The 57,671-nt window shown below is 47.8% G+C and carries 35 protein-coding genes (2 of these 35 running past the window's edge); 18 read left to right on the top strand and 17 right to left on the bottom strand.

All coding sequences use genetic code 11. The features are described 5' to 3' along the window. Together NDA03_RS11215 and infC are read right to left on the bottom strand one after the other, a co-directional pair. Positions 1-870 carry the 5' portion of a HEAT repeat domain-containing protein gene (locus NDA03_RS11215; RefSeq protein ID WP_348238050.1) on the bottom strand. It extends 2,103 nt beyond the left edge of the window, so 870 of the gene's 2,973 nt are visible here — the first part of the coding sequence; its start codon is at positions 868-870; the stop codon falls past the left edge of the window. 125 nt (positions 871-995) lie between these two features. Further along, the gene (infC, locus tag NDA03_RS11220; RefSeq protein ID WP_190429293.1) at positions 996-1,529 is read right to left on the bottom strand and encodes a translation initiation factor IF-3; all 534 of its coding nucleotides are present in this window, start codon (positions 1,527-1,529) and stop codon (positions 996-998) included. Positions 1,530-1,979: 450 nt separating this feature from the next. On the opposite strand from infC, the gene NDA03_RS11225 reads away from it, so the two are divergent. Then, complete coding sequence (locus tag NDA03_RS11225; RefSeq protein ID WP_190429292.1) at positions 1,980-2,930, top strand: alpha/beta fold hydrolase; 951 nt, start codon at positions 1,980-1,982, stop codon at positions 2,928-2,930. Positions 2,931-3,007: 77 nt separating this feature from the next. Here the strand turns inward: NDA03_RS11225 and NDA03_RS11230 are convergent, their stop codons facing one another. Further along, positions 3,008-3,376: a BON domain-containing protein gene (locus NDA03_RS11230; protein WP_190410343.1), complete on the bottom strand. Its 369-nt coding sequence runs from the start codon at positions 3,374-3,376 to the stop codon at positions 3,008-3,010. A gap of 332 nt (positions 3,377-3,708) precedes the next feature. Between NDA03_RS11230 and ilvN the strand changes: the two genes are divergently transcribed. The 3 genes from ilvN to NDA03_RS11245 all read left to right on the top strand — a co-directional run bounded on the left by ilvN (position 3,709) and on the right by NDA03_RS11245 (position 11,648). Continuing rightward, entirely contained in the window at positions 3,709-4,227 is a 519-nt protein-coding gene (gene ilvN, locus NDA03_RS11235; RefSeq protein ID WP_190410342.1) for an acetolactate synthase small subunit, read from the top strand. A 931-nt stretch (positions 4,228-5,158) separates the two neighbouring features. After that, complete coding sequence (locus NDA03_RS11240; RefSeq protein WP_348238051.1) at positions 5,159-10,273, top strand: hypothetical protein; 5,115 nt, start codon at positions 5,159-5,161, stop codon at positions 10,271-10,273. A gap of 229 nt (positions 10,274-10,502) precedes the next feature. Then, the gene (locus tag NDA03_RS11245) at positions 10,503-11,648 is read left to right on the top strand and encodes an ABC transporter ATP-binding protein (RefSeq protein WP_190410340.1); all 1,146 of its coding nucleotides are present in this window, start codon (positions 10,503-10,505) and stop codon (positions 11,646-11,648) included. 14 nt (positions 11,649-11,662) lie between these two features. On the opposite strand, the gene wecB is transcribed toward NDA03_RS11245, so the two are convergent. Further along, positions 11,663-12,781, bottom strand: coding sequence for a UDP-N-acetylglucosamine 2-epimerase (non-hydrolyzing) (gene wecB, locus NDA03_RS11250; protein ID WP_348238052.1), 1,119 nt, complete (start codon positions 12,779-12,781; stop codon positions 11,663-11,665). A 159-nt stretch (positions 12,782-12,940) separates the two neighbouring features. Then, complete coding sequence (locus NDA03_RS11255; protein WP_190410337.1) at positions 12,941-13,315, bottom strand: hypothetical protein; 375 nt, start codon at positions 13,313-13,315, stop codon at positions 12,941-12,943. Between the two features lie 634 nt (positions 13,316-13,949). Here NDA03_RS11255 and NDA03_RS11260 point away from each other — a divergent pair. Continuing rightward, positions 13,950-15,341, top strand: coding sequence for a type IV pilus twitching motility protein PilT (locus tag NDA03_RS11260; protein ID WP_348232273.1), 1,392 nt, complete (start codon positions 13,950-13,952; stop codon positions 15,339-15,341). A 30-nt stretch (positions 15,342-15,371) separates the two neighbouring features. Continuing rightward, positions 15,372-16,154 (top strand): circadian clock KaiB family protein, encoded by a 783-nt coding sequence (locus NDA03_RS11265; RefSeq protein ID WP_190437783.1) that lies wholly within the window; start codon positions 15,372-15,374, stop codon positions 16,152-16,154. Positions 16,155-16,297: 143 nt separating this feature from the next. Here NDA03_RS11265 and NDA03_RS11270 read toward each other — a convergent pair whose 3' ends face one another. Together NDA03_RS11270 and NDA03_RS11275 are read right to left on the bottom strand one after the other, a co-directional pair. Then, a complete protein-coding gene (locus NDA03_RS11270) occupies positions 16,298-17,821 on the bottom strand; it encodes a thioredoxin-like domain-containing protein (RefSeq protein ID WP_348238078.1) in 1,524 nt (507 codons plus the stop codon). A 248-nt stretch (positions 17,822-18,069) separates the two neighbouring features. Then, positions 18,070-19,872, bottom strand: coding sequence for a hypothetical protein (locus NDA03_RS11275; protein WP_348238053.1), 1,803 nt, complete (start codon positions 19,870-19,872; stop codon positions 18,070-18,072). Positions 19,873-20,343: 471 nt separating this feature from the next. Between NDA03_RS11275 and psaA the strand changes: the two genes are divergently transcribed. The 3 genes from psaA to NDA03_RS11290 all read left to right on the top strand — a co-directional run bounded on the left by psaA (position 20,344) and on the right by NDA03_RS11290 (position 25,836). After that, positions 20,344-22,602 carry a photosystem I core protein PsaA gene (gene psaA / locus NDA03_RS11280; protein WP_190410333.1) on the top strand — a complete coding sequence of 753 codons (2,259 nt, stop codon included), beginning with the start codon at positions 20,344-20,346 and terminating at the stop codon, positions 22,600-22,602. 81 nt (positions 22,603-22,683) lie between these two features. Beyond that, on the top strand, positions 22,684-24,897 hold the full coding sequence (gene psaB, locus NDA03_RS11285; protein ID WP_190410332.1) for a photosystem I core protein PsaB: 2,214 nt from the start codon (positions 22,684-22,686) through the stop codon (positions 24,895-24,897). 144 nt (positions 24,898-25,041) lie between these two features. Next, positions 25,042-25,836, top strand: a complete 795-nt coding sequence (locus tag NDA03_RS11290) for a class I SAM-dependent methyltransferase (RefSeq protein WP_190687412.1) — start codon at positions 25,042-25,044, stop codon at positions 25,834-25,836. A gap of 84 nt (positions 25,837-25,920) precedes the next feature. On the opposite strand, the gene NDA03_RS11295 is transcribed toward NDA03_RS11290, so the two are convergent. Then, the gene (locus NDA03_RS11295; RefSeq protein ID WP_348238054.1) at positions 25,921-27,513 is read right to left on the bottom strand and encodes a BamA/TamA family outer membrane protein; all 1,593 of its coding nucleotides are present in this window, start codon (positions 27,511-27,513) and stop codon (positions 25,921-25,923) included. Positions 27,514-27,663: 150 nt separating this feature from the next. On the opposite strand from NDA03_RS11295, the gene NDA03_RS11300 reads away from it, so the two are divergent. The 4 genes from NDA03_RS11300 (at position 27,664) to NDA03_RS11315 (ending at position 37,047) form a co-directional block, all read left to right on the top strand. After that, a complete protein-coding gene (locus tag NDA03_RS11300) occupies positions 27,664-28,914 on the top strand; it encodes a GNAT family N-acetyltransferase (protein ID WP_348238055.1) in 1,251 nt (416 codons plus the stop codon). A 33-nt stretch (positions 28,915-28,947) separates the two neighbouring features. After that, complete coding sequence (locus NDA03_RS11305; protein ID WP_348238056.1) at positions 28,948-29,787, top strand: 2-isopropylmalate synthase; 840 nt, start codon at positions 28,948-28,950, stop codon at positions 29,785-29,787. A gap of 425 nt (positions 29,788-30,212) precedes the next feature. After that, complete coding sequence (locus NDA03_RS11310) at positions 30,213-36,677, top strand: AAA family ATPase (protein ID WP_348238057.1); 6,465 nt, start codon at positions 30,213-30,215, stop codon at positions 36,675-36,677. A 79-nt stretch (positions 36,678-36,756) separates the two neighbouring features. Further along, the gene (locus NDA03_RS11315; RefSeq protein WP_190410329.1) at positions 36,757-37,047 is read left to right on the top strand and encodes a DUF4242 domain-containing protein; all 291 of its coding nucleotides are present in this window, start codon (positions 36,757-36,759) and stop codon (positions 37,045-37,047) included. Here NDA03_RS11315 and NDA03_RS11320 read toward each other — a convergent pair whose 3' ends face one another. Beyond that, positions 37,048-44,532 (bottom strand): AAA family ATPase, encoded by a 7,485-nt coding sequence (locus NDA03_RS11320; RefSeq protein ID WP_348238058.1) that lies wholly within the window; start codon positions 44,530-44,532, stop codon positions 37,048-37,050. Here NDA03_RS11320 and NDA03_RS11325 point away from each other — a divergent pair. Further along, positions 44,531-44,764 (top strand): hypothetical protein, encoded by a 234-nt coding sequence (locus NDA03_RS11325; RefSeq protein WP_190410327.1) that lies wholly within the window; start codon positions 44,531-44,533, stop codon positions 44,762-44,764. The two genes, NDA03_RS11320 and NDA03_RS11325, sit on opposite strands and share 2 nt — an antisense overlap. Positions 44,765-45,382: 618 nt before the next feature. Here the strand turns inward: NDA03_RS11325 and NDA03_RS11330 are convergent. Next, a complete protein-coding gene (locus NDA03_RS11330) occupies positions 45,383-45,835 on the bottom strand; it encodes an FxLYD domain-containing protein (RefSeq protein WP_348238059.1) in 453 nt (150 codons plus the stop codon). A gap of 403 nt (positions 45,836-46,238) precedes the next feature. Further along, positions 46,239-46,760: a hypothetical protein gene (locus tag NDA03_RS11335; RefSeq protein WP_190425345.1), complete on the bottom strand. Its 522-nt coding sequence runs from the start codon at positions 46,758-46,760 to the stop codon at positions 46,239-46,241. Positions 46,761-47,476: 716 nt separating this feature from the next. Here NDA03_RS11335 and NDA03_RS11340 point away from each other — a divergent pair. Further along, positions 47,477-48,550 carry a class I SAM-dependent methyltransferase gene (locus NDA03_RS11340; protein WP_348238060.1) on the top strand — a complete coding sequence of 358 codons (1,074 nt, stop codon included), beginning with the start codon at positions 47,477-47,479 and terminating at the stop codon, positions 48,548-48,550. A gap of 316 nt (positions 48,551-48,866) precedes the next feature. Then, the gene (locus tag NDA03_RS11345; protein ID WP_348238061.1) at positions 48,867-50,054 is read left to right on the top strand and encodes an acyl-CoA dehydrogenase family protein; all 1,188 of its coding nucleotides are present in this window, start codon (positions 48,867-48,869) and stop codon (positions 50,052-50,054) included. 146 nt (positions 50,055-50,200) lie between these two features. Here NDA03_RS11345 and NDA03_RS11350 read toward each other — a convergent pair whose 3' ends face one another. Continuing rightward, complete coding sequence (locus NDA03_RS11350) at positions 50,201-50,332, bottom strand: hypothetical protein (RefSeq protein WP_277877454.1); 132 nt, start codon at positions 50,330-50,332, stop codon at positions 50,201-50,203. Between the two features lies 1 nt (position 50,333). Between NDA03_RS11350 and NDA03_RS11355 the strand changes: the two genes are divergently transcribed. Continuing rightward, positions 50,334-51,473 carry a GDSL-type esterase/lipase family protein gene (locus NDA03_RS11355; RefSeq protein ID WP_190437808.1) on the top strand — a complete coding sequence of 380 codons (1,140 nt, stop codon included), beginning with the start codon at positions 50,334-50,336 and terminating at the stop codon, positions 51,471-51,473. Positions 51,474-51,687: 214 nt separating this feature from the next. On the opposite strand, the gene NDA03_RS11360 is transcribed toward NDA03_RS11355, so the two are convergent. Both NDA03_RS11360 and NDA03_RS11365 read right to left on the bottom strand, forming a co-directional pair. After that, positions 51,688-51,900, bottom strand: a complete 213-nt coding sequence (locus NDA03_RS11360; protein ID WP_190410320.1) for a hypothetical protein — start codon at positions 51,898-51,900, stop codon at positions 51,688-51,690. A gap of 227 nt (positions 51,901-52,127) precedes the next feature. Next, positions 52,128-53,654, bottom strand: coding sequence for a site-2 protease family protein (locus tag NDA03_RS11365; protein ID WP_348238062.1), 1,527 nt, complete (start codon positions 53,652-53,654; stop codon positions 52,128-52,130). Positions 53,655-53,913: 259 nt separating this feature from the next. Between NDA03_RS11365 and NDA03_RS11370 the strand changes: the two genes are divergently transcribed. Further along, the gene (locus NDA03_RS11370; RefSeq protein ID WP_348238063.1) at positions 53,914-55,140 is read left to right on the top strand and encodes a WG repeat-containing protein; all 1,227 of its coding nucleotides are present in this window, start codon (positions 53,914-53,916) and stop codon (positions 55,138-55,140) included. A 39-nt stretch (positions 55,141-55,179) separates the two neighbouring features. Here the strand turns inward: NDA03_RS11370 and NDA03_RS11375 are convergent, their stop codons facing one another. From NDA03_RS11375 to NDA03_RS11385, 3 genes are all read right to left on the bottom strand, one after another. Beyond that, complete coding sequence (locus NDA03_RS11375) at positions 55,180-56,871, bottom strand: NAD+ synthase (RefSeq protein ID WP_348238064.1); 1,692 nt, start codon at positions 56,869-56,871, stop codon at positions 55,180-55,182. 57 nt (positions 56,872-56,928) lie between these two features. After that, positions 56,929-57,252, bottom strand: coding sequence for an isochorismate lyase (locus NDA03_RS11380; RefSeq protein WP_348238065.1), 324 nt, complete (start codon positions 57,250-57,252; stop codon positions 56,929-56,931). Between the two features lie 137 nt (positions 57,253-57,389). Next, a protein-coding gene (locus NDA03_RS11385; RefSeq protein WP_190677236.1) for an NUDIX domain-containing protein crosses the window boundary here: on the bottom strand, positions 57,390-57,671 show its final stretch. Its footprint extends 465 nt past the window's final position; only the last 282 of its 747 coding nucleotides appear in the window; its start codon lies beyond the right edge, outside the window — the gene reads right to left on this strand; the stop codon is at positions 57,390-57,392.

Raw genomic sequence — 57,671 nt, forward strand, 5'->3', positions numbered from 1 at the left:
TAAACCCACGATGCCGCTAAACAAACCGAGGAAGCTGGCAATTTCCTTGCTATCAAAGTTCAGCTCTAATTGACTCAGATACTGAAAATCGATTAACAAAAACAGAATCTGCCCAACGATGAAGAAGCCAAATAAGGGGATGACGTAGCGCTGTAAGGGGCCTCTCAGACGCCTTGATGTGAAGTCGCTTTCTTGATTTAAGCTGGCTCTGACGGGAGAATCCGGAAAGGCTTGCTTATACTGCTGGGTGAGATAAAAAAGGCTACAAGCTCCCAACCCCATCATCACCACAGCAACTAGGGAAACGTTATTCAGTCCAACGGTGGCGAGGATTAGGGGGAGAGAAAAACCACTGACAACATCTGCAACGAGGATGCCACTACTAATGAGGGGATAGGTGCGCTTAATTTCCCGGATATTGAAGAGTTGATTAGCAGTAATGGAAGTGTTGAGGTCATTAAGGACGTTAATCGCTTCCACCCACAGCCGCATCAGAAAGACCGTGATGCCAGCCAAATAGACAATATCTAATCCCAAGCGGAATAGGACCAGAGGGATAACTGCAAGGGAGGCTACTAGGACAACTACCCAGCGCAAAGGCAAAATCTTTTGCATCCAGGAGTAGACAAAGCCCAGGCTCGAACCGATACCCGCTGAGAGGATATAGAACAGGGGCAATTGCTCTGCGCCATACTCTTTCAGGAAGAGGGCGACAGTACTGGCTTCTGCCCAGATGATGCCGATGGAAGTTGTGGTATAGAAAACGAACATGAATAGTGTTCGCTCTCCTTCTTCTGGACGAAGATTGACCCATTGGAGTAATCCCCGACCCCAATCGGACCAAGACCAAGCGCGATTGTTCAGTTTCATTGGTATTTTGTCCGTTGTCAGTAGTCAGTGGTCAGTTGTTTCTTGTTTGCCACTGACCACTGTTCGGGCGACGCCTGGTCTTCCCCACACCACTGACCACTGACTACTGACCGCCGACAACTGAGCTATTTTTTCGGAGACAGCAGCATCATCATGTTGCGACCTTCTTTTTTCGGAGCTTGCTGCACTTCCGCTAGTTCCTGTAAATCCGTCGCCATCCGCTTGAGCAAGTCCTCGGCTAAATCGCTGTGTTGAATTTCGCGACCTCGGAACGTAATTGTGGCTTTGACCTTATCTCCCGACTTCAGAAAGCGCTCGGCTTGATTAACACGCACTTGATAGTCATGCTCTTCAATCTTGTAGCGCATCTTCACTTCCTTGACATCAGCGGTATGCTGATTTTTCCGGGCTTCCCGCGCTTTTTTCTCCTGTTCAAATTTATACTTGCCATAGTTCATAATCCGGCAAACGGGTGGTTCTGCCTTATCGCTGAGCAGGACAAGATCCAGCTCTTTTTCTTCAGCGATGCGGATAGCCTCGTTTGGCGTCATAATTCCCAGCTGCGTGCCATCGGTGTCAATGACGCGAATTTGGGGAAAACGAATACGTTCGTTGATTTGGGGTAGATCGCGAGTGCGTCTTTTCTCAATCACAGGCATTAGGGTTATGTTTGCTCGGTTAGTTGATAAGGTTAATTTTGATAGCAGTGGGTTGTTGAATGTTTGAGCGATCGCACTAGGGCTACAGGCTGCTTCCTGGCGTTCTCAATTTCATTCCCAAAGAAACCAAGTTTTTCTTTCCTTGTATCTGCCATTCTACTGAGTATGGGAGAGTTTCTGTCTATAGTTGTTCACGTAACTTCCAAAAAGCGATCGCTCCCATCTCCCCCTCAACGACTGTTGATTGGCAATTTACGCAGACGATGTAAGTCTGGTGTTCGGGGTAGGGACTTTTTCTGTGCAGCCATACAGCATGGGTTTTGTCTAGGTTTGTTAACTTAAGTTCTCAGAAACCCTGATGAGACACGCTCTAGCAGCAAACCACTAAAATGGAAATCAACAGACAAAGATAAAGTTTATAAAACTTATTAATTTGAGGCAAAAGCGATCGTGACCCAGCATTGGCAGCATCGAATTGGCAGTCAAAGAGACTGGGTTTGGCGGGGTTGGCAGACTCGCTATACATACATCCGGGCGTCTCAACCGACACAAAAGACAACCCCCTTATTGCTGCTGCATGGATTTGGGACTTCCATTGGACACTGGCGACACAATCTAGCGGTACTTGGTCAGTCTCACACGGTTTATGCGCTAGATATGCTGGGATTTGGGGCATCCCGGAAGGCGCAGGCAGACTACAAAGTCGATCTTTGGGTAGAGCAAGTTTATGATTTCTGGCGGACTTTTATTCAGCAGCCAGTGGTATTAGTCGGAAATTCGATAGGATCGCTGGTGTGTCTGGCAGTGGCAGCCGCGCATCCAGAGATGGTGAAAGGCTTTGTGATGATGAGTTTGCCCGATCCCTCCGTGGAGGAAGAGGCAATTCCCGCCTGGTTGCGACCCGTTGTGGCAGGGGTCAAAGGTGTTGTGGCTTCACCCGTGATTCTCCAGAATGTCTTTTATCTAGTCAGGCGTCCCTCCTTCGTCCGCAAGTGGGCAGCGATCGCTTACGCTAACCCAAATGCTGTCACCGACGAACTGGTAGATATTCTGGCAGGTCCCGCTCAAGATCGGGGTTCGGCAGCAGCATTCGGTGCCATCCTTAAAGCGATGACCAGTGCTAAATTTAGCCCCAGTGTCAAAACCTTACTGCCAACCTTGAACACGCCCATGCTCTTGATTTGGGGTCGGCAAGATAAAATGATTCCTTTTAGCGTACTGGCTCGATTTAGGGATATCAACCCTAAGCTTCAGTTGGTTGAGCTGGATGCAGGTCACTGTCCCCATGACGAATGTCCAGATGAAGTTAACCAGATTATCCTCAACTGGCTTGAAACGATGCCTGAAGACCAGGTAGATAGCTCTGCTACACCCCAAAAACAGTTAGCAGTGAGTGATTAGCTTTTCGCCAAGTAGGGTGGGCACTTCCCACCCTATCGATTTTTTCTTCTAGCCTCGAATTTCTAGGCCTCTAACTTCTAGCCAATGGTGACTTGATCGGTTTGGACACCCGTGGCACCCTCCACACTCCGGGCGACCGAGACCATTTGATTGAGAATTTGCTGGCTGGGAACTTGTCCTTTTAGCACAACTGTGCCGCCGGTTTGGGCTACATAGAGCGTATTAATATCATCCAGATCCGGATCTTGATCGAAAGCTAGAGCAACCCGCTTGGCAAGTCCGCTTTGGTCATATTCTCCAGTTAATCCCACTCGCTCTGGCGGAATCGTCTCGCTGCTACTTGCAGTGCCGGTTGAGGCAGGAGCTTGAGCTGTCGGTGCTGGTACCGCATTAGTTTGTGCATTTTGCGGCTTTTCCATGCCAAAAAGTCTTTTTAACCAACCCATAGGTATTTTTGCTCCAAATTAAGCTGAACTACACCATTATTATGAAATTGCTAAATCAAGGCATCTATCAATGAAAAGATTTAAGGTTTTCCGGGGGCTAAAAATCCCTAAATATACAGAGATAGCCGTTTTTTGTAGCCAAGGGGTGCTATACAGTAACATTAAGATGTAGCTTCGTTAACGTAATTTCTGTTAACATTGCCTTCGCATACCGTGTAGGTAGTAAGTCTTTGCTAACGTACTGCTTACAACCCACGTAGCTTCTTGTAGGGAAGCAAAATATTGCTTAGCGTGTTGAAAGCAACATCGCGCCTCCGCCTGTTTTGTATAAAATGAAACATACCCTTTCAGTTTTGGTTGAAGATGAAGCTGGAGTCCTGACTCGGATTGCCGGTTTGTTTGCCCGTCGGGGATTTAATATTGAAAGCCTTGCTGTTGGACCAGCTGAACAGCTCGGAATCTCCCGGATTACGATGGTCGTGCCGGGAGATGACCGGGTGATCGAGCAACTCACCAAGCAGCTCTACAAGCTGGTGAATGTACTAAAAGTCCAGGATATAACGGATACTCCGTGTGTAGAACGAGAGCTGATGTTGCTGAAGGTGAATGCTACCAGCTCCAATCGCTCGGAAGTGATTGAACTGGCTCAGGTTTTCCGCGCTAGGGTAGTAGACATTGCGGAGGATGCGCTCACTTTAGAAGTGGTGGGAGATCCAGGCAAATTGGTGGCGATTGTTCAAGTGCTGAATAAATTTGGTTTGCGTGAAATTGCTCGCACCGGCAAAATTGCCCTTACCCGCGAGTCGGGTGTTAACACAGAGTTTCTCAAGTCTCTGGAAGCTAAGCTTTAATCGAGGTAAGGGGATTTTTCAGCTTGCTGATGCGGGAAGTAGAGAGAAGCATCAATTTTCCTCGCTCGGCGATCGCGCTTTTTATCATCTGTTCTTCTTTTCTATTCGCGCTTATTTTCTCCGAGTCTCCAGTCTACTGAGTCTGGCTCGGAGCTTTTTTAGTAAGGTACTCCAAACGACTTTCCAGGAAATCTACCCAATCGCTCTTATTCCCTGGCTTCCTACTTGCCCTGTGTAGCCAAAGACTGGCATAGCTATAGAAGCGTGAGATTAGAGGTTCCCTTCCCGGAGTAGGCAAGGAATCCCCTTGAGTACAACTTTGTCCTAAACATTCGCAAAAGTTTCCGGATGAGCTGATGCCTACCTCGGATTAGAGGAACTCGACTGTATCAGGAGCGGTTAGAGTTCAGTTCTTGCTCACGACAGATACTATTTTCTTTTATCAGAAAAATCGTTTATTCTCTGATAACTACATAATAAGATGTGAGTTGCCGAAACAGCCGTCAAGAACCTCTGCTAAAGGGGGAGTTGCGAACCTAGTTGGTTCGCAAACCATTCCTGGATGCCAATGCTGGGAGCAATACCGAAAATTCCTGCTGGGTAGGCAGTTCCAGATGGTTCCCTATCTGGATTCTTTATAAGACTCTTGGCTTAAGCCCCTAGGAAAAGAGACATCTTGGCAGAAATGAGTGGAGGAACTCATTTTAATCAACGATTTCTGGGAATCATAAAACTCACGTATAACAAAGCTGCCTGACGATAATTCTGGCGAATTATCAGTCAATTGCAAATGCAAAACCTAAGCAGCTCCGAAGCCGGTTCATCTGATTAAAAATAGTATTTGTGCCTATTCGTTTTTAAAATACCGCTACTGCTAAAGCATTGGCAGAGGAATATTGTCTATCGAACGCGCAGGCCAAACGTAGAAGCAATGACCGATCTGAGCCGACCAGAAGAGGCAGATGCATACAACCAACGCTCATTAAAGACGCTCTTGAGAGCGATCGCCCTTTCTCAGGGGCAATTCTCGCTAATTTTGGTGCGCTGCAACTATAGCTTGTTGCAACAGCGGATGGTGCAGCAGGTACGGGAACAAAATCCGTTTCCCGTGCGCGAGGTGATATTAGCAGATTCGGTCAAGACGCTTTACAACCCCATCTTGGAAGCGCTGGAAGAGCCAGGGAATACGTCTCGACAAACAGAAATATTGTCCGCCGCGATGATCTTAGGGCTGGAGTCGGTAATCGCTCTCGATCAGCTGCTGACCTCAACCAATCAAGTACGCGATGAATTTCGCGCTCAGTTTCCTTTCCCCCTCGTGTTGTGGCTCTCCGACGCGGTGCTACAAAAGCTGATTCGGTTTGCGCCAGATTTCAAAAGCTGGGCAGCTTCTTCGATCCGGTTTGTGATGTCAGGGGATGAGTTAATCGAATTATTGCGGCAGAAAGCGGACTCTCTATTTGCCAGAGAGCTAGATTCTAGCAATTTTGAGTTGTTGCACCATTCCGCTCTCGATTTAGTTGTTGGTTCCCAGCATCGCCTAGAACTGGAGTCGGCCTTAACAGATTTGCGGCGTCGCGGGCAACAATTGGAGCCTCAACTACAGGCAAGTCTCGAATTTGTGCGGGGGCGCAATGACTACGCTACCGATCAAATCCAGTCAAGCATTGCCCATTATCAACGAAGTCTGGCTTATTTCAAGACTGAAGACTCAGAACTGTTAGCAAAGCGCCACGAAGTACGGACTGGGGAAAACATCAGAAATGAGGGTCAAGAGGCAAGCACCACGATTTCCGATTCTCTGTGTGTCGTTAGTCCTCAGCACTCAGTCCTAAAAGTGGGTTTGCTGCTGTTTCACTTGGGGCAATGCTATACCCGTTTGGCTAACTTGCGACCGGAAATGAGCCGCCAGCACTGGAAGCAAGCGAGAGATTATTTTCAGCAGTGCATTGAAGTTTTTGAGGAAGCTCAACGTCCAGAACTGGTTGCTAAGTTTATTTCATTCCTTTGTGAAGTGCTGCGGCGTTTGGAAGCGTGGGCGGATTTGCAGGAGCTGGCAGAAAAAGCTTTGATCCTGCATCAAACTTATGATGCAAACCTCCAGCAGGCTCAAGATTTTGGCTTTCTGGCGGAGGTGGCGCTTAACCAGTCCAATTGGATAGAAGCGTATCAGCAAGCGACTCTGGCACTTTCAACGCTGGCGGAAGAAACGTTCCAGACAACTTCTGCCTCAATCCCGCAATCTCAGTACGAAAGTTTATATTTGTTGCTGCTGGCACAGTCTCAGAAACATTTGGGACAGCGGCAAGCTACCGCCGCGATTCAAAACTTGGAACAGGCGCTCAACAAGTGTAACCATCAGTACGATCCCCATTTATGTTTGCGGATTCTCAAGGCACTGCGATCGCTCTACTTTCAGCAGGGTGATTATCTGCAAGCCTTTCAACTGAAGCAAGAGCAGCGTTCCCTGGAGCATCAATACGGGTTCCGTTCTTTTACAGGTGCCGGACGCCTACAGCCTTACCGGCAGGCTCTGAACCCAGGCGTCACATCTGGAGGAGATATGCGCTTGGGAGGGTCGATTCCCCAGGAAATTGCTGCTTCTGGTCGGCAGCAGGATGTCACTCGCCTCATTGACCGGATCGGCCGCAATGACTACAAATTGATTGTGATTCACGGTCCTTCTGGAGTTGGTAAAAGCTCAATTATCACTGCTGGGTTAGTTCCAGCACTCCAGCTCAAAAGCATCGGCGCACGCGATGTTTTACCTGTCGTTATCGAAGTTTATAAAGATTGGGTAGGGACGCTGGCAAGACAATTATCGAAGGAACTCAGACTCAGAAACCAGGAATCAGAACTCCCTTTAGAGGAGGAAGACGCCCAACACCTTCCCGTCCCGATCGCGTCCGGACAGGAGTCAGAAGATAGCAGCGAAGTGAGAACGGGCGGAGAAACTTTATCTTTACAGGAAATCTTAGAAGAAAGCGATCGCGCTGAAGAAATGCCAATGTCTGCGGTTCCGCCGACACTACTTGCTGCCAACCTCCTAGAACAGTTGCGACACAATAGCGATCGCAATCTGTTAACCGTTCTGATTTTTGACCAGTTTGAAGAATTCTTTTTCGTCTGTACTAATCCAGCGATGCGGCGGCAGTTTTATGAATTTTTGCGCGACTGCCTCAACATTCCTTTTGTAAAAGTTATTTTGTCTCTGCGAGAAGACTATCTACATTATTTACTAGAGTGCGAACGTCTCCAGTATTTAGATGTCATAAATAACGACATTTTAAACCAAGATATTCGCTACTACTTGGGAAATTTTTCTAAGCCGGATGCGCGGCAGATTGTCAAAAGCTTAACCGAACGCTCTCCATTCTTTTATTTAGAGCCGCAGTTAATTAATCGGTTAGTGGAAGATTTGGCTGAAGAACTGGGAGAGGTGCGCCCCATTGAATTGCAATTAGTGGGTGCCCAATTGCAGGAAGAAGAAGACAAAATCACCACGATGCAACAGTATCAGCAATTGGGAGCGAATCCAAAAGCCGAACTGGTTGAGCGATTTTTGAAAAAAGTCATTGCTGATTGTGGCACCGAAAATGAAGCTTTGGCTTGGAACGTTTTATTTTTATTGACGAACGAGAAAGGAACGCGACCCCTGAAGACGAAGCAAGAGCTGGCAACCGTATTGCAGCTTGAGGCGGAAAGAGCAGTGGGCGGGGAAATGCCTCTACTAGACTTAATTTTAGAAATTCTTGTAGGATCTGGTTTGGTTTTCGTAATTTGGGAAGGGTCAGAAGCCCGTTACCAATTGGTTCATGATTATCTAGTCGATCGGATTCGTCAAAAATCCGATCTGAACTTGAAAGCCCAATTAGCACAAAGTGAGGAAAAGCTGTATCAGGCACGGAAACAACAATTGCGAACGATCGGCGTCGGCATTATGATGACAATCCTGGCAGTTTCTGCCGGAGGATTTGCGCTGCGAGCCGAAGCTCAAAGAAAGCTGGCAGCGATCGCGCAAACAAATGCTCAACTCACCGCCCTGAGTGCTTCTTCCGAAACGCTCTTTGTCTCCTACAAAGAATTTGATGCCTTAATTGAAGCCTTGAGGGCAGGGAAAAGCCTCGAAAGTGCAGTTGGGGTAGAACCCGATACCCAAATGCGCGTCGTTACGGCGATGCAACAGGCAATCTACGGAGTACAAGAACGCAATCGCTTAGAAGGACATCGTGATGTCGTTTGGAGCGTCAGTTTTAGCCCCGATGGTCAGACAATTGCCTCTGCCAGCGTCGATAAAACGGTAAAACTTTGGCGGCGCGATGGCAAGATCCTGAAAACCTTGTCAGGTCATCGTGAGAGCGTCACCAGCGTCAGTTTTAGCCCCAACGGTCGCCTCTTAGCTTCGACTGGTTCTGACAAGACAATAAAACTTTGGCAAACAGACGGTACTTTACTAAGAACGATTGACAAAGCACACGGTAGTTTGGTTAATCACGTCAGCTTTAGCCCAAACGGTCAAATATTAGTTTCGGCAAGCGATGACAAAACGGTAAAGCTTTGGAACTATCGCACCGGCAAGTTGCTGAAAACATTGAAACACAACGGAAAAGTTACCAGCGCCACTTTTAGCCCGGATGGTCGATTTTTAGCATCGGCGAGTGACGACAAAACAGTGACAATCTGGAACATGGCTTCCATGACGGTCGAGCAACCCTACAAAATCCTCAAGGGACATACTGGCAAAGTAACCAACCTCAATTTCAGTCCCGATAAGCAGTTGTTAGCTTCAGCAAGCGATGACAAAACAGTCAGGCTTTGGAACTACCAAACTGGACAAACGATCCGGGTTCTTCAGGGACACAGTGACTGGGTGTTTGGAGCGAGTTTTAGTCCGAATAGCCAGATGATTGCCTCTGCCAGTAATGACAATACAATGAGACTCTGGCATCGCAACGGGAAGCTGCTGAAAATCCTGCGGGGACATAGTGATGGGGTGACAAGTGTTAGTTTTAGCTCCGATGGTCAGACGATTGCTTCTAGTAGTTACGATAAAACTGTCAAATTCTGGCGACTTAATGATATGTCGCGCACTGTTTTAAGAGGGCATACGGATCAGATATATGATGTGAGTTTCAGTCCCGATGGTCAGATGGTTGCCTCTGCAAGTCAAGATAATTCAGTGAAATTATGGGACACAAGTGCTTCTTTGATTGCTACGTTGAACGGTCATAAAGATCGGGTAAATAGCGTGAGTTTTAGCCCAGACTCTCAGTTAATTGCTTCTGCTTCTCGTGACAAGACGCTGAAACTCTGGAATCGATCGGGTACGCTTCTCAACCCCCTGAATGAGCCAAATAAGCACAGCGATTGGGTTTTGGATGTGGCGTTTAGTCCCAATGCCAAAATGATTGCTTCTGCTTCTCGTGATAAGACGGTAAAACTTTGGGATACTTCGGGCAATTTGATTAAAACTTTAACTGGGCATCGCGATCGCGTTAATGCAGTGGCTTTTAGCCCCGACGGGGAATTACTGGCGACTGCTAGCGACGATCATACGGTCAAACTCTGGACTGCCGAGGGAAAATATCTGCAAACCTTACCGGGACATAGTGGTTGGGTTTTGGATGTCGCTTTTAGCCCGGATAGTCAGCTAATCGCATCCGCGAGTTATGACAATACGGTTAAACTTTGGCGGCGCGATGGTTCTTTATATCGAACTTTGAAAGGGCATACGGATAGCGTTGCTCACGTTAGTTTTAGCCCGGATGGTCAAATTCTAGCCACGACGACCTGGGAAAACACGGTGCAATTGTGGCGACTGGATGACACGTTAATTAAAACGCTCCCAGGTCATAGCGATCGCGTTACCAGTGTGAGTTTCAGTCCAGATGGCAAGATTCTTGCTTCTGCCAGTAAGGACAAAACCGTGATGTTGTGGAATCTGGATCTCGATAATCTGCTGGCACGCAGTTGTAGTTGGGTGCAGGACTATTTAGAAAACAATCCCAAAGTCCGAGAAAGCGATCGCCTACTTTGTGATAATTAGTGGTTTTGGGTCATTCTATGATGAACCGCGTTGGCGAAGAGAGCGCCAAGGAAGAAAAATGAAAGAAGTTTATAAATAAATGAGAATTGCTAAATAACAAGCTGAAATGCTTAATGAGTAAGAGTTTTGGTGTACCCCACGCGAACGAAGATTGCTAGAGGAACGTGGGCAGTAGAAACTAGGGCTTTGAACTATAAACTAATGACTAATTGACTCATCTCTAACAACAATGGCAAACGTTCGCTTAGAAGGAATTACCCGAAAATTTAATAATGCTACTGCGATTGAGGATATTTCCTTCGAGGTGCCGGATGGGCAGTTCTGGGTGATGGTGGGACCTTCCGGTTGTGGCAAATCCACGATTTTGCGGACAATTGCGGGTTTGGACACGCAAAGTAGCGGCAATCTCTACATTGGGAATGTCCTGATGAATGAGATTCCTGCTAGGGCAAGAGATGTGGCGATGGTGTTCCAAAATTACGCCCTCTACCCGCACATGACCGTTGCTAAAAATTTAGCTTTTGGTCTACGGATGCGTGGAACTGACGCGAAAACGATGCAGGAACGAGTAGAGACGGTCGCGCGATCGCTCGATATCGCCCATCTCCTCGACCGCAAACCCAAGCAGCTATCGGGGGGACAACAGCAACGGGTGGCATTAGGGAGAGCGATCGCTCGTCAACCCCAAGTATTCTTATTAGATGAACCCCTCTCTAACCTAGATGCCCAGCTGCGAGACGATACCAGGGCAGAACTCAAGCAATTACACCAACAAGTGGGAATTACCACGATCTACGTCACTCACGATCAGGTAGAGGCGATGACCCTAGCGGATCGAATTGTGGTACTCAATCGCGGTCGGATTCAACAAATTGGCGACCCGCAAACAATTTATGCGCGACCGGCAAATTTGATGGTTGCTACATTCTTAGGCAATCCACCGATGAATATTCTCCACGCGACTTATACGGGTGAAGTTTTTCAGGTGGGGGATCAGGCTTTATCTTGTCCTCCAGCGCTTCAGGACAAGTTGCAACTCAGACAGGGACAGGGCATAGAGTTAGGGATTCGCCCAGAGCATATAACAACTAAAAATGAAAAATTAAAGATTAAAAACGAACAAGAACCCGAAGCCTTTGGTCGGGACGGGGTCTTGCCTCTACAGCACTCACTGCTGATGGTTGAGGTGAAGGTTGTAGAACCGCTGGGACGGGAGACACTGATTCGGGCGAATTTACCGGCGTCTGGGGTACCGATCAATATCCAGGCAGCTTCAGATTGGCGGGGTCATTCCGGCGATCGCATTTCTGTACAGCTCGACCTCAACCAGTTATTTGTCTTTGACCCCACCACGGGCGATGCTCTGTTTCCTTAAGAATTCGCGACTTGTTAACAGCTTTGGAAATGTTTCTCAACAACTTGCAATATTCTCTCAGCAGAACGACCATCGCCAAAGGGATTAATTGCCGTTGCCATTGCTTGATAAGCACTGCGATCGCTGAGGAGTTCTGTTGCCGCCGCTAGAATTTGATTGGGTTCTGTTCCCACCAATTTTGCAGTCCCCGCGGCTACCGCCTCTGGTCGTTCGGTGGTTTCCCGCAATACCAGTACCGGCTTCCCCAAACTCGGTGCTTCTTCCTGCAATCCTCCAGAATCAGTCAATACTAAATAACAGCGTTGAATCGCCCCTACCAGTTCGGCATAATCTAACGGTTCTGTTAAGAAAATTCTGGGATGATTACCGAGAAGTTCTTGTAGCGGTTCTCTCACGGTCGGGTTGCGATGGAGCGGCAACAATAATGCAGTATCCGGGAATTTATCTAATATTTGCAAAAATCCCTCCGCAATTCCCCGCAGGGGTTCTCCCCAGTTCTCGCGTCGATGAACTGTTGCCAACAGCGTTCGATATCCACTCCAGTCCAAACCGGGAATTGGGCAATCCGGCTGGCTTTTCGCCACGGTCAGTAAAGCGTCGATGACGGTATTCCCAGTGTGGTGAACTTCGCCAGTGACGCCAGAACGTTGCAGATTTTCTACCGCTAGGGTTGTGGGGGCAAAATGCAGCTGAGTTAGCTGAGAAATTAATCGCCGATTGGCTTCTTCTGGGTAAGGATTAAAAAGCTCGTCGGTGCGTAATCCTGCTTCTACATGACCGACCGGAATTTTTTGATAAAACGCTGCTAAAGCTGCTGCAAAGGCTGTGGTTGTATCTCCTTGAACTACTACCAAATGAGGCTGTAACTGTTTAAATACAGTTTCCAATCCTCGCAAACTACGACAAGTAATATCTGTCAGAGTTTGTTGATGTTGCATAATTTCTAAATTTTGGTCGGCATTCAGCCCAAATAGCTGCATGACTTGCTCGACCATCTCTCGATGTTGACCCGTCAATATTACGTGAGTTTGAAAAGTTAGCGATTCCTGAAACTGTTGGATAACAGGTGCTAGCTTAATGGCTTCCGGACGGGTTCCCAGTGTGATGCAAACTTTGATAGGAGATGGCGGCATGGAAATTTAGCTTAATTGGGAATAATCGGGAGAGAAGCGCGATCGCACTTCTCTTCCCATCCTACGCTTGCCATTTTCCTACGAAAAGACCCGGCAGGTGCCGGGTCGCAGAACTCTTGCAGACAATAGACTAACTTTTTAAAAGCGTTCACAGGCCATTCAAGAATCTAGATCGCAGGTTAGTGGGCAAGCTGCATAGACAGAGGTATGTAGCGGATTGGCTTCACCATGCAGCCAGTGCAACCAACGAACTTCTTGAGGATTAACACCCTTTAGGGTTAGCAATGCCGCACCAGCGACAACTGCCAAAATATTCCCGCCAATTAAAGCTCCAGCGACCAACAAAACTGCGCTAACCGGCAGTACAGATTGTAAAGCGATCGCTAACAAAGCGCCAACCGTAACCATCAAAACAACTAAGGGGAAACCCACCACCAGCAAGCAAACCCCTAAAGTAAAAGTCCAGATCAAAAAGCTCTTGACCATAGACAATGAATACACTTTTGCCAAACCTTGATTGTGACTTAATTGCACGATTTTTTCTCCTGATAGTCAAAGAACAAATTTATATGCGGAAAATGACTTTTAATCGATCCCCTAGTATCGACTAAGTGAAAATCAGTATAGTTAATCCTTTTCTTTAGATGAGCCGTTCTTAACCAAAATTTACAGTCAATCCAGAACATTTATGGATGCGAAACTTTTTCCAATGCTCTATATTAGACTGCCTTATAAAACGACCATCATCCAAAAGATAGAAATTTGAAGAGGTTCTAGGTTTCAGTCTTTTCCACCAATCAAGCAATTTTGTAGCCCAACCAGTGGCAGAGGGAAACAACCAAAGCCGCTTTCAGTATGCTTAACATATCTTATAACTTTTAACATGTATTCTCATAAACCAGCTCATCTAGCTCAACGGGTAAACCGCCGCTAGACGGCTAAGTTGCCACTGCTGCTGTTTTGAGCTGGTAAGAGAATTTTTGGCGTTGAATGTTAGCGAACCAAAAGTTTTGGGAAAACTAGGAATAGGAGTTTTTAAGGCTCCTCAAATAAAAGCTGTGGCGTGTTCCACCGAATCGCTTTACGTCTTAAAAGAACGTATTCGCGGGCTATCCTTAGCTTTTTTTGTAACGATTCCTACAAATTTTCAATCAGTGGTAGTTGAAAGATGACAGAACCGCAGCGTCCGCCCATGTCACCACCGCCTCCACCCCGCGTTCCCCCACCACCCCCGCCAGGAATGCGACCTCCGGCTAGGGATACAGCTGCCACCGTTTCCACTCAGCAGCAGCCCATGCAAACGATGCAGATGACTGCGCCGCCCTCTCCCCATGCAGCGGCAAGTGCAGGGGCAGCTTCTGTATCTGCTCCACCGAAAGCGGCTCCTCCAGCAGCGGGGACAGGAGTTCGATCCCCTGCTACAGCTGCTTCGGCAGCATCAGCAACAGCAGCAACGGTGGTGGCTCGAACGGCTGCAAGGGGTCCAGGTCCTAGTCCCGGACAGCCCACCTTAAAGGAAATCGTCGTTAAAGCTCATGAAAACGGAATTTCCGACATTCATGCAGGTGTCGGTGAAATTCCTCGCTACCGCAAACGGGGCGACATGGAGATGACCGATTATCCGCAGACGGATGAAGCGACATTCATGAGCTGGTTGCGAGAGGTGATGACTGATGCTCAGATTCGGGAATTTGAAGAGCGCTTAGACTTTGACGGCGTTACCCAGTATGAATTCTCTCGCGCCCGGATTAACGTGTTTGGTTCGATGCGCGGTCCAGCGATGGTGATGCGATTGATTCCAAACAATATTCTGACTTTGGAGCAACTGCGGTTGCCAGAGGTGTTTAAGGATATTTCCCATTACCATAAGGGATTGATTTTGGTCACAGGTCCAACGGGTTCGGGTAAATCCACCACGATGGCTGCCATGATTGACTACATCAATAAGGAGATGGCAAAGCACATCATCACGATTGAAGACCCGATTGAGTTTGTTCATACGAGTCGCAAGTCGCTGATTAAGCACCGGGAAGTAGGGTTGAACACGTTGAAGTTCGACAATGCGCTGAAAGCTGCGTTGCGGGAAGATCCCGATCTGATTCTGGTCGGGGAAATGCGAGATAAAGAAACGGTTAACACTGCTCTCAAAGCGGCGCAAACGGGTCACTTAGTGATGGGGACGCTGCACACCAATAGCGCTGTGAAAACGATTGAGCGGATTCTCAATCTCTACTCAGCAGAAGAGCAGCATTCGATGAAGATAGCGATCGCTGAATCTCTGGTGGCGATCATTTCTCAAGGATTGTGCAAAACGACCGATGGCAAACGTGCGGCTTTCCACGACATCCTGATTAATACCGAAGCAATCAAGGACTACATTAAGGAGGGTAAATACGAAGATATTACCGGAATCATGCTAGGCTCCAGCTTTGACGGCATGATGACAATGAACAAAGCCCTCCTCGACCTCTACCATGAGGGTCGAATCACCGAAGAGACTGCTCTGGAAATGTCGCCCACTCCAAACGAGATGGCTCAGTTCCTCCGAGGTCGGGTGTAACAATTAAAAATGTAAAATTAAAAATTAAAAATGGAAGAAGGGTTTCTTCTTTCATTTTTATTATTTTGGCGCTTTTTCTTGACTCAAGATCCACTCTCTCTTCCCCAGCTCTTTAAAGGTATTGCCCTGTTTACGCCAGGGGGAGACTTAATTTATTGCATCGATCCCAATAAGCAGAGCCACTGGCACCTACATCTGTGTGCTGGACTTCAAGAAATGCTGGGATTACCCGAACCTCCCCATTTTCTAGTGCCAGCTTATACCGCGACGATCGATCGGTGGCTCGATCCTTACACCCAGCAGTTACGAATTGCCGCTGAGGTTTATTTGCCGGTACGACGGCATCAGGCATTGCTGAATGGGATTTTCCAGAATAGCAACTTGCAAAATTGGCAAGTTGCTCCTTGGCCTTCAGAATTAGGCGATCCTATCGTATTAGAAACTTATCGTCACCAATTTCCCCAACTTTGGGAAAATCACGATTTGATTGTGCGCTTAGAACGCACGGGTTTCCAGCCTTCATTCCGCCCAGTTTCGACGCCTGGGTACGTCCTGCGCCTGTTTGTTTCCGGTCATAATGGCTCTACCGAACACACTCTCCAAAGCCTGCATCAGTTGTTAGAGCAATCTCTGGGTCATCCTTACACTTTGAAAGTGATTGACATTTTCAAACATCCAGAACAGGCGGAGTCAAATCATATCTCTGCTACACCCACCCTTGTTAGAGTTTGGCCTGAACCTGTGCGACGGATTGTGGGAGATTTAGACAATATTGAGAGAGTCTTGCAGGTACTTGGGGCTGTAGATTACTGAGTAGAGGCACACGAGTGCCGTGTAATACTATTTCACCTGAAGGTCGCTACAAATATATTGCTGGAAGTGGCTGCTGACAAAATGCGATCGCTATAAGTCTTCTACAATCCAAAATCTAAACTCTCCATGTCTCGCCTCTTATTTTAATCAGCCGTAGGAATACAGACCTCTGGCGCACACAACCCCGGAAACTTCAAGGTTGTCACTTCCATCGTGGCGACATCGACACGACGGATAGCATGGTTATTAGTATCGGCAATGTATAAATGAGAGCCAATCGCACTCACTCCTGAAGGCTCAAAAAATTGGGTGCTGGTGCCTTGACCATCTTGGTTTCCTGCCGTCCCATCCCCCAAAACCGTGTTACAAATGCCGGTCTTCGGGTCAACTCGCTTAATTTTGTGGTTGTAGCTATCAGCGACCCAGAGGTAATTCTGAGCGTATTCAACGCCTAAACAATGCTGGAGTCGAACCTCAAAGCCTTTACCATCAATATCCCCAAACCCAAATAGCTCACCACTGCCACAAATTGTTCGCACCTGAGCCTTTTCACCCAATCCAATGCCACGGATTGAGCTAATTTCGCTGTCGGCAACGTATAACTCTTGTCCGTCGGTGGTAATGCCGCTGGGTTGAGAAAAGGCAGATTCGTCTAGATTCCCATCAACGCATGATTCTGCTCCAATCCCTGCGTAGGTACCAATGATGCCGTTTTCCAGCTGCATTTCCCAGATTTGGTGGACTCCTGCCATCGCAATAAACAAGCGATTTCCTACTTTTTCTAAATCCCAAGGAGAATTAAGAGGAGTTTCTCGTGCCGTACCCCTGTAGGAGCGAAGGTGATGGCTTTGTTCGCCAGTACCGGCAATTGTGTCAACCTTTTGATTCTTTAGATCGATCTGTCGCAGGGCATGATTTTCGGTATCGGCAACATAGAGAATGTCATTTTCTGCGTCGAGTGCCATACCTTGGGGAGCGAAAAATTGGGCATCTGTAAAGGAACCATCGGTTAAGCCTTGTTTGCCAGTACCAACGATCTGTAGCACTTGACCGGCAAGGGTAGCGATCGCAATCCGGTGATGTCCGGAGTCGGCGATGAACAGGCGATCGCGTGTTTCATCCGCTAACACTTTACCGGGAAAAGCCAGGGGTGTTACCAACGGTTGCCGCTGTTTTTCTAAAGTAAGGCTGAGTTCTTGAAAATTAATCGTTCCTCTCTCTTTGTGTTGTTGAATCAGCTGCCAAATCAGCTTCTCTACGACATCCTGATTTCCTTCCCCAGATACATAGCCGATGACGTAACCTTGGGGGTCAATCATCGTCAAAGTGGGCCATGCACGGACAGCATACTGACTCCAAATAGCAAAATTGCTATCGACGACGACTGGATGCTCAATGTCGTAGCGCAGAACTGCCTGACGAATGTTTTCAACTTCTTTTTCGTTGTCAAATTTGGCGGAGTGGACGCCAATCACCGTGAGGCTGTCTTTGTATTTCTGCTCCAGGTACTTCAACTTTGGCAGGACGTGCAGACAGTTGATGCAGCAATACGTCCAAAAGTCAAGAATTACCACTCGCCCTTTTAATTCACGTAGGGAAAGGGGACGATCTGTATTGAACCAGATTTGGTTTTGGGGAAATTCTGGCGCTCTAACACGGGGCGTCATCATGTCTCCTTTTTCACTAACCGCGATGGGAACAGAGCGCTCCTCAAGAAGGATGTTGTAAAGCCGATACTGTTCGGTTAAAGATGAATCGGTGGGAATTTTAGATATTTAGAGACGCATTCGCGAAGCAGCACGGTAAGCCTGGGGCTTTCAGAGAATCAATATCCATCTATGCTCCTAGGGGCAAGTACAAAGCCCGTGCCCCTACATCTGTTGTTGAGACCGATTTATGGATTCCTGAGCAATCTCTAAGGCGTTGCAGCTTCCCCTAGCTGAGCATCCTCTGGATTTTCCGCTGTTGGGACTTCTAGTTCCGGTGTTGCCGGTTTTGATTTTTGGAAGAAACGGCTGGGGATATCTGGCTCAGATGGAGCTTGGATAATCCGCAACGGTGGAGCCGCAGCAGGTTTAGGAATCAATACGTCCTTGATATCGGCTTTTGGTTTTGCTTGAGCGAAGGTTGGGGATGATTGGGCCGATTGGGTTGTCTCTTCAGTCTTCTGCTGTAGAGAATCTGTTGGCTGAGGCGAGGACGGTGGTTGTAGCAAATCTGGTTGAGCAGGTACTACCTGAAGCGGCTCTTCTGGCGCTGGCGATGGGGCTATTTCCGGTAAGACTGGCGGTAAATTGCGCGTAGGAGTATCAACACCTGCATCTGGACGCCGGAAGCGATTGAAGAATCCGCCTTTGGGTTTTTCTACCTGCTTTGGCGCTGGAGACGCTGGGGGCGTAGATGGAATCGTTTCTACTTCAGGGCTTGCTTCTGAACTTGGCGTTATCTCTGGTAAAGTCCCTGGTTGAGGAATGTTTTCTGGGGGTATGGCTAAGGAAGAAGGCTCCTCAATTGCCTCAGGTACTGGCAGTGCAGGTGGTGGGTTAACTGGAGCCTCTGAACGCCGAAAACGATTAAAGAATCCGCCTTGGGGTTTTTCTAACTGTTTTGTCGCTGGGGGTGCCTCGGCTGGCTTTGCTGGCTCAACTTCAGAGGACGTCGGTTCTTCTTTACTCAGCTGCGGCGCTGGTGTTTCTTCAACGGCAGGAGGCGCTAACGGTTCCGGTGTCGGCGTCGGCGTCGGCGTGAAAGATGGCTCAGGGGTTGCTGTCGGCACTGGCGTCTTACCACTGTAGTTGGGGTTTACAATCCCGCGAGCAGCAGTCGCCGAGAGTTCCCCGCGTACCAATTTGGCAAGGGTATCTTTGCCTTTCGGTTCGTAGGTAATCAGCCGCGCGGTGTTGTTGAAGACGTTTGTGACTGGATTTCCCTGTTCATCTAAAAATTCCAGTTGTACCCAGTTCTTCCCTGAGTTAAAGCCTTTGAGATAAAGCGGTTGCCATCTGTCCATGACAAAGCTTTGACCGTTTACGGTAACGCGAACTCGCCAGTCGGCAATTTCGTCGTTGGGATTGGACTGGGCGACCAAGTGCAGGGGGGCGTTAGTCAGGTAGAAGTCAAGCATAATTGGCTCGGCTCCATAACTGCCCGTGGGGCGGCTATAGGTCAACAGAGGCTGCCCTGGATTGGGGTTGTTGTCCGTTGTCTTGGTGAAAAGGTGAAAGGTTGTTTGGGCGTAAGCACCTTCGTTTTTGAAGCTCTCATGCCAGGGGCGTGAGGCAAAAACTCGCAGGGTGTGAGTTCCGGGAGCTAAATCTTCAAAGACTAGAGGCTGTTCTAAGTCATAAACGGCTTTGTAAGGCTGGTTGTCCAGGATGACATGTAAATGGGGGCCAAGACCGAGTTGGGGGTCTTTGAAGATGGGTAGATCCCGAACTTGGAGCCGCACTGCCACTGTTGTGTCTTGAAGAACTTCATCAGCTTGGGGACTGAGGATGGTGACTTGAGGTTGATAACTCTCCAACGCTGGGCGCAGCTGTTGAATGACCTCGGGGGGAGATACCTCTGAGATTTGCCCAGAGGTTAGAGAAGATGAGGGTTTGGAGGTACCTGATGGGGTCGTCAGGGCGCGATCGCCACAACTGACTAAACTTCCTACCAAAACAGTTGCCATCAGTAACGAAACTATCGTTCTTAGAGGGTTCCACCGGCGATTCATGCCCAACACGCACTCCTACTCCTTCCGCGACCAACATCAAAAATCAAGACCTGTCCATAGGGAACTATAGCCCAAAAGCATCAACTACACCCTCGCAATGCCGTGAATTTCAGGCTCTGACAACCCAGAAGACACGGATTTTAAATGAGCTAATCGTTGCGTTTTGTTAACTAAATTTAATCCCTCTTGACTTTTTAACACTAAATATGGAGGTGCAAGCTAAGTTGCATCAATACTTGACCAAATTTGAATTATTGTTAAGTGGCTCGAAATACCCAGTAAACCTAGTCCTATCATCTACAAAGATAGAGGGTGTGGTTTTACAACCCTTCCCTCTCAGCGAACCCTTTAAAACGGGTATTCCATAAATTGGGGAAAGTAGTTCTTCAAAGAGCCTGCTTTCCTACCCATTAAAATCTAATTTTCTAATGGGACAGAACTCGTTCCTTGTCTAGAGAGAGGAGAGTCCTCATGACAATCAGTCCTCCGGAGCGAGAGGAGAAAAAAGTAAGGGTTGTTGTCGATAAAGATCCAGTGCCTACTTCCTTTGAGAAGTGGTCGCAGCCGGGTCATTTTGACCGCACCCTTGCTAGAGGTCCAAAAACCACCACGTGGATTTGGAACCTTCACGCCCTCTCGCATGATTTCGATAGTCATACCAGTGACTTAGAAGACGTATCTCGGAAAATTTTTGCCGCGCACTTTGGTCACTTAGCCGTGATCTTCATCTGGCTAAGCGGTATGTATTTTCATGGCGCTAAGTTTTCAAACTACGAAGCTTGGCTAGCTAATCCTTTAGGCGTCAAGCCTAGCGCTCAAGTCGTTTGGCCTATCGTTGGTCAAGATATTTTGAATGCCGATGTGGGCGGTGGCTTCCACGGGATTCAAATCACCTCCGGCTTGTTCCAGGTTTGGCGGGCAGCTGGCTTCACAAACACATTCCAGCTGTACTGCACTGCCATCGGTGGCTTGGTAGCAGCAGCTCTGATGCTGTTTGCTGGCTGGTTCCACTATCACAAGCGGGCTCCCAAACTGGAATGGTTCCAGAATGTAGAGTCAATGCTAAACCACCACCTAGCTGGGTTGCTGGGTCTGGGGTGCTTGTCTTGGGCCGCTCACCAAATTCACGTGGCGCTGCCCACCAACAAGCTCCTGGATGCAGGAGTTGCCATCAAAGATATTCCGCTGCCTCATGAGTTCATCTTGAACCGTGACTTGATGGCCCAACTGTATCCCAGCTTTAACCAAGGGTTGACGCCATTCTGGACTTTGAATTGGGGCCAGTATGCTGACTTCCTGACGTTCAAAGGCGGTTTAAATCCCCAGACAGGTGGATTGTGGCTGTCAGATACGGCACACCATCACCTAGCCTTGGCAGTACTCTTCCTGATCGCCGGTCATATGTATCGGACGAACTGGGGGATTGGTCACAGCATTAAGGAAATTCTAGAGAACCACAAAGGTCCCTTCACAGGCGACGGTCATAAGGGTCTCTATGAAAACATGACCACATCCTGGCACGCGCAGTTGGGAACCAACCTTGCCATGCTGGGTTCTGTGACCATCATCGTGGCTCACCATATGTACGCGATGCCTCCGTATCCGTACCTTGCCACTGACTACGCTACTCAGTTGTCCATATTCACCCACCACATGTGGATTGGGGCATTCTTGATCGTTGGCGGAGCGGCTCACGCTACCATCTTTATGGTGCGGGATTACGATCCGGTAGTGAACCAGAACAACGTGCTGGATCGGGTGATTCGTCACCGGGATGCAATTATTTCCCACCTCAACTGGGTTTGTATCTTCCTAGGCTTCCACAGCTTTGGCTTGTACATCCACAACGACACGATGAGTGCTTTGGGTCGCCCCCAAGATATGTTCTCGGATACGGCGATTCAGTTGCAGCCGGTGTTTGCTCAGTGGGTGCAAAACCTGCACACTCTGGCTCCTGGTGGCACAGCTCCTAACCAGCTAGAACCAGTAAGTTATGCCTTCGGCGGCGGGATCGTTGCTGTAGGCGGCAAAGTGGCGATGATGCCAATCGCGCTGGGTACGGCGGACTTCATGATCCACCATATTCACGCTTTCCAAATTCACGTCACTGTTCTAATTCTGCTGAAAGGCTTCTTGTTTGCCCGTAGCTCTCGTCTGATTCCAGACAAGATGAATTTGGGCTTCCGCTTCCCTTGCGACGGTCCCGGTCGTGGCGGTACCTGCCAGGTTTCTGGTTGGGACCATGTATTCCTGGGTCTGTTCTGGATGTTCAACACCATTGCGATCGCGGTTTACCACTTCAGCTGGAAAATGCAATCCGATGTGTGGGGCACAGTCAATGCTGATGGAACGGTGGATCATATCACCGCAGGCAACTTTGCGATGAGTGCCATCACTATCAATGGCTGGTTGCGTGATTTTCAATGGGCACAAGCTGCTCAAGTAATTCAGTCTTACGGTACAGCCCTCTCAGCCTACGGTCTGCTGTTCCTGGGCGCTCACTTTGTGTGGGCATTCAGCCTGATGTTCCTATTCAGCGGTCGTGGCTACTGGCAGGAGTTGATTGAGTCGATTGTTTGGGCTCACAATAAGTTGAAGGTTGCCCCTTCTATTCAGCCTCGCGCTCTGAGCATCATTCAGGGTCGGGCCGTTGGGGTAGCTCACTTCCTCCTGGGCGCGATCGTCACGATATGGGCGTTCTTCGAGGCGCGAATCCTTTCAATAGGATGATTTAAGCCTGAGTAACGAGTGCTGAGTAAAGAGTATGATGCTCTGAGTCCTCAGCACTCAGCACTGATAATTGAGGAGACTATGGCGACAAAATTCCCCAAATTTAGCCAAGACCTCGCTCAGGACCCGACTACACGTCGGATCTGGTACGGGATTGCAACGGCTCACGACTTTGAAAGCCATGATGGCATGACGGAAGAAAATCTTTATCAAAAGATTTTCGCTACTCACTTCGGTCATGTGGCAATTATCTTCCTGTGGGCCTCTAGCCTCCTGTTCCACGTCGCCTGGCAAGGTAATTTTGAACAGTGGATTAAAGATCCGTTGAATGTGCGTCCTATCGCTCACGCGATTTGGGACCCCCACTTTGGTCAACCGGCAGTAGATGCCTTTACTCAAGGTGGTGCGACTTTTCCAGTGAATATTGCCTACTCAGGTGTTTACCACTGGTGGTACACCATCGGTATGCGGTCAAATAATGATCTGTACCAAGGTGCAGTGTTCCTAATTGTCCTGTCTGCAGTCTTCTTGTTTGCAGGCTGGCTGCACCTACAGCCCAAGTTCAGTCCTAGCCTTTCTTGGTTCAAGAGTGCCGAGCCTCGGCTGAACCACCACCTGGCAGGTCTGTTTGGCGTTAGCTCCTTGGCTTGGGCAGGTCACTTGATTCACGTTGCGATTCCCGAATCTCGCGGTCAGCACGTAGGTTGGGATAACTTCCTGACAACGCTGCCTCACCCCGCAGGCTTGGGACCGTTCTTCACCGGCAACTGGGGCGTCTACGCTGAGAACCCAGAGGCTGCTGGTCATGTGTTCGGTACCTCTCAAGGTGCAGGAACAGCGATTCTGACGTTCTTGGGTGGCTTCCATCCCCAGACACAATCGCTGTGGCTGACGGATATGGCTCATCACCACTTGGCGATCGCAGTCATCTTCATCATCGCCGGTCATATGTACCGGACTAACTTTGGGATTGGTCACAGCATCAGAGATATGCTGAACGCCAAAAACTTCTTTGGCACCAAGACTGAAGGTCAATTCAACCTACCTCACCAAGGGTTGTACGACACCTACAACAACTCTTTGCACTTCCAGTTGTCTATACACCTGGCAGCGCTGGGAACTGCTACTTCCCTGGTAGCGCAGCACATGTATGCGATGCCTCCCTATGCATTCATCGGGAAAGACTTCACAACTCAAGCAGCGCTCTACACACACCACCAGTACATTGCTGGTTTCCTGATGCTGGGAGCATTTGCCCACGCAGGTATCTTCTGGGTACGTGACTACGACCCAGAACAAAATAGAGGTAACGTCCTCGATCGAGTACTCCAGCACAAAGAAGCGATCATCTCGCACCTGAGCTGGGTCTCCCTATTCCTAGGCTTCCACACCCTAGGTCTGTACGTCCACAACGATGTTGTGGTTGCCTTCGGGACTCCCGAAAAGCAGATTCTGATTGAGCCGGTATTTGCCCAGTTCATTCAGGCTTCTCACGGAAAAGTCCTCTACGGCTTGGATACTCTCCTGTCTAATCCTGATAGCGTTGCCTCAATGGCTGGTGGCCCTTGGCTTCCCGGTTGGCTCGATGCTATCAACAACGGTACGAACTCTCTGTTCTTGACAATTGGCCCTGGCGATTTCTTGGTTCACCACGCATTCGCCCTCGCCATCCACACCACCACCCTGGTTTTGGTCAAGGGTGCGTTGGATGCTCGTGGCTCCAAGCTGATGCCCGATAAAAAGGACTTCGGCTACGCCTTCCCTTGCGACGGCCCCGGTCGTGGCGGTACTTGCGAACTCTCCGCGTGGGATTCCTTCTACCTCGCTGCGTTCTGGATGCTGAACACCATTGGTTGGGTAACCTTCTACTGGCACTGGAAGCATCTGGGCATTTGGCAAGGCAACGTGGCTCAGTTCAATGAGTCTTCTACTTACCTCATGGGCTGGCTGCGCGACTACCTCTGGCTGTACTCCGCTCAGTTGATCAACGGGTATAACCCCTACGGCATGAATAACCTGGCGGTTTGGGACTGGATGTTCCTGTTCGGACACCTAGTTTGGGCTACTGGTTTCATGTTCCTGATCTCTTGGCGTGGTTACTGGCAAGAGTTGATCGAAACCCTTGTCTGGGCACACGAGCGCACTCCTCTGGCGAACTTAGTTCGTTGGAAGGACAAGCCGGTTGCTATGTCCATCGTCCAAGGTCGCGTGGTTGGTCTAGCTCACTTTGCAGTTGGCTATGTCTTGACCTACGCCGCCTTCCTGATTGCCTCTACTGCTGGTAAATTTGGTTGATCTCCTGTAGTTCGCTGAATCAATGCATTTTAGGTAATTAAAACAAAATCCCCTGCCTTCTGGTAGGGGATTTTTTTATAAGATTGTCTTGGCTAAAATTCTCAAGGAAAATGTAGCTTAAAACGGCGAAGTATTTTATATAAAATGTCTAATAAAATAGCAACTGTGAGTAACTTAAACATTAATGGCATCACCCATGAGCTAATAAAGATTCAAGAGCAAAATAGTAATTGTAGTTTGTGGCAATTTAGAAGCTTAATCAGTGCTAATCAATATCTTCGGCTATATAAAATTTTTTTAAAATATGTTCCTAAAGGAAGTGAAGTATTAGATTGGGGTTGTGGGAACGGTCATTTTTCTTATTTCTTAGTAAAGGCTGGCTATAAAACCTCTGGATTTGCTTTTGAGGACTTTTGTGTTCGGGAAACTCTAAACAGCTCAACTTATGAATTTAGAAAAGGGAGTGCTGAAGATCCAACAGCCATTCCCTATCCAGATAATAAATTCAATGCAATCGTATCTGTAGGGGTTTTAGAGCATGTCAGAGAGACTGGAGGAAATGAAATTACCAGCTTACGGGAAATCTTCCGTTTGCTCCAACCAGGTGGCGTTTTTATCTGTTACCATTTTCCGAATCAGTTTAGTCTGATTGAAGCGATCGCTTCCCGGTTGCCTAACAAATATCATCATCAATATCGTTATACTCGCCAGTCAATCAAAACGCTTTGCCAAGAAACCGGATTTGAGGTTCTAGAAGTCCAGCGTTATGGTTTTCTACCCAGAAATATGTGGGGCGTATTTCCCAAAGCAATCGGAAATTTCCCACTGCTGGCATGGAGTTGGGATTTTTTAGATGACATTTTGGCATATCCTTTCTCTGTAGTCTGTCAAAACTACTTGTTTGTCGCTAGAAAACCCTTGGCAAAATCCTCTGAATGATGATCGCAAGCCTTTGGTAGCAGCGTACAAAGCGATCGCTCTTTTAGGTGACTTAAACGCGATCGCCCAAATATCCCCTTTCCATCAAAAGCGCTGACCCGTGGTTACTTCAAGTCGGACTTCTCCCTGGTCGCTAATGCCTAAATCGCTGCGAATTAAACCAAACGGGGACTTGATCCGCAATCCTAATCCGTAACCAAAACCACTCCCCGGTTTACCGCGCAGCAAACCCGGTTGCCCAAGCACCGTGTCACCAGACCCCAAATCTGAGCCATAGTCAGCAAAGACAACCCCTCCCAGCCACTGCAAAATCGGGAAGCGATATTCGATTGAAGCCAAGGCATAACTGCGACCGCTAGCGACTTTACCAGAACCATAGCCGCGCACAGAATTGAATCCGCCAAGATTAAACGCTTCAGTCGGAGGAAATTCGCCAAGTATTGTCCCAGTTTGCAAATTGAAAGCCACCATTTCTGGATTTTCGGTTTCCCTACCCTTGCCAATCCAGCTGACTGGGACATATTGAATATAATTCGCTCGCACTCGGTTACTCAAAATACTGCCCAACCCAATCGGAATCGACTGTTCCGTGGTGAGGGTTAGCAGCGAACCCTGAGTCGGATTGGAACGGCGATCGCGCCGATCTCTCGCCACACCGAACGACACCGTTACCAAGTCATCAATGCCAGTTTTGCTGACAGATAGCGGATTCCCCAATTCATCCACCCGTGCAATATTGAAATCAGCATCGCGGGTACTAATCCGGGTGTAGTTCAAACCCAACGATCCATCCCAGCCATTAAAAGAACGCAACACCGCCACACCGCCGCCAAATCGTCCTTCCCGTGTACTGTCCCCATTGGGCAACTCGATTTCATCGGTGAAGGTGCGGGAATAATCCCGATTGCGAAACGCTCTAACGCTATACCCCAAGCGGTTTGGCTCCCCAGCCCGATAAGGGCTAGTAAACTGGGTATTAAACTGGACATCCTTACCACTCACTTGAAGTTTGGCAGCTAAGCGATCGTTGACACCGTTGATATTGGCATCTCGATAGCTTACCGAACCGTAAAGCCCGATGTCACCGCTATTGCCACCCCCTAATGTGATAGAAGGAAAGCGATTCTCCTGGATGTCGTAGATGATGTTAACCCCGTCGGTGGCTTCCTCCACAACAACATTGACATCCTCAAAAGACTCTAATCGCCTCAATCGCTGCAAGTCTTCCTGAAGCAAATCCTCACGAAATACCTCACCCGGCTTGAGTTTCAGTTCGCCAATAATAAAATCTTTTTTGGTGCGACTGGGTATCGGTCGATTCTGGTTATCGACTGACTCCCCTTTGTTATTAACAAAGCGGATCTGCACATCTTTGACAATTCTGGAGGCAACCTCAGCAGTCTGGACGCCCTCCCCACTGGACACTGGCGGTATCGTTTGTGGCAGATAATCACCGTATTTGGCATCATATTCAACAACAGGAATGGGATTTGCTGTCTGAGCCAATCCTGGCGTCACCTGGGTTACGGCTGGAGTCGCAGCATCCTCAAGGGGTGCCGATGTCGCCATATCGCCCGAAGTCGTCTGTGCAGCGGGTGGGGAGGATGCGAGCGCTCCTTTTGTTTCCCAGATTCCCAGCGTTGCCACCATCAAAATTGCAAATGTTTTAAGACCCATAAAATTAGCTTAATCGGCTGGCTACCATTGTGCTTGGCTCATTGGCTTGTATCCTTAGCGAGGACTGGCTTTTGAGGCGGGCAACAGACGGAATCTATTGCAGATATCAAGTGAAATGGTATCAGTAACAACGAAGTAAACGTCAAGGATATGAGTATTCAACAGGCATTTAACACAGCAGCAACTGAGTACGACAAGCTCCGACGCACCCTGATTCCCTGTTTTGATGACTTTTACCAAACAGCCATTCAGGTTATCCCATTTGACCGCACAGCAGCCCTAAACGTTCTCGATTTAGGTGCAGGGACGGGACTTTACTCAGGCATGGTTCAGGCAGTGTTTCCGAATGCTGAATTTACACTGCTGGATCTCGCGACTGAGATGTTAGAGCAGGCAAAGGCTCGATTCCAGCAGATGGGAAAATCTCCCAAAATCTGGATTGGAGACTACGTTAAGACAGATTTGAGCGATTCCTATGACCTGATTATCTCCGGCTTATCGATTCATCATCTGTCTGATTCCGAGAAGCAGCATCTTTATCAGCGGATTTATGATGCCCTCAAACCTGGAGGGATGTTCATCAACGCCGATCAAGTTTTAGGCAGAACACCCCAACTGGAGCAATTTTATCAACAACAATGGCTGAATACCGTGCGCGATCGCGGGATCTCCGAGGAGCATCTCCACGCCGCTCAACATCGGATGACCTACGATCGGCTAGCACCTCTCGACGCTCAAATCCAATGGTTGGAAGCAGCCGGTTTTCAGAATGTAGACTGCTGGTATAAGCATTACAGCTTTGCCGTGTTTGGTGGATCTCGTTCTGCTGAGTCGGAGTCAGAGATACAACCACCCACCATTCAAACACAACGGTTAACGCTCCGTCCTTTCACCTTGGCAGATGCTCCTGATGTGCAACGCTTCGCCAGCGCTCGCGAAATTGCTGATACAACACTAATTCCTCATCCTTACGAAGATGGGATGGCTCAAGCGTGGATTAAGGCTCATTTGGCAGCATTTAAGGAAAAGAAAGCCATCACGCAAGCGATCGCGTTGCGGGAAACTGGAGAACTCTGTGGGACGGTTAATCTGATGATTAATGCCAAACAGAACAATGCGGAGATGGGTTACTGGATTGGCAAGCCCTACTGGGGACAAGGCTACTGTACTGAAGCAGCAAAAGCTCTACTGCAATACGGCTTCGAGGAGCTTAAATTGCACCGCATTCATGCGTCTCACTTTTCGCGAAATCCAGGTTCGGGACGAGTCATGCAAAAACTTGGGATGCAGTATGAGGGATGTCTCCGTCAACATTTACGGAAAGGAGAAACCTTGGAAGATATCGAACAATACGGCATCTTGAAAAGTGATTGGCAGCAAATGATTGGTCAAAATTACTAACTGCTTACCTAAAAATGCAGAAAAAAACCGGCTATGGCACAACCATCTTTACCAAAAATTATCATCTTCGACACTACAATGCGGGATGGAGAACTTGCGCCCGGTATCAAAATGGATATTCATCAAAAAGTCCAGCTTGCCAAGCTTCTAGAGGAGATGCGGGTTGATGTCATTGAAGTGGGATATCCAGGAGCTATCCAGAAAGATTTTGATGAAATTTTTCTTGTTTCCAAACAAATCAAACACTCAACCATTTGTGGATTAGCAAATTCTAAACCGAATGAAGTGATGGACGTTGCTTTAGCAATTAAACCAGCGGGACGAGGCAGAATTCACATTTACACCCAAGTTAATTTGAAGCATCAATCAACTTGGGCTGAAGAACAAACTTTAGAAGCGATACACGATTCTATTGGACTTGCCAGAAATTACTGCGCGGATGTAGAGTGGAGTGCCTTTGACGCTCCTCGAAGCCAACCGGATTTTCTTTGCAAAGCAATTGAAACAGCCATCAAAAGCGGTGCCAGAACAATCAGTATCCCTGACAGCCTTGGTTTATCGTCGCCAATAGAATTCTCAGGGTTGCTGAATATGCTCTTTAATCGGGTGTCAAATATCGATCGGGCTACGATTTCTGTCCACTGTCATGATGATATGGGATTAGCCGTAGAGAACTCAATCGCAGCTCTCAGTTGGGGTGTCAGGCAAATTGAATGCTCGATTAATGGACTGGGAGCCAGGAAAGGGAATGCTGACTTGGGAGAAGTCGTAAATGCAATTATTAATCATCCAAATTATAGCGTTGATGTTGAGAAATCTTTAATAGGTCGAGCCTCGGAGTTAGTTGCTAAAATCTCTAAACTTGTAAAGTGAGAATAAAGTTATTTGTTAATCATTTTAACTTTAATGTCTCCAAATATATGCCAATGAATATTTCGTGAATAATTAACACGGTTCAACTATTTAAAGGCAGCTAAAATAAACCCAAATAAAAAACTTGGAAAAAACAGGTATTATATATAACCAAAAAACCTATCAGAAGAGGATATGGCAACAATAATCAATGAAGGGGGCGGGAAAATATTTTTATAAAAATAGCAATCCTTACTTACTGGAAAGTTGAGGTTTAAGACAAGAATGCCCCAAACGGCTTTTTATCGGAATTTAATAATTTATTTCTAACAATACTGACAAAGAGCAGTTATAAGTTGATGAGTATTAACCGCGATCGCAAGCAGCTGTCAGTAAACTGCGAAAAGTTATAGACTGAGTACCAAATGGACGGGCAGAGTAAAAATATGATGCTGCCTACTTTAGAGATCGTATTGCTAGGTGGCTTTCGCCTAACTTATGACGAAAAGCCGGTGACAGACGTGAGCGGGGAGCGATCGCAATCGTTGCTGGCATATCTGGTGCTGCACAGGGGCACGCCTCAGCCTCGTCAGCGGCTGGCTTCCCTGTTTTGGGCTGACTCAACAGACGAGCAAGCCCGAACGAACCTAAGAAGAGAACTGCACCACTTACGGCGGGTTTTGCCGGACGCGGATCGATTCATTGAAGTAGATACAAAAACGCTACAGTGGCGCTCAGATGCACCTTTTACGTTAGATGTTGCAGAGTTTGAGCGGACAGTGGCTCAAGCGGAGGAGGCAGAACGAGCGGCTGACCGGAAAACCGTCCGAACCCTGTTAGAGCAGGCGGTAGCCCTCTATCAGGGGGATTTACTGCCCAACTGTTACGACGAATGGATTTTTCCAGAACAGGAACGACTGCGACAAATTTTTATCCAAGGATTGGAATGGTTGGTTCGCCTGTTAAAGGAGCAACGGGATATCCGGACGGCGATGCGCTATGCCCAGCAGTTGTTAGAAGTTGACTCGCTCAACGAAGCAACTTATGGTGACTTGATGCAACTGCACGCGCTTAATGGCGATCGCGCGAGTGCCTTGCGAATCTACCACCGCTGCATGACGCTTTTACGAGAAGAGTTAGGAATCGATCCTAGTCCGATTACCCGCGACCTCTACGATCGCCTGCTGAATGAAGATTCTGAAGGGATAATCAGTCGAGAAAAAAGCTCTGAATTACTCAATACAAATTCTGAATTAAATACACCCAGTCAAAACGACAGGCAACCTCGTTGCGATTGGGGCGAAATCATCGATGTAAGCCTATTTTACGGACGGACAGAAGAGCTAAACACGCTCAAGCAGTGCATTTTACAGTATCGCTGTCGGCTAGTTGTCTTATTAGGCATGGGTGGAATTGGGAAAACTGCCTTGTCCGCCAAACTAGCGCAGGAAATCCAGGGAGAATTTGATTTTGTAATTTGGCGATCGCTACGAAATGCTCCCACCCTAGAAACTCTTTTGCACGACTCGATCTCTTTTCTGTCGGAACAACAAGAGACAGGCAGTGAGCTTGAACGACTGATATATTGGCTGCGAAATTCTCGCTGCCTAATCGTTCTAGACAATGCAGAAACCCTTTTTCAGGTCAGTTGTCCGGGGCAGTATCGTCCGGGATATGAAGGCTACGGGGAACTGCTGCGAGCGATCGCAGAAACCGCTCATCAAAGTTGCCTGGTGCTGACCAGTCGGGAGAAGCCTGCTGAGGTGGGCATCTTAGAAGGTGTAGTTGATGGGAATTCAGCTTTACCTGTGCGAACCTTGCAACTGAGCGGCTCGCCAGAGGCAGCGCAAGCACTCATTCAAGCAAAAGGATTGATAGGAACTGAAGCACAGCAACAGCATTTGTGTCAGTTCTACGGCTGTAATCCTTTGGCATTGAAGATTGTTGCCACTTCCATTCAAGATGTTTTTGATGGCAAGATCCAAGATTTTCTCGCTCAAAATACCACGATTTTTAATGGGATTCACAGACTACTAGACCAGCAGTGTCAGCGATGCTCTCCCCTAGAAAAAACAATTATGTTTTGGCTTGCCATTAATCGAGAATGGACAACCTTCTCGGAATTGGCAGAGGATATCGTTCCCACCGTTTCTCGTGCAGACCTACTGGAAGCATTGGGTTCTCTCAGTTGGCGATCGCTGATCGAAAAGCAGTCAGGCAGCTATACCCAGCAACCTGTGGTGATGGAGTACATCACTGAGCGATTGATTGCCCAAGTCTGTGAAGAAATTCAACATTTAGAAGTCGGAAATGGGGAATTGTTAGCAGAAAACCAGAGACCCCTGATTTCCATCCTGCACAGCCACGCCTTGCTCAAGCCTCAGGGCAAAGACTATATCCGAGAGATTCAGATTCAACAAATTGTTAAAACCGTTTTAAACACTTTAATGACCCGACTGCACGGGCAATACAACGTTGAGCGTCATTTGACTCAACTGCTTTCAAAGCTACGAAATGAATGGTCGAGACAACCCGGATATGCAGGTGGCAATATCCTCAATCTGCTCGTTCAATTGCAAAAAGACTTAACAGGTTATGACTTCTCCCATCTCACCCTCTGGCAGGCTGATTTACGAGAAGTGAATTTACATCAGGTCAATCTTGCTGATGCCGACCTCTCTAAAACAGTGTTTACAGAACCCTTGAGCTTTGCCCTTGCCGTTGCTTTTAGTCCAGACGGACAACTTCTAGCGACCGGGGATACGAACCGCGAGGTACGGGTGTGGAGAGTAGCAGATGGGAAAAATTTACTGACCTGCCAGGGACATACCAATTGGGTTTGGTCGGTCGCTTTTAGTCCTCAAGGTAATATCCTGGCGAGTGGCAGCGATGATAAAACGATTAAACTGTGGGATCTCAAGACAGGACAATGTCTCCAGACTTTGCAAGAACACGCCCATCAGGTCTGGTCGGTCGCCTTTAGTCCGGATGGTCAAACCTTAGCCAGTGGGAGTGAGGATCGAACGGTCAAGTTGTGGGATGTCCAGTCAGGACAGTGCTGCCAAACGCTTCAGGGTCACGAAAATTGGGTGCGATCGGTAGCATTCAGCCCTGACGGAAAAACCCTGGCAACTGGCAGCGACGATCGCACGATTAAACTGTGGGATCTTAAAACCAGTCAATGTTATCAAACACTACAAGGACACGCTGAGCGAGTCTGGTCAGTCGCCTTTAGCCCGGATAGTCAAACCTTAGCCAGCAGTAGTAGCGATCGCACCATTAAACTTTGGAATTTTAAGACGGGGGAATGCCGCCGAACCCTCAAAGGGCATGGAAACTGGGTGAGATCGCTTTCTTTCAGCCCGGATGGTCAAACGGTAGCGAGTGGCAGCGAAGACCGCAGCGTGAAGCTGTGGCGAGTTCGGACTGGGGAATGCTACCAAACATTATGGGGGCACCAAAATTGGGTGCGGTCGGTGGCATTCAGCCCGGATGGAGAAATCCTGGCAAGCGGTAGTGGCGACCATACTGTGAAGCTGTGGCACGCTCCCACGGGTCAATGTCGCAGAACCTTACAGGGTTATGCGAACCGAGTGCGATCGCTGGCGTTGAGTCCGGATGGTCGCATTTTGGCAAGTGGGAACGACGATCGCACCGTTAAATTGTGGGATCTCGGTACGGGGAAATGCGTTCAAACCTTGCAAAGTCACACCAGCTCAGTCTCGGCTGTTGCCTTTAGCCCAGACGGTCGCACTCTCGCCAGTGGGAGTGGCGACCAAATGGTGAAGCTTTGGGATCTTGAAACGGGACAATGCCAACGCACGTTGCAAGAGCATACTTGCGGGATTTGGTCAGTTGCCTTCAGCCCCGATGGTCGAACCCTTGCCAGTGGTAGTGATGACCAGACGGTGAAGCTTTGGAATATTGACACAGGGCTTTGCCAACGTACCTTGCAGGGACACGCCAGTTGGGTTTGCGCGATCGCTTTCAGTCCGGATGGTCAGACTCTGGCGAGTGGCAGTTACGACCAAACGGTGAAACTTTGGGATGTCCAAACAGGACAATGCTCTCAGACATTCCAGGGACATACCAATTGGGTTTGGTCAGTTGTCTTTAGCCCAGATGGTCAAACCTTAGCGAGTGGAAGTGGCGACCACAGTATTAAGTTATGGGACGTGCGGACAGGAGAGTGCCGACGTACATTGACCGGACACACCAGCCGAGTTTGGTCAGTTGCTTTTAGTCCAGATGGTCAAATCCTTGCCAGTGCCAGTAGCGACCAAACGGTAAAGCTTTGGGATGTCCAAAACGGTTCTTGTCTTCATACCTTGCAGGGACACACCAATTTAGTCTGGTCAGTAATCTTCAGCCTTGATAGCCGCAGGGTCGCGAGTGGCAGCCAGGATGAAACGATTAAGCTTTGGGATGTGCAGACGGGTGAGTGTGTAAAAACCTTAAGGGCGGATCGACCTTATGAGGGAATGAACATCACCGGAGTCACCGGATTAACAGACGCCCAAAAGGCTGCATTGAAGGCGCTGGGGGCAGTGGAAACTGGGAGCCGGGGAGAGAATCAGCCCCGATTCTTGGCTCCCCTAATCGGGCGAGAGCGGGAATGGGCGACAATCTGTAATTGGATGGCATCCGATACCCGGATGGTCGTTTCAGAAATCCTTTTACTGGTTGGCGAATCGGGAATTGGGAAGACGCGCCTGCTGGAAGAACTTGCTGCCGTTGTCACGAGCAACGGTCGCGTACTCTGGGGACGCGGATTTGAGGCGGAAATGCTGCGACCTTATGGAATTTGGATTGATGCACTGCGGGCGATCGCTCGTGATTCAGGATCGCAATTGCCAGCAGAACTGAGTTCCCTGTTTCCAGAAGTGGAGGGAAGAAGAGATCCGGGCGATCGCTCTCAGCTATTCGATGCAGTGGTGAACCTGCTCTCCCAACTTTCGAGCAATGGCAAACGAACCGTCATTATCCTAGATGATATTCAGTGGCTGGACGAGGCATCTACGGCTCTCCTGCATTATGCAATCCGCCTGCTGGGTCACTCCTCCGTTCGGTTTGCCCTCTCGGCTCGTCAACGCGAGTTATCAGATAATGTGCCTGTGTGTAAGCTGGTGCAAGCGCTACGGCGGGAGGAGCGGGTGCAAACCATCTCACTGCCACTATTAAATCAAGCGCAAGTGGTTCAGCTGACTCGCTCGGTGAATATCGATGTTGATGGCAACCGCGTCTTTGTGGATAGTGGCGGGAATCCCCTATTCGCTCTAGAAGTGGCTCGTGCCCTAGCCCAGCATGACACTGCTTATTCTGACAATCTGGAAGCCTTGATTCAAGACCGATTGCGGCAACTCGACGAACCGGCGCGAGAACTTTTACCTTGGGCAGCTGCATTGGGACGAAGTTTCAATCCGACAATCGTGGCACGGGTTGCCGACTATCCGCTCTCTAAATTACTTTTAGCCGTGGAAGAACTGGAGCGGCAGGGGATTATCCGTCCAGGAGCTTTATTAAATAACGAAACTGGCTATGACTTTGCTCATGATGTTGTGCGGAAAGTCGCTTATCACCAGTTGTCAGAACCCCGCCGTAAATTAGTGCATTTGCAGATTGCCCAGGCTTTGAATCGTCTCTCGGTTCCTGACAACGCCCTAGCCAGCGATGTCGCGCATCATGCATCATTGGGCGGTCATGATTCCTTAGCCGCCTCAGCTTTCCAGGCAGCTGCCGAACGTTGCTTGCGCCAGTTCGCCTACTCAGAAGCATCGGAACTGGCTCAACGGGGAATTCAGCATTGCCAGAACCTTGAAAAGACTTTACGGGTTCGACTTCACATCGGGTTGCTAAAAGTCTACGTTCTGGCAGGAGTTACCAGAAATCAAATCCCCCAACTCGAAAATAACCTGCATCAATTGATTGCCGAAGCCAGCGCCCTTGGTTTGAAGGATGAAGAAGCGATCGCGCTAGAAGCTTTGATCGTGCTGAACTACGAGCGAGGTAATCTCATGGGTGTTCGGGAACACTCCCTCCAAGCAGTAGAACGAGGACGATTGGCAAGTCCGGCGACCACCGCCCGAATGCTAGCTCACAGCGGTTGGTGCCTCGCCGAAACCGAACGCGAGATGCCCCGTGCTGAGGCGCTGTTGCTAGAAGCACAGCCGCTTGCCGCGAGAGTGGGACTTGAAATTATCGATATTCCCTGTGGTCTGGGATGCGTGCGCCGTCATGCAGCGGATTTCCCGGCGGCGCGTTCTCTTTTGGAACAAGCATGGCGAATGGCGCAAGCGGAACAAGATCGCTGGCGAGAGTCTGCTTGTTTGACTTATCTGGCAATGACCGAGTTAGAAGCGGGCAATCCGACAGAGGCGATCGCTTACTCCGAAGAACTGGCAGCAGTTGCCACAAAAATTAGTGGTGAAGGCAGCGAAGGCCCATTCGCCGTTGCCCTGAGTTCGCTCGCCCGTTATGTTATCGGAGAAATGGGCGCTGAAGATGCACTTGAGCCAGCATTATCCACCCTGCGTCGGATCGATGCGAACCGAATGCTAGCTTATATCCTGAGCTTTGCAGCGGCAAGGGATTTGGAAAGGGGTCGCGTTGAATTAGCGATCGCCCGCGCTCAAGAAGCACTTCATGCCGCGCAAATTGTAGATCATCCCAGTGAAATTGCCCTAGCTTGGGCTGCACTCATTCGGGGAAAGTTAGCTTTAGGCGAACAAAAGCGTGCAGCAGAGCTATTTCAAAGCTTACAGTACCAAATTGACCCTCGCGTCTTGAGCGTTCGTGCCCAAACTGCCATCAATCGCTTACCGCAGGAGCTGAGGACTAACGCAGAGATCCCCCTTGCGTCCCCCTTAAAAAAGGAGACTTTTCCAGTTCCTCCCAATTTATCGGGGGGTTAGGGGAATCTAGGCTTCAAGTTTTCAGTGCGTAAGTCCTGTATTTAAAAACCTAAATTGCTCAATCAATCAGGAGGAAAATATGGTTCGTGTCCTTGTAGAAAAGATATTTGAGCCACCGATCACCGAACAGAAGTGGAACCACGATCTTGAGATCGGAATACCTTGTCACAGGGCACACAATGTTCATTGGATTCGCTCAATGATGGCACGCGATCGCGCTAAAGTAATTTGCGAATTTGAGGCACCTGATGCTGAGACTGTGCGGAAGTCTTTTCGGAAAGCTGGCTTACCCTTCGCCCGGATCTGGACAGTTGATATTTTGGAACCATCTGTTGGATCAAATGTATCAACCCTGTCTAATTGCTCTTAATCAAAAAACCTTTGTAGTCTCACTTTCAGGTTGAAGAAACAGTAATGATGCGATCGCCTTCACCAATGCCTCTGGCTCCACAGGCTTAGGAATATGCTGTTGAAATCCTGCGGCGATCGCTTGTTGGTAATCCATCTCGGCAGCATAGGCAGTCAGCGCGATCGCTGGAATGTTTCCTCCTTGGTCTGGTTTCAGACTCCTCACCTTTCGCATCAACATATAGCCATTGATTTCTGGCATTCCAATATCGCTGATGATGACATTTGGCTGGGATTGGCTTAGTGCTGTCAGCGCTGCAACGGCTGAGGCTACGGAGGTCACAGTTGCACCATATTGCTCCAACAGGAAGCACAAAAACTCTCGCATATCTGCATCATCATCCACCACGAGAATTTGTAAGCCAGACAAAGGTAAGGAGTCAAAAGTCAGAACTGAGAGGTTGTCTTTTTCATCCGACTGCCTTTCTCTATCATTCTGCAAACAGGGAAGCTTAATTAGGAAAGTTGCACCTTGTCCTTCACCCGGACTTGATACACTTACAGTGCCGCCGTGAAGTTCTACGAGATGGCGGACGATTGCCAGCCCTAGACCCAATCCCCCAAAGGTTCGGGTGGTGGTACCATCTTCCTGACGGAAATAATCAAAGACATAGGGTAAGAACTCAGGTGCAATCCCCTTACCTGTGTCAGTTACGCGGATTTGCGCCTGCGCTTCGACCTGCTCTAATGCGATCGCGACCTGTCCCCCAGCCGGAGTAAACTTAACCGCATTGGCAAGGAGATTCCAAACGACTTGCTGCAATCGATTGGCATCACCGGAAACCTGTCCTACGTCCGGTTCGAGGATAGTCTGAATCTGGATAGATTTGGCTTCGGCTGCTAAACGCACCGTCTCGATTGCGGCTTCAATCGTCGATACCAAGTCAACCGGGTAGACGTTGAGGCTCAGCTTCCCTTGCAGGATGCGGGAGACATCAAGCAAATCTTCAATTAATTGGGTTTGTAACTTGGCGTTGCGCTCAATGGTTTCTAAGGCGCGATCGCTCGTTGCCGGATCGAACTTGCGGCTACGCAGAAGCTTTGCCCAACCCAGAATCGGATTAAGCGGCGTTCTCAGTTCGTGAGAGAGAACGGCTAAGAATTCATCTTTGACCCGGTTTGCCGCTTCCGCCGCACTTCGCGCGGTTCGTTCTGCTTCGTAGAGATGGGAACGAGCGATCGCTTGGGCGCATTGTTGGGCAAGTGCCAAGATAAAAGCTTGGTCATCCTCGTTAAGTTCTTGTGGTTCAGTAAAGCCCAGAGACAGCCCTCCAACTGCCCGACCCTCTACCATCAGCGGAATCGAAACCCACGTCCCAAAGTTAAATTGACTATAGGCTTCAGCCAGGTGAGGGTAACGAGCAGCTCGTTTTTGTGACGTTTCACCCCAAACAGGTTGTCTAGTCCGTACCGCCTCTGCCAGAGGGACTGCTGTGTCGATGGAAAAACGTTGCCAGCCATCGATTTGATTCACTTCATAGCCAACCGCCCGCACAATTTCCAGTTCAGTACCGCTTTCATTGAGCAATGCCACTAGAGCATAGTTGGCACCCAAGGCAGCCATGCCCTGTTCGACGATGACTTCGGACACTTGGGTGGGTGTGAGCGATTCTGAAAGGGCAGCGGTAATGGACTGGAGACGGGCAATTCGCTCTGCTGCCCGCTCCGCCGTCTGTTGCGCCTGCTGCGCTTCCCGATAGAGGCGGGCATTATCGATAGCGATCGCTGCCCGATGAGCAATATCTTCCGCCAGCGAGAGGTCGCCGGTGTTGAAACGATGAGCAGATTCAGCTGTGACAAACGAAATGGCACCGAGAATCCGCCCCCGTGCCATCAACGGTGAGATAATATAGGACTTTAAGCCCAGTTCCCGCAGAATTCGCAGATGTTCTGGATCTTTGACTGCTTCTGCCAGGACTGCATCTGAAATTTCCGCCACCATTTCTGTTTGTCCGGTACGCAACACCTTTGGCACACCTGTCGGTGCATCCAACGGTCTGGGATAACGCTGGTGGAGTTCCCAGCCGAGTTTCACTTTCTCAGGATCTCGGTGGGCAACGGCGACTCGATGAATCGATTGGTTGTCTTGCAGAAGGTCTACGCCGCACCAGTCGGCGAAGTAGGGCACAACCAAGCTTGCCACGCTGGCAAGCGTGCTTTCATAATCGAGGGAAGAGGAGAGGGTGGCACTGACTTGAGCTAAAAACGCTGCTCGCTGCCGGTCGGCTTCTGCTTCCAGGCGGGCGGTTTGCTCTGCGTACAGTTGGGCACGTTCCGCTTCAGCCTGTTTGCGATCGCTAATATCTTTGTTGATGCCCACAAAAAAGAGCGGCTTGCCAGCCTTGTCGTAAACAAGCTTTGATGTTGTTTCAATCAACACTTTCGACCCATCTTTTCTCACACAGGGAACTTCACCACAAAATCCTCCTGTTTCCTGAATAGACTGGATCATTTGGGCGGTCATTGTTTCTGCAATGTCAGGGTGATGTAAGAAATTCAGGGGTTTAGCGATCGCTTCGGACGCTGTATAGCCGAAAATCTGTTCCGCGTTGCCCAGCCAACGTTGAATATTTCCCTCCAGATCGGTTAACACAACAGCATCGGGCATTTGCTCCAAAGCAGCCTTAGAAATCAGCAGAGATTCTTCAGTTTGTTTGCGCTCCGTGATGTCAATTACAACACCACTCATGCGAGTCGCTATGCCCGCTTCGTTGAAAAAGGCTCTTCCCCGGCAAGCAGCGTAGCGAATGCTGCCGTCATCCCGGATAATTCGATATTCCAGATCGTGTTCCACGCCTTCGTGAATCGCTCGGCTCAAAGATTGGGCGAGCGATTCCCGATCCTCTGGGTGCAGACGAGCCAACACGGCTTCTGAGGTGGCAACAAACGTTGCAGGAGTGACTCCAAATAGTTGATAAACCTGCTCATCCCAGTCAAACCGATCGTTGAGAATATCCCAACTCCAAACACCGATTTGAGCAGATTTCAACGCTAGGTTAAGTTGTTCTTGACTTTGTGCTAACCCTTGATAGAGACGAGCATTCTCCAGGGAAATGGCAATTTGAGCTGCTAAAATTTCCAGCACGGAAAGCTTGTCGTGTGTAAAAGCGCCTGGGATAAAGTTGTTTTCTAAATATAAAATTCCCAGCAAGTTTGACTGACGGGCAAGCGGTAAGCAAAGTACAGACTTCGGTTGCTTTTGAATCACATACTCGTCTTCCGAAAATAGATTCTGCTCTGTGGCATCGGGCAAAATCACAGTTGATTGAGTTCGCTGCACATAATTCAGCACTGACTGAGGCAATGCAATTTCACCCGCCAATTCAGGTCGAAAAACATTAAATTTTTCTGCTTGGGAATTTATTTTCGCTTCGACTTCTATCACTAGATTCTGCTCGTGAAAAAGCAGCAAATAACCCAGTTCGGCTCCTGCTTGCTCAAGCGCAATCTGCATCAATGTCTTCAAAAGTCGAGAGAAGACAATTTCGCTAGAAATAGTTTGAGACGCCTTAACAACCGATAGAAAGTCAAGTTGCTCCCCCGTGCTTAAAAACGTTTCGTTGGAGGCAGGGGGCTGTTGCGGCAACGGTTGCGGCAATAAGGTCGGATAGAGCTGCTCAAGCTGCTTGACCTTGCCGAGCGCCTCCCAGCGCCGATAGGCATTCCTGGCTTCTTGCAGATAGGTTTTAGCGATCGCTTCAAACTCCCGATCTAAGTAAAACTTAGCTGCTAACTCATACGCCAAGGCTTCATAATGCACAAATTTCTGCTCGCGGGCACAGCGAATTGATTGCTCATACAGGCGCATTGCTTCCATGTCCCGACCCTCAATTCGAGCTATCTCCGCCCCCACTAATTGAGACTTATGTAAGAAGTTAGCAGGGCAGTGGCTCGCCCAATCCTGTAATTGTCGCTGATGGATTTCCAAGGTTTCTAAAAACCCTTCCTGCTCTTCACAAGATGCAGTTGGATAAAGAGTCGCCAAGGTCAGCGAGTGATACAGAACATAATCGGTTTCGATTGGTAATGCCAGGGTTGTAACTGGAAACACGGACACTTGTAAGGCAGAATTCAGCGCCTCCTCATACTGTTCGTAGGTGAAAAACAAAATTAATTTTATGATGTGATAAAAGATAATTCCACTGACGAAGCCTGCATCCGTAAGGATGGAAAAGGCGTGCGATTCATCGAAACTATCATCACTTAGGGTCAGCTTGTGGTAGGTGAGTCCGCGTAAATTTAGGAGAAACTGCTGCTGCAATCTAATCGTCTGATAGGCAGCTTCATGCTTAGATTGCTGGGCAAAGTTAACGTACTTTTGAATTAAATTATATGTTTCGGGAAGTGGACTTCCTACCTGAATAATCTGCCAAGAGCCTTGATAGCCGTTGTAGTTAGCCATCGTCACATCACCTGCTTCCACACAACCGATAAATCCTCGCTCTAAAAATGGAATATCGGTAGAAATATGGTTCCGCCAAACGTTGATATGACTGCCATGAATGTGTAGAACCGTTCCTCTGAGTTTTGAGTCATTCAACTTCTCATTCAGTTGAATCGTCATCTCAGAAAATGCATACCCCGTAGGAATATCCCGAAAGATCGAAACCAACAACATCGCATACATACTATAAGCAAAACAGGAATCTTCCGTATTACCATACTTCAGGGAATAATTGACTGCTTTGAGTACAACTAGCGGAAAAATACTTGGTCTGCCGAGATAAGCAGGCGGCCCTACAGTTGTCAGCAGACCGATGAGTGTCTTAAGATTTGGATCTTGGAGCGTTGGGGCGTTGAGTAGATCGGAGACTTGTCTGTCACCTAAATTTGCCAATACCTGGCTTTTTTCGATAGCGATCGCAACCTGCACTTGCTCCTCTGAATCCGGGAAAGTCACCCCAAAAATTTTTAAAGCTTCTAATCCGAGTGCTAGCGCCTCCTCATACCTACCTGCAACTTGATAAAGTCTGAGCTGAAGTATATAAATATTCGCTTTGTCTATATAAGATTTGGCTTTGATAAATAGAAGCTTAAATAGAGCTTCCGCCTCCTCTAAATTACCCGTTAAAAATTCGCATTCAGCTCGTTCTTTAACTAGAGTAAATGTTTGTTCATAATGGTCAAACCAAGAATCTTCATTTAAAAGATTTGCAGCGACAGCAAGCATTCTTTTCGCAGGTGTGTACGCAGTGGAGGCTTTTGCCTTCTTAGCAGCAATTAGATTTAGGCGAATTAATTCGTCTTTTTCTGTCCGCTCAGTAATCAAACCAACAGCTAGATTAAGTTGATTTACTAAATCAAAAATCTGTTCTTCCAGTTGAGCAGAATTGAAACTTTTAAGTAAAAGTCGCCCAATCGTAAGGTGAACCGCTTGCTTTTGTTCATCATCGATCAAGGCATAGGCAGCTTGTTGAATGCGATCGTGGTAAAAGCGATAGCTTTTCTCAATGCTTTCAGTTGCCTCTGTGGGGATGATGAATCCTCTCAGAACCGCTTCCAAAAGTGTGTTGGCTGTTTGCTGAAGAGATGTTTCGCCGACGATTGCTAAAACTTCTAAATTAAAACGATTCCCGATACAGGAAGCTAACTTGAGCAACTGTTGAGTTTCGGGCGGCAGTTTTTGCATCCGCCCAATCATCAGATTGACAATATTATCCGTAATGCCTTGGGCTTCAATTTGGGCTTGATTCCATTGCCAGACGCGATGGTTGCGATCGAACGTCAGCAGATTTTCTTGGTACAGCGTTTTGAGAAACTCGTTGACAAAAAAAGGATTGCCATCGGTTTTCTGGACGATTAATTTGGCAAGAGATTCTGACCGTCCCGGCTCACAATGTAGGGTTTCAGCAATGAGCTGATTCACATAAGTAAGGTTGAGAGGAGTGAGAACAATTTCGGTTATTTTTGCCCCACCTTGACGAATCTGCTCCATCATCAAACTGAAGGGATGGAGCAGATCGACCTCGTTATCTCGAAAAGCCAGAATAAAGCAAAGATGCTGGAGACTTGATCCCGTGACGATGGTTTGAATCAAATTCAAAGTGGCGCTATCTGCCCACTGCATATCATCCAAAAAGACAGCCAATGGATGCTCTTTTTGAGCAAAGATACTGATAAAGTTTTGAAACACCAGATTGAATCGATTTTGGGATTCAGCGGGTCCCAAGTCTGGTACAGGAGGTTGTTCGCCGACGATGAGTTCAACTTCTGGAATCACATCGGTAATCAGTCTGCCATTATTCCCGAATGCGGCTTGGATTCGCTTTCTCCAAGTGGCAAGTTTATCTTCAGGTTCCGTCAAAATTTGCCGAACGAGCGTCTGAAAAGCTTGAACAAGGGTGGAATAAGGAATATCTCGTTTGTACTGATCGAACTTACCAGAGATAAAAATCCCACGTTCTCTTACGATGGGTTTTTGGATCTCGTTCACGAGAGAAGATTTACCAATCCCAGCATATCCAGCGACAAATATAAGTTCTGGCGTACCTTGGCTAACGACTCGCTCAAATGCTTGTAAAAGCTTTGCAATTTCTCGCTCTCGCCCATACAATTTTTGGGGAATCTGAAACCGCTCTGAGATATCTTGTTCGCCTAAAGGGAAAGATTGAATTTGTCCAATTGTCTCCAACTGTTTTAGGCATCGTTCCAGATCGAACTGCAAACCCAAAGCACTCTGGTAGCGATCTTCTGCAACCTTTGAGAGCAGTTTCATGATGATGTCAGATAGCGATCGCCCAATCTCCGGTCTTACCTTTGTGAGTGGTGGCGGCGATTGGGCAATATGACAATGCACCCACTCTAAAGGGTCTTTGCCCTGAAACGGTAGCTGACGGGTCAGCATTTCATAGAAGGTGACTCCCAAGGAATATAAATCGCTGCGATGGTCAATCCCACGATTCATTCGCCCAGTTTGCTCTGGCGACAGATAAGCCAAACTGCCTGCAATCTGGCTGGAACTGCTGACCATTTGCTGTTCGTAGGGGATAAAAGCAGCGATCCCGAAGTCAGCGATTTTGACCTGATGCGTTTCCAGATTAATGAGAATGTTCTGCGGTTTAATATTTTTATGGACAATGCTATGGCTATGAATTTGGGCGATCGTATTGGTGATTTGAATGGCAATTTTTAAAAACGGAATCGGCTCTCGAAAGTCTTCTAGAAGCCGATCGAGCGATCGCCCGCCAAAATCCTCCAAAATCAGATAAGGAATGCCCTGATGCACCTCTAAGGCGTAGGCTTTAACTGCTCCGGGGGTGTTCAACCGTTGGGCGATCGCATACTCATGTCTGAGTTGCTCAATATTGTTGGGCGTACAGCACTCTGGACGTAGCTCTTTAATAATCACCGGACGCCGATCTTCGACTCTGATTCCACGGTATAGGACGGCTTTTATCCCTTCTTTGAGCAAAGTGACAATCGTAAATCCGGGTAACTTCAAGGTCATGTCAACAGATCCTATAGCCGTGCTTCGTCAGAATAGTCAGAGGCCAATGGTGCTTCAGACTCATCTGCTAGATTTAACTAGAGTAGCAATCGCTTCAACCAGTTTTTCCGATTCTCCAGGCTTGGCAATATGCAGATGGAATCCTGCTGCGATCGCGTACAGCCCTTTGGGCATGAAAACAGCGAAGCGAGGCGTTAGCCTAGCGCCGACCTATCGGTTAGCTCATCTGTAATTACCCCAAGATGGCATAAAAAATTGAAAAATTCGATGCTTGAAAGCTGACAAACTACTGACCATTCTCCTGTAAGTATTTAGTCATCATTTCGGCTCTCTTGACAAGACCAGCCTCCTGGCGCTGTCTGCGACAAGCTTAAGGGATCTCTAATACTGACTACGAGAGATTTTCCTAGTTCTGAGCTACAGAATGCACAATAACAGTCATCCCCATTTAGACAACCACTAGGTGATAACGATAAGACCCTCCATTCCGTAGGTTTACCCTACCTCCTAGAGAGTCTTCTGATATTGGTGGTGCTTATGCGATCGCTCAACTCTATGATGGCTTGGGGAAGAAAGTGCAACTGGACTGCCCTCTTAGTAACAGTTGCACCACAGCAACAACGGAATCAGTAGAAGTAAAGTCTTGGATTCAGAGAATACCCGAAAAAGCGATCGCTGATATCCGCGTCCAGAAAATTTAGCTCTACTATCCCTTGCTTATTGACTACTTTTAGAGCAAACCTATCAGAAATTTTCTGATTTCTGAGTTTTGCCTGCATTGTTGTTTTCAACCCAATCAATCACTGAGGTTAAATAACTGCGTGGTTTCATTTGCACACCACCATTCTTGTTACTCTTTCCAATTAACAGATGTTGCTCTCAATTTGCCATCACCGATAATCGTGTGAACTTTGAAAGAGCCGCTTTGTCCTGGATTTAGCGTGGAGGGTTCTGCATTGACAGAACTACTTTTAATCACCTTGCCATCTAATCCAACAACGTTATAGGTGACTTCAATCGAATGAACTATTTTTTGGGTTTCGTTGATGATGCGACCCGTCAAAATATCCCCATCAGATGTTTGGTCTGCGATGATGACTTGTGGTTTTTGACCGCATAGTTGGGTGAGGTCTAAGGTTCTGCCATCCGATGTCTGCATATAGCAAAAGGGCATATCGATCTCGGAAGCTGAGGCACCCGCAGCTTGGAAATTGGTAATCCATGAATTGCCAGAAGATTGATGATTGCTGAAGAAAATCGAAGCAATCCAGAATGAAATTGTTAAAGTAAGGTTTTTTTGCATAGTGTTAACAGTTGGTAAAAACATAACAAAGTTTTGATCTGTCTTAACAGATTTGAGGGATGAGTCTGAATTTAATTCAAGGCAGTATTCAAGGCTAAATTCTAAGTTCAGAGCTTGAGTGTTGGGCTTTTTCAAACACCCAGTATTGGCTCGCCCGGTGTTAAAACCCTAGCCATAGTGAGGGAATAAAAAGTAATCTCTTGGCTAAGGCAGTTGAGAAAATTCCAATGCCTTGCTAACCCAGGTTGCTAGTTATCTCATTTGGGTTGTGAGGTGCTAGTGAGGTGCTACATTAACGATCCTTCCAGCCCCCCAATTTATCGGGGGGCAAGAAGTCTATATGTTGCAAACAGAAAACAAAATGGTATTAGAGCATTGGAAATCGACTCGCAAATGTACCCAGTTACTCAGCAATGGAGTAACTCGCAACTCCCGTACCTGGTGGTAGTGAGCAAACAACCTCATAAGCTCCGTTAGCAGTTTGAGCTACAGGTCCCGTGAAGTTGAACACATGCTTCTTCGGAGTACCTGTAGCACCACCGCTAAGTGCGATTGTTAATTTCTGGAATTGAAAACTTAGAGAGTTCGGCTGGTTAGCCCGCAGCTCGCACTGTAGGGTTGTAGACTGAGCGTTTCTGCTGAATACATGCACAAAAGCAAGAGGTCCTGCGCTGCCATTTTCAGTCCCTGATGTAATGTCCCGAACAACAGGACAATGTAGGTTAATGGATGTGGTACCTTGAACTGAAAACTGTCCAGCTGCACGACTAAATTGCTGATTAGAAGCGGAAGTCTCAGGCTGACACATACTTCCAGCGTAGACTTTATTATCTCCAGCTAATGCTGCGGTGGGAATGGCAGCAGTGGATAATAGAGTGGCAGAAAATGCGATCGCTACTTTTACACGTTTCATGTTGGACATCATAGAAGTTGCTCCTTGGTATTTGCGTTGTTAATTAGTGAATTGCTTCAACTAAATACCAAGTTATTCAAAGCAGCGTTCGCAAAGCGTTCAATTAAATGCGATCGGAAACTTACATTTTTGTGACTCAAATCACTGGCGCTCGTGTTAAAGCGAAGATGCCCGATAACAATCTTTTTGGTAACTCGCAAATTCTATATAAATTTTTCTAGGATTGTGCAGCAAGCAACAGCATAAGTCTATTTTTCCGGTCTTGTATTAACCGTCTCAAGCAGTGTATACGAGCCGCAATCCGTTATCAGGAACGACGAACGAGCCGACAGGTCGGCTATAGGCTTCCGCCTTCGCTACGCTGACGCTGTTTTCATGCCCAAAGAGCTGTACGCGATCGCATCAATTTCACAGTGGTTATATGCATACATAGCCTAGGGTAAGGATTTGGGGACATCGAACGCTTCCAGAACGCTATCGGAACGCTTGCCTTGATAGCTTGTTCATATACCAAAAAACATTCATAGAGGATATCGAACAAATCCTGAAGAGACACACAGCTTGGGTTGAATTCCTGCGAATACCCTCCGTTTTTCTTATATCTATTTCTCTTCGGAATGCTACCTATCAGCTCCTCTAACTCCGCTGAAGAGTGCAACAGAAATCTAAGTTTTTGCGATCGCACTCTGAATAACACATTCAAACTTGAAAATCATCACGAGGATTCTATGACAACACTTACCCTAGACCAAACAAAAGCAGAAGCGTTTGCGGGACGGATGCTTGACATTCTCAACAGTGGCGCGATCGCTCTGATGACGTCTATCGGTCACAGAACTGGGCTATTTGACAGGATGGCTGAACTACCGCCTTCTACAAGCCAACAGATTGCAGACGCAGCGGGGTTGAATGAGCGGTACGTGCGCGAATGGTTGGGAGCAATGGTTACGGGTGGCTTTGTGGAATACAATCCAGCTAAGAATACCTACGATTTGCCTCTAGAACACGCCGCATTCTTAACGCGGGCTTCCAGTCCTGACAATATTGCGGCATTTTCCCAATACATCCCTTTGTTAGGAAGTGTTGAGGAGCAAATCATCGACTGCTTTTACAAGGGTGGTGGGGTTCCCTATTCTGCTTTCAAGCGTTTTCATCAAGTGATGGCGGAAGATAGCGGTCAAACGGTCGTTGCGGCGCTGAATGACCACATTTTGCCCTTAATTCCCGGACTGATTGAGGCACTTGAGAAAGGAATTAATGTGCTGGATGTGGGGTGTGGGAGCGGTCGTGCCATCACCAAAATGGCGAAGGAATTTCCGAATAGTCGGTTTACAGGCTACGACTTCTCAGAAGAAGCGATCGCGATCGCGCAAACCGAAGTCCAACGCCTCAATCTTGCAAATATCCGCTTTCAAGTAAAAGATGCTGCCACCCTGGATGAAGTTAAAAACTACGATTTCATCGCTACCTTTGACGCCATTCACGACCAAGCTCAGCCCGATCTAGTGTTGCGAGGAATTGCCCAAGCACTGCGTCCGGATGGCATTTATTTGATGCAGGATATTCGTGCCTCCGGTTATGTTGATGGCAATCTCGATCATCCGGCAGGGCCGTTACTTTACACCATTTCTTGTATGCACTGCATGACTGTATCCCTTGCCGCAGGAGGCATGGGGCTTGGTGCCATGTGGGGTCAGGAGAAAGCATTGGAAATGCTGGAAGATGCCGGTTTCACTAGCGTGGAAATCAAGCAACTCGCTCATGATTTTCAAAACAATTACTACATTGTGCGGAAGAATTAAACCCGTTTTACGAATTGTCTGGATTAAATCCCTGCCATCAATTGGGGGGATACAGAAAAAATCACAAATGTAGCGGCAAGAAAGTGAATCGCTAAAAAACTATGTAACACCAACCTTCAATTCTGAAAACCATTGAAAGCTAGAAAATCCTATGTGCAAACTCTGTGCATTTGCTTGGCGTTACCAAAAACCTGGTAGCAGTGACTCGCTATTGCTAACTACGAAACAGTTCTCTTCACTGGTTGTTTTAAATCAAGCCTCGCAACCAGTTCAGAAATTATCTACTACAAAAGACAAGTAAAAAGGAGAAAAAACCATGACTACATTACTAAACCGCATCGAATTGAAAGATTATGCAGCGATCGCGTCTGCTCTCTCCCAAGAATTGGCAGCGAGTGCCGTTGAGCGCGATCGCCAAGCAGGTATCCCCCATGAAGAAGTACGACGACTCCGAGAAGCAGGACTGTTACCTCTGGTTGTACCGCGAGAATATGGCGGTATTGGCGCAACCTGGGTAGAAGCTTACAAGGTTCTTCAGGAAATTGCTAAAGCAGATGGTTCTACGGGGCAACTCTACTGCAATCAGCTAATCTTATCAGTGGTGGGTCAGGTGAGCGGCACCCCCGCTCAAGCAGAACGCTACTATCGAGCTACTGCCCAACATCACTTGTTTTGGGGAAATGCATTTAACACGCGGGACACTCGCCTCAAAATTGAGCCAGAAGGCGATCGCTTCCGGGTAAATGGAACTAAGACTTTTGGCACCGGAGTGGCAGCAGCGGATATTCGTGTATTCGCCGCCGTGCAAGACGGGGTCGATCATCCGATTGCCTTTATCCTTCCCAAGGATCGAGAAGGCATTGTCTACAACAACGACTGGGACAATATGGGACAACGCTGCACCGCTAGCGGTAGTTTCACCTTCCACAACGTCTTGGTGAACCCGGATGAAATTCTTGGCCCACCTCCATCTCCAGAGGGTGCCTTTTCTACCCTCTTGTTCGTGGTGAATCAGTTGGCGAAAACCCATGTCTATCTGGGAATTGCCGAAGGTGCCTTGGAAGCGGCAAGGGATTACACGACGACGATGACTCGACCCTGGATGACCTCAGGCGTCGATCGGGCATCGAAAGATCCCTACATTTTGCAGCACTATGGTGAGCTATGGACTGAGCTAAAGGCAGCGATCGCGCTCTGCCGTCAGGCAGCGCAGCAGGTACAGACGGCATGGGAAAAGGGACAGGCGCTCACTCATGAGGAACGGGGTGAAGTTGCGATCGCTGTTTATACTGCTAAAGCTTTTACCACTAAAGTTGGCTTGGATATCACCACCCGCATCTTTGAAGTCATGGGCGCTCGTTCCACTGCTGCGAAATACGGCTTCGACCGCTACTGGCGCGATTTGCGGACGTTTACCCTGCATGACCCAGTGGACTACAAGCTGCGAGATATTGGCAATTGGGTTCTCAATCAGGAACTGCCAATGATATCGCAGTATTCGTAACCGGAATGCGATCGCATTCCCTAGTCTGGCTTGCTTGCAAGTAGATAGTCAAAAGTCGATTCCTAGGGCGCACAAATCGACTTTTGACTTATTTTTTTGGCTTATTTTTGAATGCGCTTGACAAATGACTCGTGTATGACGTCACTTTAGAGGAGTTTAAACGCGATCGCTCCTGCGTCTTGCCAACAGAAAGCGATCGCTTCTCCTAAAAATTCCTGACTCCAACCAATAATCCCTGTCAAAGGGAAAGGAAGGCACAAGTGAAGGAGTAGAGACACAATGGGCGATCCTTATCTGTTGGCGGTAAGTTTGTTAAGCGGTGGGCAAATAGCCGCCCCGCCCCCACCCGTGCTACCTCCACAGCCTGACAACCTGTTAGCGTTATGGCATTCCAGTGAGTCGAGTACCTTTGAGCCACTGGTGGCTCAGAAAATCGTCCCGACCATTGAAATCACCTCTCCGGAATTTAGCCAGCAGTTGATTTCGCAGACTAATCCTTTCCAGGGGACTGACACACTAACCATTACTACAGCCTTAGCACCGACAGCAGCTCAAGCCGCGACAGAACTGAAACCCTCCCTACAAGCGAAGCTGAAACCGGATACAGCAACGACAAAACCGGCATCTGGCAGTCAACTTTTTTACCAAAGATTAGCTGCTCTGAAAGCAGGCAAGATTTATACTCGTCTACCTGTTGATAGCTTTCAGTCATACTGGGCGAACCAAGCAGGTACTAAAGCACTGGCTTTACAAAAACCTAGCTATGAACAGTGGAAACGCCTACTGGCAAAGGAAGCGAGAGCAGTTTCTCAAGGTCAAGGTTCCAACCGTCTTTCCGTATTAGTGGGAGATTCTCTCTCATTGTGGTTTCCCCAAGAACGTCTTCCTGGGGGGAGTTTGTGGCTGAATCAGGGAATTTCTGGGGATAATTCCCGTGGCATCTTGAAAAGATTGTCTGCTTTTTCCCAAACTCGTCCCGATGTTATTTACGTTTTAGCTGGCATCAACGATTTACGCCAAGGTGCAACGGATGAAACAATTCTCGATAATCTTCGCCAAATTGTTCGCCGCTTACGACAAGAGCATCCTCGCAGCTCAGTCATCGTGCAATCCATTCTTCCCACCCGGATCAACACCATCCCAAACCGCCGAATTCGTAACCTTAACCAACAACTGGCTATCCTTGCTCAACAACAGGGTGCAGGCTATCTAGATATTCACTCTCGCTTTAGCGATGTTGAAGGAAATTTGCGTGTGGACTTAACGACGGATGGGCTGCATTTGAGCGGTCGAGGATATGAAGTTTGGCAATCGGCACTCCAACAGGCAGAATCGGTAATTGCGCTGAATCGGAATAATGTGCGTGCTGATAACTCAGTAAAGCGATCGCGTCTCTCTGATTTATCTGGATTAAATTAACTGGTAAAAAATTTACGTTTTGTAGGGGCATGGCACAAACACGCCCCTAAAGGCATACCTATCATGCCTGCCATGCCTCTACTTAGCAATTCAATCCATAAAAAAATCAGAGCGATAAAGCTCTGATTGTCAAACTAAGTTCAGTGGAGTTTCAAAAAATTGTTAGAAATAATTGCGCAGCTATCAATTTATCAGCCAATCAAAATTAGCCGAATTAGATGCCTTGACGAGAAATTAGCTTTTCAATATCCGCCTGAGTTTGCTGCAATAGCTGCTCGCGGCTATCAACAGCCTTGGTGAGAGTGGGAACTAGGTTGCGCGCTTGTAACGCCATGTGAAGCTGTAGATGCGCCACGTACTCACTAAAATCTTCACGAAATGAAGGAGTTGAGGATTGCTGTAAAGGCACGTTTATTGTGTTCTCCATCGTTATCTCTCAGCCGTTTGTCAACCTTAACGAAGTTATCACACCGTTCATAGTCTCTTCTAATTTTGCAATGAAGTTTAATCGTTTTCAGGGAAATTGTTTAAGAAATGTTAAATCCTCTCCGGGACTGTTTAAACTTCTTTGCATTCCTCCTGATAGGGCTGAGTGGGAGACAGGGAATAGGTGAGGAGAGAATATTCACCCATTCCCAATTCGCTCCCCAATGCCTATCCCCCAATGCCCAAGCGTCCTGCTAAGCCGGGAGTGAGAGGGAGGAGAGTTGCCACTGTTAAAAACAGAGCCAACAGCCCCAAAGCAGCTCGCGCATCATCGGGTTCGGAAATCTCATTCAAGCTAGGGCGTTCTAGACCCCGTTGCAAGAACAGAATTACAATCGCCCAGTACAGCAGCAAAGGATTCGTCGGATTCACCAGAGAGATAATTCCCAGCAAAATTAACGTGGCGACGGTAGCGCGTCGAGCGATTTGGCGTCCGTAGATTGCCTGGACGATTCGACCCCCATCGAGCATTCCCGCTGGCATCAAGTTGAACGCTGTTACCACCAAACCCAGCCAACCGATAATCGTCAGCGGGTGGACATCAACCAGGGTTTGCTGAAGACTAGAACCAAGGACAACCCGTGCTAGAGTACCCACCAAAATTGATCCCTGAAAAAACTCCGATGGCACCTTAAATAGACTGCCTTCGTGGGAAAGAATTAAACCGACGATTAGCATCAATAGGGAAACAATGCCACCAGCAGCAGGGCCAGCTAAAGCGATATCAAACAGCACTGTGCGATTGGGTAATAGCGATTCAAACCGAGTAATCGCCCCAAACGAGCCAATCTGTGCGGATGGGATGAAAAAAGGAAAACTTAGGCGAATATTGTGACGACGAGCTAGGAACCAGTGACCGAGTTCGTGAGTCACTAAAATCACCCAGATTCCGGCACTGATGGGCAGAACTTCTCCAATGCGGCTTGGATTGCTGAAGAAATCAAAGCCGAGGAAAATTCCCGCCGTCTCTAAGCTAGCGGCAATGGTCGCCACGACGAGAACGCCTGCCAAGATGTTCTGCGGTAAGGTTGCTGGTTTCGGATCGTTGGTGCTGGGGAGAACAATCACCACCGGCTTCTCTTCCGGATTTTCTACTAAAAATAGCCGATAGCGATCGCCCAATCTCTCGTGCAAACTCGCAGACAAGCGGGAATGAACCGCCGCAGGTTCTCCCCGCAGATTGCCCTTGAAGATGGCTCCTTCCTGATAAGGAATGCTTTCGGTGGCAAAGAAGGTATCGATGCCAAAAATTCCTTGGATGTTTTTTAAGTCTTCATCTGGAATGGGAACCACTTCTTGGGTAACGGCATTTTTCGCCTCTTTTGGCGTCGCCACTGCTGTCTCTCCCCCATTTTCTTCAGCAGTATCTTCTATCGGGTTGGATTCTTGCACCATTTTCAAGACCCGCTCCCGCAGTATGGCATCCTGACCGGCTGCTCGCAGTTTATTTCCGATGAAGATGTACAACCCAGCGGAGGCTATCAACATAAACAAGATGCTCACCAGGTTGAGATAAATCCCCGCCGCGAACAATCCAAAAAACAACAGCCAGGGAGACATCAACACCACTGACTGCAACCAAGCTAAGATGCCGAGTTTGCCGAATGACTTGGCACGGTAGAAGCCCCAACCCAGGATGCCTAAAGCCACCAGCACAATTAAAACTGTCGCCGTAGTTTCCGATCCAGTAAACATTTTTGATGAGGAGCCGTAGCAGCTATAGCCAACCAGTCTACTGTATTTCAATTTCTGATAAGGATTCAAGGTTACTCTTGGCTCTCGGTCGGGAAATGATTTCAATCTCTGCGAGAGATTCATCCAGCCATCTCCACACCACCCTAAATACAGTGCAATATTCGAGCGAGTCGCACTCAGCTTAAATTTCTTGAATGCCAAATAAATACCAAATAAACTTGGTTGAGATTAACGCCAATATTTACCTACTAGAAACCCTATGCTATTTAAAAAGTTAGAAGATAAGAATTTTAGTCAGTTAATTAGACTGGGATTAATCGCGATCGCCTTGGGCATCGTTCCGCTTACCGCCTGTGTCAGTTCCCTAAAATCCACCCAGCAACCCTCTCAAGCTTCATCGCCGTCTTTAGCGCTAAAAAATGACAGCACTGGCGATCGCGTTATTAAGCCGCAATTTGAGGCTGCTGAAAACTTCTCAGAAGGTCTAGCAGTCGTCACGAGTAACGGAAAAAAAGGTTATATCGATAAGACTGGCAATATTGTCATTAAGCCGCAGTTTGATTTTGCTGAAAAATTTGAACAAGGGATGGCAGCCGCAAAAATCGGCAATCAGTTCGGCTATATTGATAAGACTGGAAAAATGGTCATTATCAATCCACCATTTGAGCAAGTTTTACAATTTTCAGAAGGACTTGCGCCAACCAGTATTGGCGGTAAGTGGGGTTATATTGACACGAATCGCAATCTGGTTATTAAACCGCAGTTTGCCGCTGCTCAGAACTTTTCAGAAGGGTTGGCATCCGTCAGAGTTGGCAATCAAGAAGGCTATATTGACAAGACGGGCAAGATAGTTATTAAACCGCAGTATAAACAAGCTTATCCCTTTAAAGAAGGGCGAGCAGCGGTATTTGATAATAAGTTAAAGATGGGCTTTATTGACACAGGCGGAAATCGAGTCATCAAGCCACAATTTGATGGGACAAATGATGGCTTTTCCCAAGGGCTAGCACCCGTAGCTATGGGCAGTAAAATTCCTCAGCATTGGGGTTATATTGACAAAACTGGGAAGTTTGTCATCCAGGCGCAATTTGAGTATGCTTCTCCCTTTTCCCAAAACGAAGATTTAGCAGCAGTAACAGTTGACAAAAAGACTGGCTATATCGATAAAACTGGGAAGTTAGTTCTCCCGCCGCAGTCTCATTATGCGGGCAGTTTCGAGGATGGAGTGGCACTAATCTCAAGGGGCGGTAAATATGGCTATATGGACAAAACCGGAAAAATTGTGATTCCGCCGCAGTTTAATGAAGTACGCGATCGCGGTGGTTTTTCCGAAGGACTAATTGCGGTAGAAATTGGCGGGAAGTATGGATATATGGACAAGACTGGCAAAACAGTCATCAAGCCACAATTTGATGCGGCTGGTTCCTTTCAAGAAGGGCTGGCACCCGTAAGAATTGGCAGTCAGTGGGGCTATATCAGCCGATAAAAAAGCCAAGATTGTTAGTTCCTAAAAATCAACTCCACGTCATGCGATCGCACTCCAACGACTCGCAATCGGCATTCGCCAGCCGGTGCCAAAAGCCCGATCGGTAATTTTCAGTCCAGGCGGTGCTTGTCGCCGCTTAAATTCGGCACGCGCCACTAATTGCATCACTTTATTGACAACGACTGGATCGTGACCAGCTTCGATAATTTGAGCAGTTGATTGATGTTCGTGAATTAATCGCTGCAAAATATCATCCAGAATGTCATAAGAGGGTAGAGAATCTTGATCGACTTGACCGGGTTTTAGTTCGGCACTTGGCGGTTTCGTGAGGATATTCGTCGGAATAATTTCACCGTTACGATTCAGCCAATTGCATAGAGAATAAACGCGAGTTTTCGGTACATCAGCAATCACCGCTAATCCCCCATTCATATCGCCATAAAGCGTACAGTAACCAACCGCCATTTCTGACTTGTTACCCGTAGAAAGGAGGAGATAGCCAAACTTGTTCGCGATCGCCATTAATAAATTGCCTCGAATCCGCGATTGAATATTCTCTTCCGCAAGTCCAAAAGCGGTTCCAGCAAACAGAGGTTCTAACGTTTGGTCGTAACCCTGCATCAGTTGCCCAATCGCTAAAGTTTGAGTAGCAATACCCAGTTTTTGGGCTAATTTCAGCGCATCTTCGACAGAATGATCGGAACTGTAGGGCGAAGGCATCAGGACGCCGAATACATTTTCTGCCCCTAAAGCGGCGGATGCGATCGCTGCTACCAACGCCGAATCCACTCCACCACTCAAGCCAAGCGTAACTTTGGAAAAGCCACACTTGCGGGCATAGTCTCTCACTCCCAACACCAACGCCGCCCAAATTTCTTCGTCTTCACTAGCTGCAAGCGGTGCGACTCCCCCGTTATCCTTGGTTGCTGAGGGGGAGATTAAATCCCGCTTTTCCTCATCAAATTCCAGCAGTACCAAATCCGTCTCAAAACGAAGGGCACGACACACCACTTCCCCGGCGTGATTCAAAGCGAAACTGCTACCATCAAAAATTAAGTCATCATTTCCTCCAACCTGATTGATGTAAATGCTTGGTTGGCGGTAACGGACAGTACTATGACGCAACATTGCTTCTCGCAAGTGATGCTTGCCAACACTATAGGGAGAAGCTGACAAATTCACCACCAAATCTACACCCAATTGAGCTAAGTCAGCAATCGGATTCACTGCATAGCTACGCTTTCCCCAAAATTCCTCATCGTTCCACAAATCTTCGCAGATTGTGACGCCAATGCGGAGATTATCGAGCGTAAAAGAATTTGGCTGAAGTCCCGGTTCAAAATATCGATATTCGTCAAAAACATCGTAGCTGGGCAACAGTCGCTTGTGAAAAATTTGCTGTATTTTGCCCTGTTCTAAGCAGGCAATACTATTAAATAACGGTTTACCTCCAGCGGCGTGCGCCTCCGGATTTGGGTCTACCGTACCCACCAACACCGCTAAATTGGGTGGCAAATCCTTTGCTAGCTGCTGCAACACCGTTGCCATAGACTCGACGAAGCCGGGATTCAGCAGCAAATCTCGTGGCGGATAGCCGCACAAAGAGAGTTCCGGCGTCAGCAACAAACGGGCACCTTGCTGAGTTGCCTGTCTTGCCGCCTCTAGAATTTGTTGGGCATTGCCGGTGAGGTTGCCAATTGTGGGGTTGAGTTGAGCGATCGCAATTTTCATATTCAGTTATCACCTGCGTCGTTCTGATTATTTAAACTAATTTTTCACTCACAGTCATTAAGATTTAGATTGCCAATTTTTTAATTCTTCATCCATAAAATAATTCACCAAATCTTGATATAGTTTTTCAATTACATCTGGATTTAAGCCTTGTTCTTCAGCCCAAAGGCGTCTTTGCTGCAACATCGACTTAACCCTTTCTGGAGCTTTCACGCTGGTTTCGTCTGTTTTAAACTTTGCTGCCGCTTTTACATATTCAAATCGTTTACCAAAAGCTGCGGTAATTTGGAAATCAATCCTATCAATTTCCTGGCGAATGTCTTCGAGGCTTAAGCAATCTTTGGGTTCTTTGCTATTTGAAAATTCCTCTAAATCTTGCATCGTTTATTTTCCTTTCATTTCTTTTTAACCGCCAAAGATAACACCGAGTTAGAGTGAATTTGCTTTTTTCTTAACTTAGCGAACTTTGGCGCGAACCTTTACGTTAGCGAAGCGGCGCGACAGCGCTACCTTTGCGTTTAAATAAATACCAACGGTTTATCCTTAAACGGAGCAAACGCTTCAGCATCAAATCGATACAAACTCGCCGGACGCCCCGCCCCTCGCGAGACTTTGACTTTGGTATCGTAAAGAAAACCCAGCTTCAAGAGTCGGGCGCGAAAATTAGAATAATCCGAGAAATTTTCACCTAAAACGGTCGTGTAAAGCTGATACAAGTCACTCAAAGTAAACAACTCCGGCAACACTTCAAAGGCGACTGGGCTATATTCCAATTTATTTCGCAGACGCCGATGACCATA

Source organism: Trichocoleus sp. Lan, assembly GCF_039961855.1.
Classification (GTDB): Bacteria; Cyanobacteriota; Cyanobacteriia; order Cyanobacteriales; family FACHB-T130; genus FACHB-T130.

Coding starts and splice junctions, on each gene's coding strand:
- NDA03_RS11345 (WP_348238061.1), top strand. CDS start 48,867: ATGACTACATTACTAAACCGCATCGAATTGAAAGATTATGCAGCGATC.
- NDA03_RS11295 (WP_348238054.1), bottom strand. CDS start 27,513: ATGGGTCTTAAAACATTTGCAATTTTGATGGTGGCAACGCTGGGAATC.
- NDA03_RS11325 (WP_190410327.1), top strand. CDS start 44,531: ATGTCAACAGATCCTATAGCCGTGCTTCGTCAGAATAGTCAGAGGCCA.
- NDA03_RS11260 (WP_348232273.1), top strand. CDS start 13,950: ATGACAGAACCGCAGCGTCCGCCCATGTCACCACCGCCTCCACCCCGC.
- NDA03_RS11310 (WP_348238057.1), top strand. CDS start 30,213: ATGATGCTGCCTACTTTAGAGATCGTATTGCTAGGTGGCTTTCGCCTA.
- NDA03_RS11330 (WP_348238059.1), bottom strand. CDS start 45,835: ATGCAAAAAAACCTTACTTTAACAATTTCATTCTGGATTGCTTCGATT.
- NDA03_RS11340 (WP_348238060.1), top strand. CDS start 47,477: ATGACAACACTTACCCTAGACCAAACAAAAGCAGAAGCGTTTGCGGGA.
- infC (WP_190429293.1), bottom strand. CDS start 1,529: ATGCCTGTGATTGAGAAAAGACGCACTCGCGATCTACCCCAAATCAAC.
- psaB (WP_190410332.1), top strand. CDS start 22,684: ATGGCGACAAAATTCCCCAAATTTAGCCAAGACCTCGCTCAGGACCCG.
- NDA03_RS11360 (WP_190410320.1), bottom strand. CDS start 51,900: ATGGAGAACACAATAAACGTGCCTTTACAGCAATCCTCAACTCCTTCA.
- ilvN (WP_190410342.1), top strand. CDS start 3,709: ATGAAACATACCCTTTCAGTTTTGGTTGAAGATGAAGCTGGAGTCCTG.
- NDA03_RS11290 (WP_190687412.1), top strand. CDS start 25,042: ATGTCTAATAAAATAGCAACTGTGAGTAACTTAAACATTAATGGCATC.
- psaA (WP_190410333.1), top strand. CDS start 20,344: ATGACAATCAGTCCTCCGGAGCGAGAGGAGAAAAAAGTAAGGGTTGTT.
- NDA03_RS11315 (WP_190410329.1), top strand. CDS start 36,757: ATGGTTCGTGTCCTTGTAGAAAAGATATTTGAGCCACCGATCACCGAA.
- NDA03_RS11375 (WP_348238064.1), bottom strand. CDS start 56,871: ATGAAAATTGCGATCGCTCAACTCAACCCCACAATTGGCAACCTCACC.
- NDA03_RS11355 (WP_190437808.1), top strand. CDS start 50,334: ATGGGCGATCCTTATCTGTTGGCGGTAAGTTTGTTAAGCGGTGGGCAA.
- NDA03_RS11335 (WP_190425345.1), bottom strand. CDS start 46,760: ATGATGTCCAACATGAAACGTGTAAAAGTAGCGATCGCATTTTCTGCC.
- NDA03_RS11275 (WP_348238053.1), bottom strand. CDS start 19,872: ATGAATCGCCGGTGGAACCCTCTAAGAACGATAGTTTCGTTACTGATG.
- NDA03_RS11365 (WP_348238062.1), bottom strand. CDS start 53,654: ATGTTTACTGGATCGGAAACTACGGCGACAGTTTTAATTGTGCTGGTG.
- NDA03_RS11265 (WP_190437783.1), top strand. CDS start 15,372: ATGGAAGAAGGGTTTCTTCTTTCATTTTTATTATTTTGGCGCTTTTTC.
- NDA03_RS11230 (WP_190410343.1), bottom strand. CDS start 3,376: ATGGGTTGGTTAAAAAGACTTTTTGGCATGGAAAAGCCGCAAAATGCA.
- NDA03_RS11320 (WP_348238058.1), bottom strand. CDS start 44,532: ATGACCTTGAAGTTACCCGGATTTACGATTGTCACTTTGCTCAAAGAA.
- NDA03_RS11305 (WP_348238056.1), top strand. CDS start 28,948: ATGGCACAACCATCTTTACCAAAAATTATCATCTTCGACACTACAATG.
- NDA03_RS11380 (WP_348238065.1), bottom strand. CDS start 57,252: ATGCAAGATTTAGAGGAATTTTCAAATAGCAAAGAACCCAAAGATTGC.
- NDA03_RS11300 (WP_348238055.1), top strand. CDS start 27,664: ATGAGTATTCAACAGGCATTTAACACAGCAGCAACTGAGTACGACAAG.
- NDA03_RS11240 (WP_348238051.1), top strand. CDS start 5,159: ATGACCGATCTGAGCCGACCAGAAGAGGCAGATGCATACAACCAACGC.
- NDA03_RS11270 (WP_348238078.1), bottom strand. CDS start 17,821: ATGACGCCCCGTGTTAGAGCGCCAGAATTTCCCCAAAACCAAATCTGG.
- wecB (WP_348238052.1), bottom strand. CDS start 12,781: ATGCCGCCATCTCCTATCAAAGTTTGCATCACACTGGGAACCCGTCCG.
- NDA03_RS11245 (WP_190410340.1), top strand. CDS start 10,503: ATGGCAAACGTTCGCTTAGAAGGAATTACCCGAAAATTTAATAATGCT.
- NDA03_RS11370 (WP_348238063.1), top strand. CDS start 53,914: ATGCTATTTAAAAAGTTAGAAGATAAGAATTTTAGTCAGTTAATTAGA.